The sequence below is a fragment of the Brevibacillus brevis genome (assembly GCF_001039275.2).
GTDB lineage: Bacteria > Bacillota > Bacilli > Brevibacillales > Brevibacillaceae > Brevibacillus > Brevibacillus brevis_C.
Genome location: NZ_CP030117.1, coordinates 480,344 through 536,517 on the forward strand (window position 1 = coordinate 480,344; position 56,174 = coordinate 536,517).

A 56,174-nucleotide genomic window follows, 5' to 3' on the forward strand; every position below is an offset into this window, starting at 1 on the left:
TTGAGACGCTGCGCCAACGTGGCTTGGAAGTAGAGGTGATATAAATGGACTGGACATTCGAGAATGTGGATTGGGCTGAAATCGGCTTAGGTACGATGGACACGCTCACGATGCTCGGCTTTTCCACCCTGTTTACCGTCCTGATTGGTTTGCCATTGGGAATCATTCTGTTTTTGACTTCACGCGGACAGCTTCTGCAAAACCGCACTTTTTATACGATCGCATCATTCGTTGTCAACGTATTGCGCTCGGTACCGTTTATCATTTTGATGATTTTGCTGATTCCTGTGACGAAGATGATCGTAGGAACCTCACTCGGCGTATTGGGGGCCATTCCGCCGCTCGTATTTGGTGCCGCTCCGTTTTTTGCACGCTTGGTGGAAACCTCTCTGCGTGAGATTGATAAAGGCGTGATTGAGGCCGCACAATCTATGGGGGCTTCCAATTGGCAGATCGTCTGGAATGTCCTTTTGCCAGAGTCTAGATCTGGACTAATCGCAGGTATTACGATCACGACGGTTACGCTGGTCTCCTACACCGCGATGTCTGGGGTAATTGGCGGTGGTGGTTTGGGTGACTTGGCGATCCGATACGGTTATCAGCGTTTCCAAACCGATGTCATGATTGTGACTGTTGTTATTTTGCTGGTGATGGTACAGATCTTACAAACGCTGGGGGACCGTTTGGTTCTGAAATTCAGCCGCAAATAGGATCTTTCCATATAGATTTTCAAAAAATAAGATGAAATACATGCAAGGGGGAAATCATTCATGAAAAAGCTAGTCGTATCTGTACTTTCTACTGTATTGGCATTTTCTTTGGCAGCTTGCGGAGGCAAAACGGAAACAGCACCCGCTCCAACTGAAGGCGGCGCACAAGGCGGACAACAGGAAGTAACATTGAAGGTAGGCGCTTCTCCCGTTCCACATGCAGCAATCTTGAAATTCGTTCAACCAAAACTGAAAGAACAAGGCGTGAACCTGGAAATTAAAGAGTTCACCGATTACGTACAACCTAACGTTCAAGTGAACGAGAAACAACTCGACGCTAACTTCTTCCAGCACAAGCCTTACCTGGAAGACTTCAATAAAGGACAAAACATGAATCTGGAGCCAGTAGTGGCTGTACACATCGAGCCATTCGGCGCTTACAGCAAAAAAGTAAAATCTGTGGATGAATTAGCTGATGGCGCAACAATCGCGCTGCCAAACGATCCAACAAACAGCGGTCGCGCACTCGCACTCTTGGAGAAAAACGGCGTGATCAAGCTGAAAGAAGGCGCTGGCATCAGCGGTACTGTGAAGGACGTTGTTGAGAACAAGAAAAACCTGAAGTTCAAAGAAGTAGAAGCAGCAATGCTGCCACGCGTTCTGGAAGAAGTAGATCTGGCGTTGATCAACACCAACTACGCGCTGGAAGCAAAGCTCGTTCCAACCAAAGACGCGCTGTTTATTGAAGATAAAGATACTCCATACGCAAACTTCCTGGTAGCTCGTCCTGACAACAAGGATTCCGAAGCAATTCAAAAGCTGGCAAAAGCACTGAACTCACCTGAAGTGAAAAAGTTCATTGAAGATGAATACAAAGGCGCGATTGTTCCAGCGTTCTAATAGTATAAATAATTGATCGATCAACAAAGTCCAACTGGCCGAAAAGCTGGTTGGGCTTTACTTTTGTTTATAATGTAGTGAATTTTCATAAAATTAAATTAAATCTACAGCAACCCCGTTTTCAACCCAATTCCGGTCGAGTATATTGTGTTTGAAATGAGAAAATATAGATAAGGTGGAATTTTCAGATGAAAAGAAATCTCAAGTTGTTTCTTGGCGCGATGCTGGTCGCCGGAAGCGTGTTAGCTGGATGCTCCACGAGTACGCAGCCATCAACAACAACCCCTCCAGCTGAGGGAACCGCAGCGCCCGCTGAAAAGCCTGTAAATGCAAAGCCGCAGGTATTTCGGGCGAACATCATGAGTGAGCCTTCGACAGCGGACCCCGGTCTTGCGAAGGATGCCACATCGGGAGCGATTGTTCGTGCTACGTTTGATGGTTTGACTCGCTTCGATGCAAACGCAAAGCCAGTGAATTCAGTAGCATCCGATATCAAAATCTCGGATGACAAACTGGTGTATACGTTCACGCTGCGCGATTCTAAATGGAGCAATGGTGATCCAGTGACTGCCCATGACTTCGTATATGCATGGAAACGTGCACTTAGCAAGACCCTCGGTGCGGAGTATGCCTATCAGCTATACTACATTAAAAATGCGAAGCTGATTCACGAAGGCAAGGCGAAGCCCGACGAGCTCGGTGTGAAGGCAATCGATGACAAAACACTGGAAGTCACGCTGGAGAATCCAACGCCTTACTTCCTGGAGCTGACGGCTTTCTACACGTACTACCCGGTTAACCAAAAAGTAGTGGAGGCCAATCCGAAATGGGCAAACGAAGCGGCGACGCACGTAAGCAACGGTCCATTTAAGATGACAGCGTGGGAGCACAAGAGCAAGATCGTATTGGAAAAGAACGAGCACTACTGGGATAAAGACGTAGTGAAGCTCGATCGCATTGAGTTCGCGATGATCGAGGACGATAATACAGCCCTGTCCATGTTCGAGAATGGTGAGCTGGATTGGGCAGGTCAGCCACTCGGTGGACTTCCCACCGATGCGATTCCGTCACTGAAAGACGCAGGCAAACTCGTTGTTCATCCAAAAGCGACGATGTACTGGTACAAGATGAATACGACAAAAGGGCCGCTCAGCAATGTGAAAATTCGTAAAGCATTGGCATACTCGGTAGATCGTCAAACCATCGTAGATAACATCACACAAGTGGGCCAGGTGCCAACGATGGGGATGCTGCCGCAATCCATGATTATCAAAAAAGAAGGATACTTCAAGGATAATGATGTAGAAACAGCGAAAAAGCTGCTGGAAGAAGGCATGAAGGAGCTCAACGTGACAACGCTACCTCCAATCACCTTGTCTTACAATCCAAGCGACAGACATAAGAAAATTGCCGAAGCGATTCAGGACCAATGGAAACAAAAGCTCGGCATTGAAATAAAAATCATGGTGAAGGAGTCCGCTGTTCATTTGCAGGATATGCATGAGCTCAATTACGAGATGGGTCGTATCGGTTGGAATGCGGACTTCAATGATCCGATGAACTACCTCGAAATGTTCCGAGATGGTAAAACAGGTAACAACGACACGGGGTGGGAAGATCCACGTTACCAAGAACTGCTGAAACAGTCATCGGTAGAAACTGATCCAGAGAAGCGCAAGCAACTGTTTGCAGAGGCTGAACAAATCTTTATGGATGCCATGCCGTTGATCCCGCTGTTCACGGATGTGGATGTGTGGGTGCAAAGTGACAAGGTGAAAGGCGTTCAAGTGGATGGACTCGGATTTATCGACCTAAAGTGGGCAGAAATGACAGAGTAAAAAAATAACAAAAATCCCGAGGTCAGGGTAGCTCCTGGTCTCGGGACTCTTTTGTATTAGTAGCCAAAATCAAGTGTCTTGCCAGTCTCCGCATACGTCTTGATCGACGAGAGCATCATCGGCCAATTGTTGCTGGCACTTACGTGGGAGGGGTGGTTTTCTGTCCATTGATCTTGAATCAACGTCAGCTTGGTGCAGCCACCAACCGGTTCTAAGGTGATGGTGACACGAGACTGCAATTCCGCATGATTTTCGTAATAGGCAGGACCAGGATGTTCAGTGAAACTGAAAATACGATGAGGTTCGAACTGCAAGATTTTCCCGTATACATGCACCGTGTCGTCACCGGCTTTTCCCGGACCAACGTAAGCCATCTCGTCGCCTACTTGAAAAGTCGAGCGGATCGTACAGCCAAAGAAAGTACTCTTTACACCTTCATCGGAAGTCAGGACATGCCAGACTTGCTCTGGCGTAGCACCAATGTAGAAATCGAAGCGAAGATCCATCGTTTTACCCCCTGATTTTTTCATTTGGGAATTGTAATCAAGTCTCCCAACTACTACTCTTACTATAAGAAGAATTCGGTAGTGTGTATTGTAAAAACACGACAGGAGGCGCACCTTGGAAAATCAGACTGCCAAGCTCCCAAAGGGTGTACTGCATGCCATGATTGGACAGAAGAAATTTTCGCTGAACAGATACGAGCCATCTGCTGAAATCAGCTACTTCGTGCAGCACTACTGGGTCGTCCGGTGGGATTTACGTACGGAACTGCCTTACTCGCAAACTGTCCTGGCTCATCCCAATGTGAATCTCGTGTTTGAAAAAGGAGCAACTGGCATTTTTGGTGTAGCCCGCACGACTTCCTCGCATCTTTTAGAGGGGCAAGGTCACGTTTTCGGAGTAAAATTCAGACCCGGAGGTTTTTATCCGTTTCTGAATGCCCCGGTATCAGAGCTGAGTGGCACTTCTACGAGTCTGGAAGCCGTATTTGGTGTTGCAACCGAGCAGCTTGAGAAAGCAGTGCTAGGCCTGCCAGATGATCAGCAAATGATGAAAAGAGTAGAAGCCTTTCTATTCGAACACTTACCAAAGCCTGACCCGAATGTAGCGCGTATCAGTGAAATCGTCAGGATGATCCAGGCAGATCGATCCGTATTCAAAGTCGAGGATGCGGTACAATTGACCGGAATGAATATGCGGACGATGCAGCGCTTGTTTGATCGGTACGTAGGCGTCAGCCCGAAGTCGGTCATCCAACGGTACAGACTACATGAAGCGGCAGAGCAGATTGACCAGGGAACGGTCCAAGATTGGCTGGACCTGTCTACCACACTTGGCTATTATGATCACTCTCACTTTATTCGAGATTTTCGAGCAATCGTCGGTGTAGCACCGAACGAGTATCGACGAGCCCAAATGTAATCATAGTGAACCCCTTCGCCTATGGCCGGAGGGGTTGCTTTATTGCTGCATAAATTTTTATGTACGAGGCATACTTCATCATGATGAAAATACCGAATTTATTTCCTTTAATAGAATTTGATGTTTGAATAAAACATAATTAATTTTACTTAAAATGTCTTCAATATTACTAAAAATGCAGTATATTTGTGGAGTAGCTTTCAATGAAGTTTTACCGATAGAAATAAAGGGGGTCAACACCGTGAAAAAAAGCGTTTTTGCAGCAATGAGTTCTATCCTGGTTCTGAGTGCGGCGCTGGCAGGCTGTGGCGGCGGCGACAAAGCAGGCGAGCAAGGTAGCAAACCTGCTGGTGAGCAAACAAGTGGTCCTAAAGAATTGAGAATGAACATGATGTCCGAGCCACCAACTGCTGACCCTGCATTGGCTGAGGATTCTACTTCCAGTGCGGTTCTGCGTGCAACATTTGATGGTCTCACTCGTATTGGCGAAGATGGCAAACCACATCCATCTGTAGCAGAAAAAATTGACGTATCCGAAGATGGTCTTACTTATACATTCACCCTGCGTGACAGCAAATGGAGCAATGGAGAGCCAGTTACTGCAAAGGATTTCGAATACGCTTGGAAGCGAGCGCTCGATCCGAAAACAGCATCTAACTACTCCTACCAATTGTATTACCTGAAAAACGCAGAAGAATACAACAAGGGTAAAGCAAAAGCTGATGATGTTGGCGTAAAAGCGACTGACGATAAAACACTCGTCGTAACTTTGAAAAATCCAACACCATTCTTCTTGGAGCTGACTGCGTTCTATACGTACTACCCAGTTAACCAAAAAGTAGTCGAAGGCAACGATAAATGGGCGGGCGAAGCAGCTACACACGTAGGTAACGGTCCATTCAAAATGGAAACATGGGAACATAAGAGCAAATTGGTTCTCGTGAAGAGCGATACCTACTGGGATAAAGACGTTGTAAAACTCGACAAGCTCAACTTCTCCATGGTTGAAGACGCAAATACAGAGCTGTCCATGTTCGACAATGACGATCTGGATTGGTCCGGAGCGCCTTTGAGCTCACTTCCTACCGATGCGATTCCTGCATTGAAAGAATCCGGCCAAATGCAAACACGCCCGATCGCGGGTACGTACATGTACAAATTCAATACGGAAGTTCCGCCGTTCAACAACGCGAAAATCCGTAAGGCGTTTGCTTATGCAATCGATCGTAAATCTATCATCGACAACATCACGCAAGCAAACCAAGAACCAGCTATGGGTCTGATCCCGCCAACAATGGCAGTGGCAACAAGCCCGTATTTCAAAGATGGCGATGTAGAAGCAGCGAAAAAATTGCTGGAAGAAGGTATGAAGGAAGAAGGCATTACCAAAATGCCGACCTTGACACTTTCCTTCAACACGTCTGAAGGTCACAAGAAAATCGCCGAAGCGATCCAAGACCAATGGAAAAAAGCACTCGGCGTAGACATTAAGTTGGAGAACAAAGAATGGAAAGTATTCTTGGAAGATGTGAACCAAGGTAAATTCCAAATCGCTCGTTCCAGCTGGACTGGTGACTACAACGATCCATACACGTTCTTGGACCTGTTCAAGGACAAAGATGGCGGAAACAACGACACGAAATGGGAAAATCCGAAGTACAAAGAGCTGCTGAACCAGTCTGCTCTGGAAAAGGACCCAGAAAAACGCAAACAAATCCTGGCACAAGCAGAAGCCATTTTCATGGACGAAATGCCAGCAGTTCCAATCTACTACTACACACATTCTTATGTGAAAAAAGACAAAGTAAAAGGTGTAGTACTCGACGGTCTCGGTTTCGTAGACTGGAAATGGGCAGACATTCAATAAGAAAAAGCGCATAACTCGTTGTAAAAAGGAAGGGTGCTACGGCACTCTTCTTTTTTTGTAAACCATTTTCAGAGAGAACAATCGAGCCGAGGATGGACGGCGATATGATAAATTATAAAATTATAAATTAAATTACTATTGTCACTTTACTGAATGTGGATAAAATTGGGTGAATGAAAAAATAGATCAATAAATGAAGCTTGAATCCTCGACTCTGAAAAAGCTTGATATTATGCGGTTTTTCTTAGAAATATCGAGGGAGGTATGTTCTGGAAATTTTATTTATCGATCAATATATTTTATAATTCATTAATTCTCTTTATAAATAAATAAAAATTTATTAAATCATTCTAAAACATATTTAAAAAATATATAAAACCATGTATATTGATAAAAGATTTAGAAAAGGGGGATTACTTGTATGAAAAAGAATGTTTTCGTGGCAATGAGTTCTATCCTCGTTCTTGGCGCGGCACTCGCAGGATGCGGTGGCGGAAACCAGGCGGCACCGGCAGATAACAATGCTTCCGGAACAAAGACAGAAAATTCTGCACCAGCAACTGGCTCTAAATTACTGAAACTGAACCTGCACTCCGAGCCACCAACAGCTGACCCAGGTATCGCGGAAGATACAACTTCCAGCACCATCATCACTGCTACCTTCGAAGGTCTGACTCGTGTTGGTAAAGACGGCAAATACCATCCAGCAGCAGCAGAGAGCTACACTGTTTCTGAAGACGGTAAAAAATATACATTCAAAATTCGTGATAACAAATGGAGCAATGGCGATCCTGTATCGGCAAAAGATTTCGAATATGCCTGGAAACGCGCTCTTGATCCAAAAACAGCTTCCAACTATGCATACCAACTGTACTATGTGAAGGGCGCAGAAGCCTACAACAAAGGTAAGGGTAAAGTAGAAGACGTTGGCGTAAAAGCAATTGACGATAAAACACTCGAAGTAGAATTGGCGAACCCAACTCCATTCTTCCTGGAGCTGGTTGCATTCAAAACATACTTCCCAGTTAATCCAAAAGTAGTAGATGGCAACGAGAAATGGGCTACCGATGCGAAAACAGTTATTGGTAACGGTCCATTCAAAATGGATTCCTGGGAGCACAAGAGCAAGCTCGTAGTTTCCAAAAACGAAAACTACTGGGATAAAGACAATGTAAAATTGGACAAAATCGAATTCTCCATGGTAGAGGATGAGAATACTGAGCTGTCCATGTACGAAAACGGTGAACTGCACTGGGCAGGCGCTCCAACTTCTGCGTTGCCAACTGACGCGATCCCGGCTTTGAAAGATTCCGGCAAAATGACAACACAGCCAATCGCGGGTACTTACTTCTACCGTTTCAACACAGAAAAACCACCGTTCAACAATGTGAAAATCCGTAAAGCATTTGCCTATGCGATCGATCGTCAAAGCCTGATCGACAATATCCTGCAAGCTGGTCAATTGCCAGCAACAGGCTATGTACCACCAAGCATGGCGCTGAACAAAGACGGTTTCTACAAGGATAATGACATCGAAACAGCGAAGAAATTGCTCGAAGAAGGAATGAAAGAAGAGGGTCTGACCAAATTCCCGGCACTTACTCTTTCCTTCAACACTTCCGAAGGTCACAAAAAGATTGCTGAGGCAATCCAAGACCAATGGAAGAAAAACCTGGGCGTTGACGTGAAGCTCGAGAACAAAGAGTGGAAGGTATACCTGGATGACGTACACCAAGGTAAATACCAAGTGGCTCGTGCAGGCTGGTTGGGTGACTTCAACGATCCAATCAACTTCCTGGAAATGTTCAAGGAAAAAGACGGCGGAAACAACGATACTCGTTGGGAAAATCCGAAGTACAAAGAACTCCTGAACCAATCCGCTCTGGAGCTAGACCCAGAAAAACGTAAAGCAATCCTGGCTCAGGCTGAGCAAATCCTGATGGATGAAATGCCGATTATGCCAATCTACTACTATACTCAATCTTGGGTTAAGGACGACAGAGTACAAGATGTTATCATCGATGGTCTGGGTGCTGTAGACTACAAGTATGCAGATTTCGTAGAAAAGAAATAATAGCTGTGCATGTAAAAGAAGAGAGGTGTTATCACCTTTCTTCTTTTTTTATCTATTTAATATCCAAATTTTTACTTTTTATTGTATACTATTTTTGGAAGATTCTATCAGGGTTTATTGGAGGGTATATGATGAAGAAGAGTGTTTTTATGGTATTGAGTTCGGCCCTCGTTTTCGGCGGAATGATGACAGGGTACGAAGGCGCTATCCAAGCGGCTGAGCCGAAGGTATTAAGAATGAATCTGCAATCGGAGCCGCCTACAGCAGACCCAGGAATTGCGGAGGATATAACCTCTAGCACGATCATCACTGCTATATTCGAAGGTCTGACACGTCTCGGAAAAGACGGAAAGGTGCACCCAGCCGCGGCAGAGAGCTATACCGTTTCTAAGGATGGAAAAACCTATGAATTCAAAATTCGTGAAGCAAAATGGAGCAACGGCGATCCAGTAACGGCATATGACTTCGAATATGCTTGGAAACGTGCGCTCGATCCAAAGACAGCATCCAACTACGCCTACCAGTTGTATTATGTAAAAGGTGCAGAAGACTTCAACAAAGGGACCGGCAAGGCGGGAGACGTTGGCGTAAAGGCGATTGACGATAAGACGCTAAAAGTGGAACTGACAAACTCGACACCATTTTTCCCGGAGCTGGTAGCTTTTCAAACATACTTCCCGGTGAACAAGAAGGTAGTCGAAGGCAACAGAAAATGGGCTGACGATGCAAAGACGGTTGTTGGCAACGGACCATTCAAAATGGAAACATGGGAGCACAAGAGCAAGCTCGTAGTTTCCAAAAACGAAAAGTACTGGGATAAAGCCAATGTAAAATTGGATAAGATCGAATTCACCATGGTAGAGGATGGGACTACGGAATTGGCTATGTTTGATAACGACGAGCTGGATTGGGCGGGTGCTCCAAACTCTTCCCTGCCAATCGATGCACTTCCGGTTTTGAGAGAAGCTGGCATCTTGAAGACACAGCCAATCGCCGGTGCCTACTTTTATCGTTTCAATACAGAGCAAGCACCGTTTACCAACGCAAAAATTCGTAAGGCGTTCGCCTATGCAATTCATCGTGAAAGTATCACCGCCGATGTCCTGCAAGCGGGTCAAGTGCCGGCAACAGGCTATGTACCACCGAGCATGGCGTTGAACAAAGACGGTTACTTCAAAGACAATGATCTTGAAGTTGCAAAGAAATTACTGGTAGAAGGTATGAAGGAAGAGGGTATCTCCAAACTCCCTCCAATTACACTCAGCTACAACACATCCGAAGGTCATAAAAAGATCGCAAAAGAAATACAGGCTCAATGGAAGAAAAACCTCGGTGTAGATATCAAGCTCGAAAATAAAGCGTGGAAGGTATACTTAGAAGACGTACACGAAGGTAATTATCAAATCGCTCGTGGAGGTTGGCTAGGTGACTTCAATGACCCCATCAACTTCTTGGAAATGTTCCAGGAAAAAGACGGCGGAAACAACGATACACGTTGGGAAAATCCAAAGTACAAGGAGCTCCTGAGCCAATCCGCTCTGGAGCAAGACCCAGAGAAACGAAAAGCAATTCTGGCTCAAGCTGAGCAAATCCTGATGGATGAAATGCCAATCATGCCAATCTACTTCTACGCCAACTCTTGGGTGCAGAATGAAAATCTGAAAGATGTCGTAATGGATGGTCTGGGTGCTATCGATTTCAAATACGCAGATATTACTCCATAATCAAAACACGGATGAGAAGAGGTTTTTTACGACCTCTTCTTTTTTTCTGTCTCATGGACAAATGACCAATCCATTACGCCCGTGGCTACATAGAGTAAAAAGGAACTAACTGCAACCAGGGGGGATATTGATGGATATTGGTTCTTTGCTCAACATTGTTAAATCCATTCCTAAGGAAAAGCTAAGGACAGATGCGGGAATCAAGGAAGTCATTCGTGAAATGGCCAGAAAGTCAGGGAAAAAATTGACCGAGCAAGAGGTTAACAGTTATGCTGCGCAGTTTCGTCAGATGCAGAAAACAGAAAATGTCGGAAGCCTGTTGAATAAGCTTTCGAAAAAAGGTGTCACTGCAAAGGATTTGGAAAATATAAAAAAACGTTTTAGATAAGGGGGTAGAGTGAGGAGGGAGGTGGGATTATCGTTGAGAAAATGAAAGCGAAAAAGAAGCAGGTTGTCCCCAAGAACCATGTGCTAGAATCGATCAACAAGCTTGCGGATGCACAGCATGCAAACAATGCCCAAATAATGAAAGAAATGAGTCAGGTGCGACAGGAGCTACAGGATATGAAGAATACACTGGGGCGTCTTAAACAGGCGCCTCCAAAAAGTACAGGAGAACGGCGAGGTCTGCTGTTTGGAGGCCGACGGAGTGCCCCTCAAGTAGAAGCTGTAACCCAACCACAAAAGCCTGCCATTTCTATCGAGGATTTACTGCCGCTTTTACCGCATCTAGGCGACGCTATTCCCCAGTTGAAAAACCCCAAGGTAGCCGACTCCATTAAGGTGTTGTCGAATCCAGCTGTGATATCGCTGATACAGCAATTTCTTGCCAACGGGGGCTTGAACATGATAAAAAAACCGGTTCAACAAGTAAGTAGGCAAGAGAGAAGGGGATTTTTTCGGTAAAAAACTCAGTTGCAAAGACTGTCTCGCGGGGCATGCGGAGGCGGTCTTTTCATTTTGGTACCAAAAGACTATAAACTTTACAGATCATCTAGCGTCTAATAGAATGGTGAACGTTGCACATTGGCTGACGCCACATAACGAAGAAAACAGACATCACGGAGGAGGTCAGGATGAAGAGACGATTTTACCCTCTGCTTTTTGCGCTGCTGGTCCTGCTGCTAATCCCCGGTTGGGCGGTTGCAGCAAGCAGTGCCTCAGAGGAAGCTGTCAATCTCATGATTGGTGGACAAGCAGTGAATGCTGAAGTACCGCCAGCCATCAAGAATGGACGCACGTTGGTTCCCGTCCGTGTTATCGCCGAAGGGCTAGGTGCAAAAGTGGATTGGAATGAGGCTACTCGAACAGCTGTCATTACCAAAGGCACACAGCAGCTCTCCCTTACACTTGACTCCCGTACAGCAGTGTTGAACGGCAAACAAGTGAAGCTCGATACGCCACCTGTTATTTCACAAAAGCGTATGCTGCTGCCACTGCGTTTTGTCGGGGAGTCACTTGGTGTTACAGTCGGGTGGGACAACAGCACACGAACTGTCATTGCGAACGAAACACCACAGGTAAAGCTGAATGGCAAGGCACCAACCCAGCCGATCAAGCTGTATCAAGTGGAGGACACGCTGTACGCGTCCGCACAGACTGTGGCAGAGCAAGTGGGACAAAAAGGCTTTGCGTGGAAACGACCTGAGCGCGGGATGACGATTGATGATCAGTTGGTCCTCCCATTACGTCAATTGGAGGAGGAGCTTGGAGGGTCATTTGCATGGGACAAGAAAAATAATCAGGTTGAGATCGATCGCCTCAATATTTTGAAAGATGTATCTGAGGACGGCGACCGTGTTCGTATTGAAACGACTATACCTGTCATTCCTCAGTCCTTTGTGATGACAGGTCCTCACCGGATTGTCTTGGATCTCCCACAAACAGCATTGGATGATGATTTAGTCGAAGATCTAAAGCGTCAAGACGAGAAAAACGATAGCGTAGGCGAATCTGAGGAAACGTCCTCCGCTAATGATGAAGACCAAGGCACAGATTCAGATTCTGACGAACTGAATCAGGCAGAACAAGCAAAAGAAGAACCTCTCATCGCTGACCTGCGTTACAGCCAATACAGTGCATCTCCTGACACGGTTCGCGTCGTCATTGAGCTGAACCAAAAGAGCACGTATGAGCTGGCTTACACGAAAGATGGTCTCGAAGTAAAATTGACGCCAAAACCGAAGAAAACAGGCTACCTGATCGTCGTTGATGCCGGTCATGGAGGGAAAGACCCAGGCACGAAGGGCTCCGCTGGCAACAATGAAAAAGATTACAACTTGGCTGTCTCCAATAAGATTGTGGCTTTGCTGAAGCAGTACCCAGAGTTTCAAGTCGTTCCCGTACGCACGACAGATGTGTTTTATGAACTGTCAGAGCGTGTCGCTTTTGCCAATGAGTTAGAAGCCGACTTGTTCTTGTCTATGCATGCCAACGCATTCCCGAAACCGACGGCTGCAGGAACAGAAACTTTCTATTATAATGAAAACAGCAAAGACTTTGCCCAAGTGGTACATAAACATTTGCGTGGGGCAACGCAGTTCCCGGATAGAGGCGTCAAACAGAGCGGCTTTTATGTGATCAAAAACACGAAAATGCCTGCTGTGTTGACCGAAACTGGCTTCCTCTCCAATCCACAGGAGAATGCACAACTGACGAATCCGGCATTCCAAGATAAAATCGCGAAAGCCATTGTTGCGGCTATTCGTGAATACTACGAGTCTTATCAGTAAGGGGGCTTTTCACGATGAAAAAAAGTCGAGTGATCTGGATGGCAGCGTTAGTGATGCTGCTTTTGGCCGGATGTGGGCAAAACGCGACAGAAACACCACAGCCAACCACACCAGTAGAACAGCCATCTGGTTCAAACACTGATCCATCGACAACAGAGCCGACTCTGAAAAAGCAAATGGTCACCGTTTACTATTCGGATAATAATTTGATGGAGCTGCAAAAAGAAGAGCAAGAGATCACGTTTGCAGAAGATATCGAGAAGTACAAAAAGACACTTGCCCTGCTAGAGACGCCTGTAAAGCCAGACGTGCACATTCCACTGTGGAAAGACTTCAAGTACCACTCCATTACAATCGATAAAGGCACCCTGACGATTGATGCAGATAGCAAGAATCAGTTCAATATGGGTTCAAGTGGCGAGACGATGGCTTTGGATGCGTTGAAGAATACATTCTTTCAGTTCTCGGAAGTAAAGGAGATTGTCTTCTTGGAGGATGGAAAGAAAGTAGAAACGCTGATGGGGCACGTAGATCTCACCGAGCCACTGAAACGAGACAATTAATCATCACCATAAAAGCGGCACACCCTGTTAATCGGGATGTGCCGCTTTTTTTCTCGTATAGTAGCTGCCGTGGGGAGAAGAATATTTCCAGTCTAGGCTCCAGGCTTCGTCCTGCTGAGGGCTGAGACTGCCCGCTCCGAAGCGATTAGCGGGGAAACGCAAAAGTGGTAGCCGCTTCGTCGCTCGGGCACGTTGCGTTTCTTTTGCCCGCTAATCGCTTCTCCGCTCGGAAGGACTCCACAAGTCGCTACGTCTGGAAATATTCTTCTCTGTCGTGACTGAGTACATTCTTCAATCTTTTAGGCTTTTAAAACCTCGAATAACACGGAAAGCTCGTAGAGGAAACAGGAGAAATAAGCGAAGATCTTTGGTACACCGACCAAGGCGCAATGAAAAAAAGCGAAACAAGCTTTTAGTGTCCACCTCTGAGACACCTCTTGAATGGACCACTTTGGACGCGGGTTTCGCTTTTTTTCATGGAGACGGGCAGTGAATCCCTCAGCGGGTGGGACAAGAATCTGAGCGTTTTCTCCTGTTTCCTCCTCTCCCCAACAGCCGGACAAAGTTTTTTATGTTGTAGGTGTTTCTTCCCGATCCGTGAAAAGAAACTTGATGGCATATACCCCAAACAAGCCTACCAACGTATACACGATTCGACTTACGATAGACTCCGCTCCACCAAACAAGCTTGCGACTAAATCAAACTGAAATAACCCGATTAATCCCCAGTTCAGGGCACCAATGATCACAAAAAGCAAGGCCAGCCGTTCCACATGGACACCCCCAGAAAAGAATAGGGACATTATTCCCATGTTTTCGGTTTTACAACAGGAATTTCTCCATCTTTAAGAAAGCTTTACATTCACAACATAATACGACAACATTCCCGCTGTATAGTTTGTACTTGTAAGAGAGAAAAAACAAACCGAACCTTTTAAGGAGGATTTTCATCAAATGAAAAAACTCAGCAAAATGTTTATTGCGCTGACATGTGTAGGGGCATTACTCGCGGGGTGCGGAAGCGGCAATACTGCACAGACACCAGCACCAGCGCAACAACCAGCCCAGGAGCAAAGCAACTCTGGTTCGACAACAAAAACTTCCGGTGAACCTGTAACAGCAGTAGGTTCTACCGCTTTACAGCCTCTGGTCGAGCAAGCGGCCAAAGACTTTATGGCAAAAAATGCAGGCGCACAAATTCAAGTACAAGGCGGAGGAAGCGGTACAGGCTTGAGCCAAGTAGCAAGCGGTGCAGCAACGATCGGTAACTCCGACATTTTTGCAGAAGAGAAAAAAGGCATTCCAGCAAACGAACTGGTAGACCATAAAGTAGCGGTTGTCGGTATGGCAGCAGCAGTAAGCCCACAAGTGAAAGTGGACAACTTGACCAAGCAACAATTGATCGACATCTTCACTGGTAAAATCACCAACTGGAAAGAAGTTGGCGGCGAAGACATGAAGATCACACTGGTTAACCGTCCGAAATCTTCCGGAACTCGCGCGACATTCAGCAAATTCGCGTTGGATGGCAAAGAAGAAGCAGAAGGTATCACAGAGGATTCCTCCGGTACTGTTCGCAAAATCATTGCTGAAACACCAGGTGCAATTGGTTACTTGGCACTGTCCTACTTCAATGACTCGGTAAAAGCTCTGAAATTGGATGGCGTGGAAGCAAACGCAGAAAACATTACAACGAACAAATATCCAGTATGGGCGTACGAGCATATGTACACCAAAGGTGAAGCAACTGGCGATGCAAAAGCGTTCCTCGACTTCATCCTGACTGACGAAGTACAAAAGAAAACTGTAACAGAATTGGGCTTCCTGCCAATCACAGATATGAAAGTGGAACGTGATGCAGAGGGCAAAGTAACACAAAAATAAGCGTTATCGTCAACAGCAAAATAGAGGGGTAGGGGGGCCTTCCCCTCATTTTGCTTGCGTACAGTCGTTTTCTTTCCAGGAGGGAGAACATGAGCCATCGTACTGAAGGGGTAAATACAGAGCGTCAATCGATGATTGCGCAAAAAATGCTGACAACGAACAAGCGTCAAAAGACAGAGAATATTACAGGCAAAACCATCGCGATGATTTGTGCGGGTTTGCTCGTTATTGTTGTTTTATCGATCACCTATTTTATTGCTTCAAAAGGGCTGTCGACGTTCTTCGTCGATGGAGTAAGCTTCAAAGAATTTTTAACCCATGACAAATGGGACCCAGAAGGTGAACCATCCGCGTATGGTGTCCTGCCTTTTATTCTTGGTTCGTTTTTCGTAACGGCATTGGCTGCTTTAATTGCCGCGCCACTTGGAATCGGCGCCGCTATTTTTATGACAGAGATCTTTCCGGGCTTCGGGAAAAAAGTATTGAAGCCGGTAATCGAGCTGTTGGTTGGTATCCCATCGGTCGTTTACGGTTATGTTGGACTAACTTTGCTTGTTCCATTTATTCGCGAACAATTTGATGTTCTTGGTTTCAGCTTATTGGCAGGGGGACTTGTTCTTGCCCTGATGATTTTGCCTACGATTACGAGTGTGGCAGCAGATGCTATCGAGGCTGTTCCGCAAGATTTGCGCAACGCTTCGCTCGCGCTGGGTGCTACTCGCTGGCAAACTATTTGGAATGTCGTGTTGCATTCCGCGCTTCCTGGCTGTTTGACGGCCATTGTTTTGGGAATGTCTCGCGCTTTTGGAGAAGCTTTGGCTGTGCAAATGGTTATCGGTAACACAACGAAGCTGCCAGGCGGTTTGTTCGAACCAATCAGTACGCTTACTAGCGGTATTACATTGAACATGGGGAATACGATTCAAGGAACTCCGTATAACAATGCTCTATGGTCAATGGCTTTGCTGCTCTTGGCGATGTCTTTCATCTTTATCGTGATTTTGCGCCTGTTGGGCAGAAAGAGGTTGGCAAAATAGATGAAAGCGAGACTGATGGACCGCGCTGCTACTGTTGTTTTGACACTGATTGCCGTACTGATTATCGGTACCTTGGTGGGACTATTGGGCTTCATTCTCTCACAAGGCTGGCATAAGCTGAATCTCGACTTTTTGACCTCTCCGCCGGATATCGTCAATGCGGGTGGCGGGATTGGACCACAGCTTTTCAACTCGTTGTACTTGCTGGTCCTGACCATGTTGATCGCGTTGCCGCTCGGGATCGGAGCAGGTATTTATATGGCTGAATATGCGCCGGATAACAAGATTACACAGTTTATCCGCATGAGTATAGAAGTATTGTCTTCCCTTCCGTCTATTGTAGTTGGTTTGTTTGGATTGCTTGTGTTCGTAAATATGACTGGCTGGGGCTATACCCTGTTTGGTGGAGCACTTGCGCTGACGGTATTTAACCTGCCGCTCTTGGTTCGTGTAACAGAAGATGCACTGCGCAACGTACCACGCAGTCAAAAGGAAGCGAGTCTCGCGCTTGGTATTACCAAATGGCGTACCATCGTGTCTGTCATCCTTCCAGCAGCACTCCCAGGTATCATTACAGGTGCCATTTTGGCGTCTGGCCGTGTATTTGGAGAAGCGGCTGCCTTGCTGTTTACAGCGGGGATGTCTTCACCGAATCTGGATTTCACCGACTTCTCATTGAATAGTACGACCTCACCGTTGAACCCGTTCCGTCCTGCCGAGACATTGGCTGTGCATATTTGGAAGGTAAACAGCGAGGGGCTGACACCGGATGCGCGTGATGTCGCAGATGGCGCGGCTGCTGTTCTGATTATTGCCGTCTTGCTCTTTAACCTTTCCGCTCGTTGGTTCGGGAATTGGGTTTACAAAAAGATGACGTCAGGATCAAACTAAGAAGAGGTAGGTGGCAGCCATGTCCGTACTGACCATGCAAGAAACGATCATTCAGACGAATAACGTGAATGTATACTACGGAGAGAAGCACGCCGTAAAAAATATATCGATGGATATTGAACGCAACTCCGTGACGGCCTTTATCGGCCCGTCCGGATGTGGGAAATCGACGCTTCTACGGAGCTTGAACCGGATGAATGATCTGGTTCCTTCTTGTCGTGTAGAGGGTTCCATTATTGTAGATGGTATCGACATTAACAGCTCGCAAGTAAACATCGAGAGTCTGCGCCAAGTGGTAGGAATGGTGTTCCAGCGAGCGAATCCATTTTTCAAATCGATCTATGAAAACATCGCATTTGCACCGCGTTTCCACGGGATGACTAATAAACGTGACTTGGATGAATTGGTTGAGTCGAGCCTGCGAAAAGCAGCGCTTTGGGATGAGGTAAAAGATCGTCTTCGCGACTCTGCTCTCTCCCTTTCCGGCGGACAGCAGCAACGGCTATGTATCGCGCGTGCAATCGCGATGCAGCCAACCATTTTGCTGTTGGACGAACCAGCTTCCGCTCTCGATCCGATCTCTACCATGAAAATCGAAGAGCTGGTCATGCAGCTAAAGGATGAGTATACGATCGTGATCGTTACCCATAACCTTCATCAGGCAGCGCGAATTTCTGAGAAAACCGCCTTCTTCCTGATGGGTGAGCTGATCGAAATGGATGAGACAGGGAAAATCTTCACATCACCTGAAAACGAAAAAACGGAAGCGTACATTAGCGGACGTTTTGGGTAAGACAATAGAAAAGCACAAGAAGCCCTCCCAAGCAAATCAGCTTGCAGGAGGGCTTCTTGTTTTATTGGTTTCAGGCTTTCCGCAAATATCGTAAATAAAGACCATAGTAGGCAATAAACAGACCCAGGAAAAAGAACGCGATGACAGTGCCGTAGTCTTCGCTGGCAGCCTCATAGCCTACAACAGCTTTTACACCATATTTGATAGCCATATAGATGAGGGCAAAAGCAAGTATAAATCCATATTTGTACCATTTGCTTTGATGCTGCATGTTCTCGCTTTTGACCTTCATCACATATCGAACATAACCGACTATCAAGCCAACAAAAAATATCGCCACAAACAAGTAACGCAGATAGTGGCTATGAACAAAGACCTTGATAAAAGTTCACATTCACTTTATGATATCATGAATTTTTCAAAGAATGGGTTGTTTCTCCCGCTCGAAAAAATTGGATGGTTTGCTCCAGATCCTCTACGATTTCTGTCAGGCGCAGGGAGTCATCGAGAAATTGCTCTGATAAGGAGAGGCTCTCTTGATTGGCTGCTACGGCTTGCTGTGTGCCTGATACGACTTGTTGTGCAGAAGCAGACAGGTTATCGACCCGCTGTGAAATGACTTGGCTTTGCGCAGAAATCGTCCCTGTGAGTGCTCTGATGGTCTCAAATTGTGTTGTAAGAGCTTCGCTGAGCTGTACGGTATTGTTAAAAATAGAAGCTGCTTGATGCAAGGTTTGAATACCGTTTACAGTGGCATGATCAGTCGTTTCCAAGCACACAGCTACGTGCTCCATTCTCTCTTCCCCGGATGCGATTACCTGTTGAATACGGGCCGATGCCTCTTCGGTCTGATCGGACAGCAAGCGGATTTCATCCGCGACGACACTGAAACCGATTCCTGCTTGCCCCGCTCTTGAAGCTTCAATACGGGCATTGAAGGACAAGAGCTTGGTTCGTTTTGAGATAGCAGATATCAAACCGAGCATTTCGTTGATATCTCCCATACTTTCTCGCATGGAAGACATGGCTTGAATGGAGGCTTTCATGTCTTCCGAGATGCTGTGCATATTTTGCTTTAACGTATTCATGGAGGCTGCGGCCATGGCGTTCTGTTCACGCGATTCTTGGCTTTGCAAGATCGCCTCTTCCATCGAGCTCGTGATACGGGACATTTCTTGGGTGATTTCGTTCATCGTGAGATTTATTTCTTCAATCTGCTCCTGCTGATTATCCATTTCTTGAGCGAGTTGTTCAGTTACGGAGACGACCTCGGTCTGCATCGCGTGCGAATGGCGGGAGCCTTTTCCTACATGATCGGCAACTTGCTTGACGTCTGAGATGACATATTGAATTTTACCGATGATCGTCCGGATTTGTTCACTCATTCGATTGAAGCTGTCAGCTAGCTGGCGTATTTCATCATTGCTCTGTACCTGCATCGTTTGTAGGAGATCACCCTCGCTAAAGGATGTCATTTTTTGCTGAGCTTCCTTGATCGGATTGATAATTCTGCGTACGTACACGTACAGCATCAATGCAAGTGCCACGAGTCCGACCAATGAGACGGCCAAAATGGTTAGCTGCAGGCGACGGACCTCTTGTTTTACCTCCGATACAGACTGAACGACGATTACGCCCCATTTCAACGATGGCTCGAATTGATAGGCAGCAAAAGAATCTATTCCATTGATCTTGCTCGGTTCGTAGCCAGATTGACCGGCGATGACATTTTGTACGACCGGAAGCTCAGTGAGAAGAGGACGCTGCAACGCATAGGATTGATCGGGATGAGCGACCAGCTTTCCTTGATGATCCACGATCATGGCATACCCGGTTTCCCCGAGTTTAATCTGACCGATGGACTCGCTCAGCTTCGGGACAGAGACAAAAGCCACCACTACCCCGACAGGCTCCTCCTCTTCGTTGCGCAAGGGGAGGGAGACGGCAATCTTCGGAAACTCCGTCTCGGAAAACTGAAAGACATCCGAGACAAAAGCACCATGCTGCGTTTGATTCAAAGCCCCTTCATACCAGTCTGTTTTTCGCGGATCATATGAGCTGTCGAGCGGTGATCCGGGAAAGGTCAAATACCGCCCGTCTGTGGTGACGATCTGTAATTCTGAAATAGTAGGATTGTTGATAGTCATATCCGTAAAGATGCCAAATATTTGGCTGTTGGTAACCGTGCTGTTTTTATAAGTAGAAGCAAATGATTGCAAGGCGGTCACGATGTCGTAGACCCTGCTATGTACGTTCTGTAAAGCGGCACCGGATGCGTCATGTAATTGCTGCTTTGTTTTTTCATTTAGTGTGGCTTGTGATTGATAGCTGATGAAGAATGCAGCAATGGCCATCATACAGACAACCATTCCCATAATGCCTGCAAACAGCCTGGTGAAGATTGAACGATAATGAAACGACGAGTGACCCCATATCTTTTTTATGCCCGCCATCGATTGTTCTCCCCTTATTTGTCAAAACGTTCAGCTTCATTGTAGGGTTAGTCCAGGGGAGCGTATATGGTTTACCAGAAACATTTACCATAACTTAATGTAGGATGACCTATGTAAAAAGTCCTAAGACAAAATCTTTATCGAAACTTAATAAACATCACACGGAAACCTAACATTGATGCGCTATAGTGGGGAAGTAAAAGGACGTAACAACCACGAAGGAGCGAAGACCGTATGAGCGTTATTTCGGTGAGAGAGTTGAATCTCTTCTACGGTAATAAGCAAGCCCTCTATAATATAAATCTGGATGTAGAGTCTGACTCCATTACAGCCTTAATCGGTCCGTCAGGCTGCGGTAAGTCTACATTTTTACGGACGTTGAATCGAATGAACGACTCTGTACCGAACACCAAAATTACAGGAACGGTAAAAGTGTTCGAGGAGGATATTTATAGCTCTCGCGTAGAAGTTGAGCGACTTCGCAAAAATATCGGTATGGTGTTTCAGCATCCGAATCCATTTCCGAAGAGCATCTATGACAACATCACGTACGGGCCGAAACTTCATGGCATGAACGATCGTAACAAGCTGGACGAGTTGGTAGAGACAAGCCTCAAGGCAGCAGCACTTTGGGATGAAGTGAAGGATGTATTGAAAAAGCCAGCAACAGGGCTTTCCGGTGGACAGCAACAACGCCTCTGTATCGCTCGGGCACTCGCTGTTCAGCCACAGATCATTTTGATGGATGAGCCAACCTCAGCCTTAGACCCGATTTCTACAGCCAAAATCGAAGAGCTGTTAGAAGAGCTGAAGAACCGTTATACGATTGTGATCGTGACCCACAACATGCAGCAGGCAGCTCGTATTTCCGATAAGACTGCGTTTTTCTTGAATGGAGAGCTAGTCGAGTTTGACAATACCCCGACGATCTTCCAAAATCCGCGTGACAAAAGAACAGAGGATTACATTACTGGACGTTTCGGATAATTCAATAGGCAAGATGGCAAGAGAGCGGACTTTTTGAGGTCCGCTCTTTTTGATTTTCCAACGTTTATAATTGTAACCCAAATCTCTTTAATTCAATGAAAATACCTTCCAATCGTTTCCCTTTCTCCGTTAACGTATATTCCACGCGCGGAGGGACTTCCGGAAACACCTTTCTTTCCAATATGCCATGCTCCTCCAATTCCTTCAGTCTGAGCGACAGTGTTTTCGGACTGATTCCATCCATGGATTTCAGCAAGTCGCTGAATCGCAGCGTTCCTTCGATAAGCAGGTCTCGAATGATTAAAAAGGTCCATTTGGTCCCGATTACGTCAAGCGTTTTGGCAATGGGGCAAGGTTGGCCAGGGGTTCCTTTGTTCAGTTCGATTGGCTCAAGAACGTTCATCGGAATATCCTCCAAAAAAATTAGTAGGGTTTTTGGCTATTATAGCGCAATAGTATCTTTACGGAAACTATGTGAATTAAATATCACTACTTCTATAAAGGAAGTTAGTGTCCTTACAATAGCAATGTAAACCGATACCTCCACTCTAAATAAGGAGTTGATTAGAACAACATGATTCCACGCACCAAAAAAATGAGTTCGATAGCTGGTATTGCTGTCATCTTCGGGACGATGCTGTTCACAACAGCATGCGCTACTGATTCGAAAACATCTGCTTATGATAATCAAACTACTCGGTTGTCCTCCAAGACAGACATGCAACTATTGAAGGATCTTCCTCAACCCGTTTCAATGACGATTGACTCCTCATTAAACGCAACGGAGGCTACCGAAATGGTACAGGCCGCACAACGTTTCTACGGCTTCTGGAACACTGGGAATGAGGATCTCCTTGCACAAACCGTTTCTCCAAGCTTCATAGATAACACGTTGCCGAAAGGAAGACCTCAAGGCCCCGATGGCTTGTTATTCGCTTCTCGCAACTTTCGTAAAGCAGTCCCTGACTTGCAATGCAAAATAGAGGATTTACTGGTAGTGGGGGACAAGGTGACAGCTCGTCTTTCCTTTACGGGTACGAGCAAAGGCGAGTTTATGGGAAAACCACTGTCCGGGAAGCCCATTCAATTTATGGCGATCGATGTTTTACGCATCAAGGATGGGAAGCTTGTTGAAGACTGGCACCTGGAAGACAATTTAACCTTTATGCAACAAATTGGCGTCGTAGCGGAAAATTGAATTGTCTTAACGTAAAGGAGATGTAAAAAATGAAAAAAATTCTTATCATCAATGGTCATCAAAAATATGGCTCATCAGAGGGGAAACTGAACCAAACGTTGATGGATCATATGGTGAGTCTGCTCGAAAAAGAGAACCATGTACGAACTACCATTATTCAAAATGGATACAAATTCGAAGAAGAGCACCAGAAATTTCTCTGGGCAGATATGATCATTTATCAAACTCCCATCTACTGGTTCAGTGTCCCTGGGTTATTGAAAACATACATGGATGAAGTATATGCGTACGGCTTGTTTTTCAAGGGTGCTAATCAATACGGAAGAGGCGGCTTATTAACCGACAAAAAATATATGTTCTCGACAACTTGGAATGCTCCAGAAAAAGCATTTAACGATCCGACCCAATTTTTTAAAGGGGAGAGCCTGGAAGATGCAATCAGCCATTTGCACCGCGTACAGGAATTTTTAGGCATGCAACCTGTAAAGAGCTTTGCTTGCTATGATGTCATTAAAAATCCGCTGATCGATCGATTTGTATCCGAACTCGAGGCGCATCTCAAACAGGTATTGTGTTTCTAAATGAAAATCTCAAAGGAAAGGGGAGAGATCCTATCATGTTGGACAATCAAAAGATAGTAATCATCGGCGGAAGCTCTGGAATTGGTTTAGAGACAGCCAAACAGGCAGTAGCGCTAGGAGCAGAAGTGATCATTGCGAGCCGCTCCGAAGAAAAATTGCAGAAGGCAAAAGAGAGTCTGGGCTCCAAAGTCTCGGTGTATACGCTAGATACCACTGATGAGCAGCAAGTTGAGGCCTTTTTTGAAAAAGTAGGCACGTTTGATCATCTGGTCGTCAGTGCGGCGGAAACATTTGGCGGTTCATTCCTTCAAACGGATACAGCCCAGGCGCGTAAGTTGTTCGATAACAAATTTTGGGGTCAATACTATGCGGCAAGGTACGGAGCGCCGAAGATTTCAACAAACGGTTCCATCACCTTATTCTCCGGGGTCGTCGCCTACAAAGCGATGATTGGTTCGTCTGCCCTTGGCGCAGTCAATGCGGCCGTTTCGAATCTGGGGCAAACCCTCGCCTTGGAACTGGCACCAATCCGAGTGAATATCGTTTCACCTGGCATTATTGATACACCATCACGCAGTAAAATGCCTGAAGACGTGCGCGAAAATTTCTATGCAACGTTGGCAGACAAGCTCCCTGTAAAGCGAGTTGGACAAGCGAAAGATGTTGCACAAAGCGTACTATACCTGCTCCAAAATAGTTTTGTAACCGGAACTGTCCTTCATGTAGAAGGTGGCCATATCTTACTTTAAAGAATTCCATTACCGGACGTTTCGGATCATTTCAATTTGTAGTATGGTAGGAGAACGGACTTTTCGAGGTCCGTTCTTTTTGGTTTTTGGAAAGGAGATACTTGCAGTGGTTTGGATTTCATTCATCCTTTTTCTGATCACGTTGACTTTGGTTATCTGGCAACCGCGGGGGCTGTCAATTGGTTATCCGGCTGTCGGTGGAGCACTGTTGGCCTTGGCGATCGGGGTAGTCACGTTCGGTGATGTCGCAGAGGTAACCTCTATTGTTTGGAATGCGACGCTAGCATTAATCGGGATTATTATTATCTCGCTCGTATTGGACGAAATCGGTTTTTTTGAATGGGCTGCGCTCCATATGGCTCGTTTTGCCAAAGGGAATGGGCGGCTTATGTTCGTTTATGTCATCCTGCTTGGTTCACTCGTATCTGCCTTGTTTACGAATGATGGGGCGGCCCTGATTTTGACACCGATTGTGTTGGCACAGGTGCGGGCATTAAAGCTGGATGCAAAAACGGTTTTGGCATTTGTCATGGCGAGCGGGTTTATTGCAGATACGAGTTCTTTGCCCTTTGTGATTAGTAATCTAGTGAATATTGTTTCCGCTGACTATTTTGATATTGGCTTTGCTGCGTATGCAGCCAAAATGATCATTCCGACTTTGTTTTCGATTGGTGGAAGTCTGCTGGTTTTGTACCTGTATTTTCGCAAAAGCATTCCGGCGCGGGTTGACCTTTCTCATCTGAAAAATCCGAGTGAAGCGATTCGCGACCATAGAATGTTTCGTCTGGCGTGGCCAATTCTTGCGGTTTTGTTGATTGGCTTTTTTGTTAGCGAGTCCATCCATACGCCTGTTTCAATCATCATTGCAGGGGCAGCTATCATTTTTTGCCTGGCTGCAAGAAAAAGTGAAGCGATCGCCATGCGGCGGATTATGAAAGAAGCGCCGTGGGTAGTCGTTGTTTTTTCGATTGGCATGTATGTCGTGGTGTGGGGACTGCACAACGCGAGATTGACTGACTTGGTCAAGGACACCCTGGATTGGTTCATGGCACATGGTTTATTGGCAACGACCTTGGGAACAGGCTTTTTGGCTGCTGTTCTTTCCTCTGTCATGAACAACCTTCCGACAGTGATGTTCAACGCGCTGGCGATTGCCGGGACACAGGCAGACGGAGTTTTGCGGGAAGCGATGATTTACGCGAATGTGATCGGGAGCGATCTGGGACCGAAAATGACGCCGATCGGATCACTTGCGACCTTGCTCTGGCTACATGTCTTGGGACGCAAAGACGTGACGATTACGTGGGGGCAGTATTTTCGGACGGGTGTTGTTTTGACCGTACCGACATTGACGTTCACCTTGCTCGGTTTGTATCTGACGTTGGTCTATTTTTCATAGGGAATGGAAAGCCTGCTGGCTAATAGTCAGCAGGCTTTTTCTTTAATCATGCGGCTTCACAGTGGAACAGGCAGAATAGGACAGGACAAGATAGGAAAAAATAGGCGCAATGTACGTAAAAAGGAGGATGTTTCCATGTGGCATGGCTGGCCGATCGAACGCGTACTCATTCTTTTTACTGGATTGGCGTTTGCCCTGATTGCGGTTCAGGTCACACTTTTTCACTCTAGACAAAACTTCCGACATTGGGCAATGTGGATTCCTGTGCTTGAGCTCCCTGTATTTGCGGTTACTGCTATTGTTTTATCGTTTGTGAATGCGGGGTGGCTGCGTTGGGTGTTTGCCTTGATGATGGTGGTTGGCATGGCTGGTGGTTTGTACGGAGCCTATTTACATACGGTCGGGGTTGGGCAGCGTGTGGGAGGTTATTCACAAGGTCAAAATTTTCTCGTCGGTCCTCCTGTGATTCTTCCTTTACTGATCACGGCAATGTCAGCATTAGGGCTTCTTGCGCTGTTTTGGTAAAAATCGTTTTCGAAGGGGTGAGAGGACATGGAGAAGCCTAAACGTTACCCATCCTATGATGTTTGGGATCAGCATACAGAGTGGGATGCTCACACCAGGAAAGTAGTAGGGGCCAGAAAAATGCCCGCGATTGCCAATCAATTTTTTACGAAGCCTGAATCATTGCTCTTGCAGACAGTCGTAGGGGTATTGGTCAATGATCACCGCTTAGAGGTGCTGACCTTTGTGGTGGAGCATCTGGATAATACGACGGCTAGTAATATCGGCGAGTCGCAACGAAAGGTCGGAGTTCCACCAAAAAAAGAGCTCTACCGCTCGGGCTTGAAAGGGATTGATGCGGAGAGTCATGCGGCTTATGGAACTGATTTTGTTGCGTTGAAGCTTGACCAGCAGGAAGCCGTTCTTCAACACGTCGCGAATGGGGGCATCCAAAACCAGGAGGCGTGGACAGACCTCGCTCCCGTAGATTTTTTCAAGCGGCTGCTGCATGACACAGTCAGTGCGTACTACTCACATCCGTTGGTTTGGTCGGATATCGGCTACGGAGGTCCCGCTTATCCGCGCGGCTATGTCCGGGTGGAAAAAGGATTGACGGACCCATGGGAGGCGAAAGCAAATGACGAGTCATGACCATCGTACGATTACTCATCGCCCCACTCCTGTGGATCAAAGAAAATACGCCGATGACGCAGATGTATGCATTGTCGGTGCTGGAGCGGCAGGGGGCGTGCTGGCTTATGAGCTGGCAAAGGCCGGGTTGCGTGTAGTCGTCTTGGAAGCAGGACCGTTTTGGGACCCGCAACACGATTTTGCCAGTGATGAGCTGTCGATGCGGAGATTGGCCTGGCAGGAAACGAGGCTGGTAGCAGGCAATGACCCGCTGCGTTTGGGACATAACAACTCAGGGCGGGGAATTGGGGGAGGCACCGTACATTTTACGGGGGTATTCCTGCGTTTCCACGAAAGTGATTTCAAGACAAAAACCGTAGACGGCGTAGGGGAAGACTGGCCAATTACGTATCAGGATCTTGCCCCGTACTACGACAAGATTGAACGGGAGATTGCGGTTTCCGGTCCGAATCATTTTCCGTGGGGTTCCTTTCAAGGCCCATATCCGTACCCTGTTCGAGAGCCAATCAGTGCCAATGCCCAACTGTTCCGGGAAGGATGCGAGAAGCTGGGGATCGAGAGTGTGGTTGCCCCTCTGGCGATTTTATCGGGTCCTTTTGATGGACGTCCCCCCTGTATCAATCGTGGCTTTTGCAATCAAGGGTGCATGCCGAATGCGAAGTACAGCGGGTTGATTCATCATATCCCCAAGGCGATAGCGGAGGGGGCAGAGGTGCTGTCCGACTGCATGGTGACGGAAATTTTGATGGCTGGCGACCGGGTCAGTGGCGTGTTGTTCAACCATAATGGTTTGACACACAGGCAAATGGCTCGTGTGGTCATTCTGGCCGGGTTTGTGGTGGAGACTCCCAGATTGCTGCTCAGTTCGGCGAATGCTCAGTTTCCACAAGGGCTGGCGAATTCGAGTGGATGGGTAGGAAAAGCAATTATGCCCCACTCTAGTCATGATGTATACGGACGACTACCGGAGGAAGTGCGATTGTATAAAGGAACACCTGTCCTTGCCTTGACCCAGCATTTTTACGAGACGGACCGGGAACGAGGATTTGCCCGTGGATATACGTTGAGTGCACACGGGTCACGTCCGGTCGGGATGGCGGCTGCTATTGCTGCCGAGAGGGAAGATGGCTCGTATTTATGGGGAAAACAGCTTCGAGAGACCATGCTGGATTACAATATGTATGCGCGGATCACCTTGGTCGGGGAAGTACTGCCTCATCCTGATAACAGAGTGACGCTCTCTGGGGAAAAAGATGAATATGGTATGCCAATCCCTACGGTAACGTTCAGCTATCAGGAGAACGACAAACAACTGTACAAGCATGCTATTGGACAAATGAACCGGATTGTAGAAGCGATGGGGGGGCAGCCGGAGCATGTGGTATCTGATACCGCTCATCTCATGGGGGGATGCCGAATGGGGAATGACAGGGAAACCTCCGTTGTGAATGAATTTGGGCAGTCACATGACATACCCAATCTTTTCATAGCGGGTGCTTCTACGTTCGTTACCTCGAGTGGCAGCAACCCGACAAATACAGTCATGGCGCTGGCTGCACGCACTGCAGACAAGATCGTTGAGGCGATGAAAAAGCAAGATGTATAAGCTGGGTTCACATAACTTTTGCGTTCTATCTTCCCCATCATATAAGCCATATAGTATACTGATAAACAGATATGTAAGGCAAAGGTGGGTATCCTTATGGAAATGGATTTGATGCAGGTTCTGTTTTTGTCAGAGACTTATAAGCTACTTGGTGACAAGACGCGCTTGACGATCATGGCTCTCCTGCAAGTACAGTCCTTATGTGTCCGTGATCTCGTGGAAATTTTGCAAACTTCCCAGCCTTCTGTTTCCCAGCACTTGGCTAAGCTAAAAACTCATGGTTTGGTCAAAGAGCGTCGGAAGGGACCGTGGGTATATTACTCCGTTAATACAGAATGCGGTCCTGAGGTTAAGCAAATTTTGTCTAACTTGCCGGATATGTCGCCAATCGTCAAACAAAAATCAGTTGCAAGTGAACCTTCATTTGGCTGATCAGTCGTAAAAAGCGTTGGATCAATTGAGATCCAACGCTTTTTTTAGTTCTTCCTTGTTAAATCCATGGATGACAATTTGCTCGCCGTTTTCCTTTTCAATGTAGGTTACAGGTGTCATGCTGGCGCCTAATTGAATGGCTTCCTGAAAATAAGCCTCGTTTTGACGAATGTCTCTGTCTTCGAAAGCAATGTTGTTTGAAGTCAGCCACATTTTTTCTTCCTGACAAGGACCGCAAGTGACTTGCGTATAGATAATAACCTTGTAAGCCATACAGTATTGCCCCTTTCAAAAGCAGAGTAAATGCCTTGCTCTTTCCAATATGAATGATCGGTCCTGACAAAGCAAGTAAACAACAGCATGGTTTGGAAAAATGAGGATGGATACGCACATAGGGGGCGGTACAAATTATATTCAGTGACGTCGAGGAGGTGAATGTAACGATGCCTAAACAAAACAGAGGTATGGGCCAAGCGAACCAAGCTAGCCAAGCAGCAAACACTGCGACTGAATTCGCAAGTGAAACAAACGCAGCAGAGGTTCGTCGTCAGAACCAACAATCCGCACAACGCGCTGCTTCCCAAGGCGCTGCGACTGAGTTCGCAAGTGAGACAAATGTTGCGGAAGTTCGTCGTCAAAACCAACAATCGGCTGCACAACAATCTTCTGGCCAAGCTACTGAGTAGGAGCCAGCGGACAAAAGCCCTCGCAATTTGCGGGGGTTTTCTTATTTTTACGTAAAGTCTATGCATGGAATGTGGTTTCTATCCTCGCACTGCACTTGCAAAAGCCTGGAAGTGGATGATACTGTGATTCGTAAATCAGCCCACTAGGAGGCAATTTCACATGATCATTGGAACAGGCATAGACATTGTGGAAATAGAGCGCATTGCTACTTTGATAAAAAGACAAGAGCGTGCGATCAAACACTTTTTGACCACAGAGGAACAACAGCTCCTGAATGGAAAGTCAGAGACGAGACAGGCGGAAATGGTTGCAGGCAGATTTGCTGCCAAGGAAGCAGGTGCAAAGGCTCTTGGCACAGGCATTGGTGCTGTACTCAGCTTTTTGGATATGGAAATTCTCCCGAATGATTCGGGCAAGCCAATCATGACCATAAAGCACGAGGTGTACAGCAAACTCGATCTGGACCCTGCTCGCGTTCATATTCATGTGAGTATTTCGCATAGCCAGACGCATGCGATTGCGCAAGTCATTGTAGAAGAACGATAGATGTTTTGAGCAACCTCGAGAAACTTGTCTGCATATTGGGACGAGGATGGACATACATTTATATCGCGTAGATCAGGAGGGACTACCTGCTCTTACACAGGAAGGCTAAGTCTGTAGCCGATCCAAGCGATATATCGCCAACTTCGTATCCATTCGCAACCATTGACACGATGTGCGCTGCATGGGCGAGAGACTGACAGATTTCCCAGGAAATAGACAGGGATGCCCTTCTTTGTCGAAAATATTGACAAGGAGGAGTTCATTGAATGAAACGGGTAGCTTTACCACTGGTGTTATTGTTGGTTTTCACCCTGTTCCTCGGCGGTTGTTTCGGTCAAAAAACACCGGAAGATGTGGTGAGCGACCTGAACGGTACGCTGGGAAAAATGACTGGGTACAAGTCTCAGGCTGTTTTGACCATGCAGACAGGCTCTACCCCCATGGAGTACGATGTTCAGGTCTGGTATGAAAAGCCAACCAACTATCGGGTAGCTCTCACCTCGAAGCAGCGTGGCATTACACAAATCATCTTGCGAAACAATGAAGGAGTCTTTGTACTGACCCCGCATCTGAACAAGAGCTTCCGCTTCCAAAGTGGCTGGCCTGAGAACAACGGACCGTTGTATCTATACGAAACGCTGGCCAAGAGCATTATCGACGACACTGAGCGCCAAATGAAGATGGAAGAAAAACAGTATGTATTCGAAGTGAAAGCGAACTACAGCGGCAATCGTTCTTTGACCAAGCAAAAAATTTGGCTGACAGAAGATTTCAAACCGACGCACGCCGAAATTATGGATGCTAGCATGAATCCGCTCGTACGAATTGATTTCACTGATTTTTCGTTCAACCCTATGTTTGACAAAGATGCCTTTGACAAAGAGCGCAATATGACAACAAGCTCGTTGACAACGATCCCAACAATGGCGCAAGCAAATGGACAGGTCGTGAAACAGCCGAATAGCCAATTCGGTGTCATCGTCCCTACGTATATGCCAGAAGGGGTTACGCAAGGAGATATAGAACCAGTTACCCGTGATGGGGAGAGAAAAGTCATCTTGACCTACAAAGGGGCCTACAACTACAAGGTAATCGAAGGACGCCCGACAGCAGCATCTGTGTCGTATGAGCAAGGTATGCCTGTGAACCTCGGCTTTACGGTTGGTGTGCTTGCGCAGACAGGTGAAAATCAGCGACTGCTGACGTGGGAGCTCGACGGCATCGAATATACAATCGCAGGGGATCTTCCAGAGGAGGAAATGGTGAATGTCGCACAGTCGACATATGGTCTCAGCGCGAAATAAAAGCGTGGGAGAGGGGACGGTGAATGCCGTCCTCTTTTGCTGCCTTCCGGGAAAGTGGCTGTGGTGGAGGGGAAGAAGCGCATTTCCAGTCTACGCTTCGGCCTACGCCCCGCTGTAGATTGGACTGTCCGTTCCGAAATAAATGACGGGAGCGCTTCAAAAGTAGTCATCTTGATGAAGGATTCGCAGAGGTTGAAGCTGAAAACCCCCGTCATTTATTTCGGAACTGGGTCGGGCTCCAGAAGCGCTTGGACTGGAAATGCACTTCTTCCTAAGCGGCTTTGTTCTACTATTTGAGAAAATTCCCCCAGTTGATACTCAAAGGATGATCTTCCTAAGTTTTTAAAGAAATAATGAATGAAAAAAGCTGGCGAAAAGAAAAAGCACAGGGCTCGCAGACCTTGACAACGCCTACCCAGTCGGAACTCCAAAAAGGGGACCACGCTTATCGAACACTTCTTCCCTGAGAAACTTCCGCCCGTAGGGTGGCTTTGGATCGACGGGCCCCTTTTTGGAGTGGAGACGGCCAGTGAATCCCCCTGATGGCGTGTCAGAGTCGAAGAGAACTGTGCTTTTTCTTTTCCTCTACTATGTTGACATAGTTTTCTACGATTTTCCCTCAAGTTTTCCTTTTTTCTCAAACGGGAATCTAAAAATACCCATGTACACTTGGTCTTGTAACAAAGAGCAAGCACACTACACGAGCAAAGACGAAAGGGTTGAGTGTATATGTTTAGCAAAACGAAAATGGGAATGCTGATGGGAACGATGGCAGTGGTTCTGAGTCTGGGTAGCATAGGCGGAGCAATGGCAGCCGATTCAGCAAAGCCAACTTCATTGAATAAACCGGCAGAAGTAAAATTCAAAACAGGCAAGATGGGTCACCATGGTGGAGTGGGCTTCAAAGAAAATACAGAGCTGCTCTCGCTGTTGAAGCTGGACGCTGACAAGCTGAAAGAAGAGCTTGCTGCAGGGAAAACACTTGCAACGATTGCACAAGCCCAAGGAGTTGAGACAGCAGATGTCGTCGCACTTCTGGTTGAGCAGCAAGAAGCCAAACTGAAGGAAGCAGTAACAGCAGGCAAGCTGACACAGGAGCAGGCAGATAAGCTGTCTGAAAACCTGAGCGATCGCGTAAAAAAACAGGTAGAAAACACGAAACCGGATAAAGGCTTCGGAAAAGGAGGCTTCATCGGTGGCTTCGAGAAAAACGAAGAACTGCTGTCCCTCCTCAAGCTGGACGCCAACAAGCTCCAGGAAGAGCTGAAAGCGGGCAAATCGCTGGCTGCAATCGCAGAAGCCCAAGGTGTATCCGTGGATGATCTGGTGGCGTTGCTGGTGAAACAACAGGAAGCCAAGCTGAAAGAGGCGGTAACCGCCGGGAAGCTGACACAGGAACAAGCCGACAAAATGAATGAGCACGCCAGTGAGCGGGTAAAAGAAATGGTGCAAAACGCGCATCACGGACGTGGACCAGGTAAAGGGATGGGCATTGAGAAAAATGAAGAACTGCTGTCCCTCCTCAAGCTGGATGCAGACAAGCTGAAGGAAGAGCAAAAAGCAGGAAAATCGTTGGCGACTATTGCCAAGGAGCAAGGCGTAGAAGCGAATGACGTCATCAAGCTCTTGGTAGGTCAGCACGGAGCCAAGCTAAAAGAAGCAGTAGCGGCAGGCAAGCTCACACAGGAGCAAGCAGACAAGCGCAGCGAGGAATTGACAGCGATGGTGCAAAAGATGGTGGATGGCAGCTTTGAAAAAGTCGTTTTCCCTAGACATGAAAAAGAGGAAAAAGACCAGGAGGAAACCATGTAGAAAAGTCAGCAGGTGGGAGCTAACCCCATCTGCTTTTCTATTTTCTCGGGATTGGTCGATGAGGGCCGATTTGTACATAAAAACCAACGTGCGAATGAGGTGAAAGGACAATCCGCGAATTGACACACAGCGGGAAAACACGATACATTCAGAGTAACTTATTGAATGAGGTGGCATGCTTTACATGAAGAAACCGTCTAACGAAGTTTTGTACCAGGAAGCATCGACCTACAAAGACATGCTCCTGCGAAAAAGCTGGAAAATGCGCATTAACGAGACTGTCATGTTTGTGCTGGGGATGATGATACTCGCTCAATTTTTCCCGACCAATGACACGAGATTCAAGGTGCTTGTTTTCGCCATTGCCATTGCTGTTGTTGGATTGTCTCCGTTTATGTACAAATCGGTATTGCGTCCGGTGTACAAGCTAACCAAGACCCACCTGATTATATCCATGTCAGGGCAGGAAAAGAGCTACCCGTTGTCTGAAGTCGAGCAAATTTATGAAGGCCGTCATTTTTATCGTGTAGGCGGCAAAAAGGAATCACTGATGGTTTCCAGGCAATTTCTCAGTCATTTAAATGAGCGCTTGTTTTACTATAAAAAAGGGAACAAGAGGAGATAGGAATGAAATCGTTTTGTCGTGACACTTGGGTAGAGGTTGATTTGGATGCCATCCGGGCGAACCTCGAGACATTCAAACGCCATTTGCCAGAAAAAACGGGTATTATGGCTGTTGTGAAAGCAGACGGGTATGGTCATGGCGCTGTCCATGTCGGAAAAGAAGCGTTGGCGAGCGGTGCAGATTCACTTGCAGTCGCATTGCTCGATGAAGCGCTTATTTTGCGGAGGGCAGGGATCACAGCGCCGATTTTGGTGTTGGGATACACACCTGTCGAATCCATTGTCACTGCAAGCGAGCTGGAAGTGGAGTTAACTGCTTACAGCGTCCAATGGATCACGGAAGCGAACGACATTCTTCAGAAAAACGATCACAAGACTGTCGGGATTCATGTGAAGACCGATACGGGCATGGGACGTTTGGGCGTTCGGACAAAGGAAGATTTACTTGCCGTTGTAGGTGCCCTTGAAGAATGCTCTAAGCTTAAGTGGACAGGCATTTTTACGCATTTTGCCTGCGCGGATGAACCAGATACAACCCATGTGCGACGACAACACGACTTGTTTCAATCCTTTTTGCAAGCACTGCGTGAAGCAAATAAAACTTTGCCGACCGTTCATTGCTGCAATACGGCTGCGGCTATCGCATTTCCCGATTGGGGGTATGATACGATTCGTTTAGGCATAGGTTTATACGGATTGTATCCTTCTGTGTACATGAAAGAACGTGCGGATGTCATTCTTACCCCCGCCCTGGCGCTCAAGACGAGAATTGCCCACGTAAAGAAGGCAGATGAGCCATTCACGGTCAGCTATGGTGCTACGTATGCAGCAAGGCCTGACGAGTGGATTGCAACGCTGCCGATCGGATACGCAGATGGCTATTCTCGCCTTTTGTCCAATCGTGGCGAGGTTTTGTACAATGGATCGCGCTACCCGATTGCAGGCAGAGTTTGTATGGATCAAATCATGGTCAGCCTGAATTCGACAGAAGCAGCGGTCAATGATGAGGTCGTCTTGTATGGTAAGCAGGGTGACGAGGAAATCTCCTTGGATGAAATTGCCGAATTGCTGGGAACAATCAATTACGAGGTTCCTTGTATGCTGAATTACCGAATTCCGCGCCTCTATTTGCGCGACCAGAAAGTAATTGACGTATTTCACCCATTGACGATGAAGTACTCGTCCCGTGAAAATGTAAATAACTAGCAAGGAAAATCAGCAGGAATTTTCCCGTGGAACACGAATACTAGTTAAGCGAAAAAGCTGGCTTTTTTGGGTAAACGAAGTCTTCACCTGCACCTTTAGATTGTTTACACTCACGTTTTCTCACCGAAAAAGCGACAGTAGGTATATTTTTGCAATGGATTCGACATAATGGTATTGTTCATATTGGCTGTTCTTTCTAGAACCAGCATAGCGGATGGAAGTTACGGTCATGGTTGGAGGTGGATTTGTCTTGTCGAAGTCAAACACGAAACGCATCATGATCAGCTTGCCACAACACTTGCTTCAGGAAGTGGATGGCGTTATTCAAAAGGAAAAATCCAATCGCAGCGAGTTTATTCGTCAAGCGATGCATTTGTATTTGAAAGAGCGAAAAAAACGCACAATCCGTGAGACCATGCAAAAAGGGTACATGGAGATGGCGAAGATCAATCTGAATATGGCATCGGAGGCTTTTGGCGCTGAAGAAGAGGCTGACCATACTCTTGTCCGCTTAGTTAGCGGGGTGTGACTGGTGATTGTCAAACGTGGCGATGTGTTTTTCGCGGACCTGTCCCCGGTCGTTGGCTCTGAGCAAGGAGGCGTACGGCCTGTTTTAGTCATTCAAAACGACATTGGAAATCGATTTAGTCCGACGGTCATCGTCGCAGCCATTACGGCGCAGATTCAAAAGGCGAAGTTGCCTACGCATGTGGAAATTGACGCAAAAACTTATGGATTTGATCGTGACTCCGTTATTCTGTTGGAACAAATACGAACCATTGACAAACAACGTCTAACTGATAAAATAACGCATCTCGATGACGAGATGATGGATCGGGTTAATGAATCCTTGCAAATCAGTTTAGGACTCATTGATTTTTAACGTGTGAAAAAAGATCAGATGATAGGAAAAGCCACTTGAGTGAAGCAAGTGGTTTTTTGCTGTCAAATTTGCAGGGATTTTATAGGTGCACAGCGAACTGTTCGAAATGAGAATATAAGACAAAAAGTGACACAATATGATTTATTTTTCGAGGTAGAGAAAAAACTCATTTCTACCTACCAAGCGAGGCGGAAGGGGTTTTTTTGGTTGTGGCAGACTATTCTCCTGAGACAATCAATATAGAACAAGAATCAGACATTGTGACGGCGCGGCAAGTGGGGCGAAATATGTCGAAGTTGTTTTGCTTTGGCACGATCACGCAGTCCCGCATCGCCACGTCAATCTCTGAATTGGCTCGCAATATTTATTTGTATGCGGGTACGGGGACGATCACGATTTCGCCGATTGAACGCGGAGGAGTGATCGGCTTGCAAATAACAGCGAATGACAGCGGTCCAGGGATTCCTGATATTCGCCAGGCGTTAGATGATGGCTATTCGACTTCAGGTGCCCTCGGGGCCGGATTGCCGGGTGTCAGGCGCATGATGGATGAATTTGAGATCCACAGTACCCTTGGTGAAGGGACGCGTGTCGTTGTTGTGAAGTGGAGCGATCAAGCAAAGGAGGAATGAGATAAATGGTAACCCGGAGCTTCCAAGAAGAGTATGTAAAAATTCTTCGGGATTACCTGAGTGCTCAAGGGGAAGACCAGCTCTACGGAGCCCAGCAGTTGGGCAAATGGATGCTTTCTCGAGATATTTCGCCAGAAGAAATTACTGATTTGCATGCGCAAGCGCTTGAGCAGCTCGGGGAAGTGCCTGAGTTTGTGCGCTCCTCCTTCTCCATTTTGACAGAGGTCATGATTGAATATGGGAACGAGCATCGATCCGTAAATAGCTGGCGCAATCGGCATCAGCAGATGGAATCAGAAATAGCCGTGGCAAAAGCGATGCAGCAATCACTTTTGCCAAGTGAGGTTCCAGTCTATCCAGAGCTGGAGATTGGCGTAGTGAGTGTTGCCGCGAAACAAATCTCGGGTGACTATTACGACTTCATTGAACAAACCGAAGGGCGTTTCGGCGTCGCCATTGCAGACATTACCGGAAAAGGAATGCCTGCTGCGATGTGTATGTCGATGGTGAAATATGCGATAGACAGCCTTGGACAAATGGAGCTGGGTCCCGATGAAATGCTGCACCATTTAAACCGGATCGTGGGAAGAAATATTGATCCGAGCATGTTTGTGACGATGATGTTTGGCAGTTACGACTCGAAGGAACACTGCTTTCGTTATGCGATGGCAGGACACGAGCCAGGATTTTTGTACAGGTCAGCCGAAGGGAAGTTTTACGATCTCGAAGGGCGAGGGAATGCACTCGGTTTACGCCCAAACAGTGAATACGAGGTTCAGGAGATTTATTTAGAAATAAATGATGTTCTGATTCTTCTGACGGATGGTGTAACAGAATGCAAAAATAACCGATATTATTTGCAAAGGGAAGAGCTTGTACACCATTTGCAAAAAGAGGTTGGCGAATCTGCCCAAAAGATGGCAAACGGCCTGTACAATAGACTGCTTCTGCTCTCCCAGTTTGACCTGCTGGATGATTACACCATGATTGTACTTCGAAGAACCTAAGCAACGTACGGGGGGAGACGCAGATGGACCTGTTGATTAAGACAACGAGCCTTGAAACTGAGTACCGAGTGGTCCTTGGTGGAGATATTGATGCTTTTACAGCACCGAAAGTAAAGGAAACACTCATGTCACTCGTCACCAAGCCGGATATCAATCGCATTACGGTTGATTTGGAAGCAGTAGAATACATGGACAGTACCGGAATTGGAATTTTCATCGGGATTATGAAAGAGTGCATCCAACGAAATCGTACATTTGAGGTGCACAAATTGTCTCCGCGTGTGGAAAGGCTATTTCGCATTACTGGCTTATACGATCATATTGCCATCCGCAAAGGAGAGAGCGAGTAATGGGTCCAAATAGACCTGAGGCAGACGTGATTCAATTGACTTTGCCAAGCAAGGCGGAGTATTTGGGAGTAGCTCGTCTGACTGTATCCGGTGTAGCCAACCGTATGGGCTTTTCTTATGACGAGATCGAGGATATCAAGCTTGCCGTCGGAGAAGCATGCACGAATGTAGTAAGACATGCATACAAGGAAACAGAGAATCCTGGCTCCATTCATATCCAATGCCACGTTTTTGAAGATCGATTGGTGATCGAGGTAAGCGATCAGGGGGTTGGATTTTCAAATGAGCTCATTGCTGAGCAACTGACGCCGATTTATGCAGGGAAAAGCATAGAGGATTTGGATGAGGGTGGGCTCGGGCTCTATCTCATTCACACGCTTATGGATGAGGTGGAGACTCGCTCTGAATCAGGGGTAGTAGTCTCCATGACCAAGTATGTTCGGCAGGATGGGGTGGCTGGCAATGACTGGACAATCTCGGAAGCAGAAATATAGTCCAGAGGAGTTGAAGGAGCTCATCCACCTGTATGGTGAAACAAAAGATCCTGCGATACAGGAACAACTGGTGAGGGCCTATACTCCTCTTGTGGAATCGTTAGCGAAGAAGTTTGTTCGCGGACAAGTCATGTATGAAGACCTCGTGCAAGTCGGATTAATCGGCCTGCTTGCTTCCTTTCGTCGGTTCGACCCTAGCTTTGAGCGGACATTTGAGAGCTTTGCGATCCCGACCATTGTAGGGGAGATTAAGCGTTATATTCGGGACAAGACATGGAGTGTCTATGTTCCGCGCAGGGTTAAGGAGCTGAGCCCGAAGATCAAACGGGTGGTCGACGAGCTCACGATCAAGCTGCAGCGTTCTCCCCAAATTGCGGACATTGCCAACAGCCTCGGCGTTACAGAGGAAGCAATTCTGGAAACGTTGGAGATGGGGCGCAGCTATCATTCTCTCTCTATGGACAGCGAGCTGGAAGCGGATCTGGATGGCAACACCATTTCTTTACTCGACCTAGTGGGGACGACAGAAGAGGGGTACGGAGCAGTCGAGCAGAATCTGATGCTGGAGCGGGCCCTGCAAATTTTGGATCACCGTGAAAAAGAAATTATTCAATTAACTTTTTATCAAAATTTGAGTCAGAAACAAGCTGGGGACATCATGGGGATGTCGCAGATGCATATTTCCCGCCTTCAGCGCAGGGCGTTGGGCAAGCTGAGAGAAGCATTGAAAGTGGAACAGCTAGAAACCGTGACGTAGAGGGGCCAAGTGGCTCCTCTTTTTTCTTCCCTTTTTCCAGTCCTTGTTAGCAAATGTGGTACAATAAACGACGAAGAATGAGCGCAGGAGGACAGGTATGGAGCTTACGTTGATGATCCAGACAATCGCCCAAGATACGGGTGTCAAACCTCACCAGGTGGAGCGCACGGTTGCCCTTTTGGATGAAGGAAACACGGTTCCTTTTATTGCCCGCTACCGCAAAGAAATGACGGGGCAGCTAGATGAAACACAAATTCGAGCGATTGAGGAACGCGTTCGCTATTTACGCAACCTGTCAGTGCGGAAGGAAGAAGTCGTTCGGCTCATCGATGAGCAAGGCAAGCTGACGGACGAGCTGCGCACAGCAATTGAACGTGCGACAAAGCTCCAAGAGGTAGAGGACCTGTACCGCCCTTACCGCCAAAAACGCCGCACGCGTGCAACCATGGCCAAGGAGAAGGGACTAGAGCCGCTTGCCAACTACCTCATGAGCTTACCGAAAACGGGGAATCCGGAAGAAGAAGCAAAACTATACATCAACCCGGAAAAAGGCGTAGAGACGACTGAGCAAGCTCTGCAAGGAGCAATGGACATTGTGGCGGAAATTCTGTCTGATGACCCAGAAATTCGCCAGTGGGTCCGCCAGCGCTCGGTTCAAAAAGGATTGCTTCTGACGGAGCAGAAAGCCGAAGAAGCAGACGAGAAAAATGTATACCAAATGTATTACGCATATAGTGAGCCTCTGAAAAAGGTCGTTCCACATCGGGTACTGGCCATCAATCGGGGAGAGAACGAAGGTATTTTGAAGGTTTCTATTGAAGCGCCTGTCGCAGAGATTTTGGCTTGGATGCAAAAACGCATACTTCCTCGTGATACCGTTGCCCGCGATCTGCTAACATTGACAGTCGAGGACGCGTATAAACGTCTGATAGCCCCTTCTATTGAACGAGAGGTGCGCGCTGAGCTGACAGAGGCAGCCGAGGAACGTGCTATTCACATCTTTGCAGAAAACCTGCGCAATTTGCTGCTTCAACCGCCTGTAAAAGGAAAAGTCGTACTTGGGGTTGATCCGGCGTTTCGAACAGGCTGCAAGCTCGCCGTTGTAGACGAAACCGGCAAACTGCTGGAGGTTGCCGTCGTTTATCCGACCCCTCCGGCCAATAAAGTGGCTGAAGCTACAGTGAAAGTGAAGCAGTTGATCGAAACCTATGGAGTTACGGTTGTTGCGATTGGGAACGGTACAGCTTCGCGGGAGACAGAACAGTTCATTGCCACGCTACTGAAAGAGCTGAAGCGAGAGGTAATGTACATCATCGTGAACGAGGCAGGTGCATCCGTGTATTCCGCATCTACCCTGGCCAAGGAAGAATTCCCGGACCTGGATGTAGCAGAGCGAAGTGCGGCCTCTATTGCACGTCGCTTGCAGGACCCGCTCGCTGAGTTGGTCAAAATCGATCCGAAGTCCGTCGGGGTCGGTCAGTACCAGCACGATGTTTCACAATCGAGGCTGGCAGACAGCCTACAGTTTGTGGTTGAGTCTGCCGTAAACCATGTCGGAGTAGATGTGAATACCGCTTCCCCTTCTCTATTGCAGTATGTATCAGGGATCAGCCGTCAAGTAGCAGGGAATATCGTGAAAAAACGGGACGAGATCGGGAAGTTCACGGAACGCTCCCAACTGAAGGCAGTTCCGCGCTTGGGTGCCAAAACGTATGAGCAGTGCATCGGGTTTCTCCGTGTGATGGATGGAGCGAATCCACTGGACAAAACACCGATTCACCCGGAATCGTACGATGCGACACACCAGTTATTGTCGATGCTGGGCATTAGCGCTCAGGAGATCGGCAGTGAGAACTGCAAGGAACGCGTGCAGTCTTTGGATGTAAAAGAGACCGCTGCGAAGCTCGGGATTGGTGAGCCTACGCTGCAAGACATTGTGGACAGCCTCTTGCGTCCTGGTCGCGACCCGCGTGACGAGCTGCCAAAACCACTCTTGCGAAGTGATGTCCTCCAGTTGTCTGATCTGAGTGTGGGCATGAAGCTGCAAGGGACTGTGCGCAACGTGGTCGACTTCGGAGCGTTTGTGGATATTGGTCTGAAAAACGACGGTCTCGTGCACATTTCCCGTTTGAAGAAGGGCTTTGTGAAACATCCACTTGAAGTGGTGACTGTTGGCGATATCGTAGATGTATGGGTAGTAGAAATTGACGAGAAACGTCAGCGTGTAGGGATGACCATGATCGCGCCAACGGAAGGATAAGAATGAACTAAAAGGCGGCCTCCTGTCAGTCAGGGCGGCCGCCATTTTTTTCTAAATATAAGAACCAGCAACTGTTGAGCACACGAATTTGGCGAACGTCCTTTCCATTAAAGGCACGTTGCAACTGCCTGCGCATCCATTGTGGCATGAAAGTACCTCCTGGAGAGATTCGTCTATAGGCAATGTATGCGCCGAGACGAGCAGGAGGTGCCTACAATTTTCATTTACTCTTCTTCTTCGTGCAAATATTCCAATTGGGCTTGCAGGGCACGAATCTCTGTCAATAAAGAGATGAGTGGATACTCTGTCTCTTGTAGGGCAGCGAAGCGGCGCTCCAGACCACTGACGTACTCCAGACCATCCACGATCGAAAGCTCGTTTCCTAACCGTTCCACATCCGCACAGTCTGCCAGAACCGTAGGCAATTCTGGGCGCTCTGTGATCGTCAATTTGTCAATTTCCTTGTAAAGTCGTTTCAATAGAGCGATTAATTGATACATATGCGTTTCGGGCAACGAGACAAACTGTAGTCCGTCACTGGACTGCAATAACAAATAGCGCATGAGCTCCTCCACCATTCTGTCTATCGTTTAAACGGTCACAACCATTTATTTGCACATAGTGTAGCCTATCTGTCTGGCACTTTTCAACTGGAACTGCTATGGTGAAAAGAAGGAAGCGGAGGAGATGAGATGACCGATTCGGAACTGCAAATGCTGGTAGAGCAGATATCCAGCGAATTTTTTGCCAAGCCCTTTCGCCATCAGGCCCGCTTTAACAGCAGATTGCGCACCACTGGCGGCAGGTACTTGCTGCGCTCGCATGACATTGAATTGAATCCGAAGCATTTGCAGGAGCATGGTGTGGAGGAATTGATTGCGATCATCAAGCATGAGCTTTGCCATTATCATTTGCACATAGAAAAGCGCGGGTATCGTCACGCTGATCTGGATTTTCAACTGCTTCTGCGTCAGGTGGGGGGAAGTCGATACTGCCAACAGGTAGGAAACGGTCGGACAACCCTGCCATATCGATACGAGCTGGTATGCAAGGCATGTGGCATGAGCTACAAACGCAAACGAAAGATGAACCCGAGCCGTTATCGTTGCGGACGCTGCAAAGGAAAGCTGCTGCTGCACGAGCTAACGACGTAAAGAATCAGAGGAGGTTGGCTTTCTTGCGCGTCTTTTGACAGCAGGGGTATAATGAACAGACGAAAAATGTTTTCCGCGAAGGAAAAGGAGCGTTTGAAGTGGCACACGACGAATTTTCCCTGATCCGGCAATGGACAAGTCGTTCTGCGGGGCAGGAAGGGAACGGTTTAACCGTCGGGATAGGGGATGATGCCGCTGTCTTCTCCCCAGCACCAGAAATGGAAGTCGTGGCCTGTTGCGATGCGATGGTGGAGACGGTTCATTTTTTGAAGAAAACGATGAATCCTAGTGATATCGGATATAAGGCTGTTATCAGCAATGTGAGCGACGTTGCAGCGATGGGCGGGGTTGCCCGGTACGCGCTTGTCAGTATCGCGGTAAGTCCGCAATGGACGCCTGACGAATGCCAGCAAATCTATGAAGGTATTTACGAGGCTTGTCTGGCATATGGAGTTCGTGTCATTGGTGGCGATACTGTTTCTGCGCCTGATGCCCTACACCTGAGTGTTACCGTTTTGGGTGAGGTGGAAAAAGGGCGTGCCATTCGTCGTTCACAAGCAAAGCCTGGGCAGCTTGTTTTTGTTACAGGGCATGTCGGAACTTCTGCAGCAGGACTACATCTTCTCCTGCAAGGAGAGACTGCTGAAAGAGGTGTCTCTTTACCTTGGGAGACATTGATGAATGCCCATCAGCGTCCCGTTGCCCAAATAAAGGCGGGCAGACTGCTCTTGGAATCAGGGGCATGCAGTGCGCTAAATGATGTAAGTGATGGGCTGGCGTCAGAGCTGTGGGAGATTGCCGAGGCGAGCGGCGTATCGATTTTGGTCGATGCTGCAATGGTACCGATCCATGACGAAGTTCGGGAGTATGCACGGCACGTAGAGAAAGATCCGCTGGAATGGGCTTTTTATGGCGGTGAAGATTATCAATTGGTCGGAACGCTTGCGAAAAGTCACTATGAAGCCGTAAGCAAGCAATTTGCCGCTAGTGGTGTACCGTTTACTGTCATCGGTGAGGTGGTAGGAAAAACGCATGAGCCAGAATTGATGCTTCAGCGCGATGATCAACAGCTCCCGTTACCCAAAGCGGGATTCAACCATTTTAGGAGTGGATGAAAGAGATGAGCTATACATGGAGGCTCACGGGAGCGCAGGAGACGCAGCGCTTTGCCGAGCAACTGGCAGGTCTGCTTGAACCAGGTGACTTCCTCGCGATGGAGGGTGATCTGGGAGCGGGCAAGACGACTTTTACCCAGGGGTTGGCCAAAGGACTAGGAGTCCGACAAGTAGTGAACAGTCCGACCTTTACTATCATAAAAGAATATCAGGGGCGCTTGCCGCTTTATCATATGGATGTCTACCGGGTAGGCGATGATCCAGACTCTCTTGGTCTGGACGATTACTTTTTTGGAGAAGGTGTCTGTGTCGTAGAGTGGGCCTCTTTGATCGAGGATGTCCTGCCGACAGATCGGATGACCGTCTTCCTGCGTAGAGAAGGGGAGGAACAGCGGATGATCGAGCTGGTTCCTCAAGGGAATCGTTATGTGAAATTGTGTGAGGAGTTTGATTTTGATGCGCGTACTGGCGATTGATACATCGAATCTGGTGCTAAGTGTAGCTGTGGTAGAGGAAGAGCGGGTCTTGGCAGAAATGACGACGAACCAGCAAAAAAACCATTCCGTGCGTCTGATGGACTGTGTCAGTGAACTGCTCGATGCAACAGGAACAGCGCCAGAGGATCTCAGTGGTTTCGGGGTGGCAAACGGACCGGGCTCCTATACAGGTGTAAGAATCGGCGTTGCCTCTGCGAAAAGCATGGCTTGGTCACTGAATGTGCCAGTCATCGGTGTATCCAGTCTGGAGGTAATCGCCATGAATGGAACAGGCTTCTCTGGATTGATTGTACCGCTGTTCGATGCGCGCAGAGGTCAAGTGTATACCGGCTGTTATCGTTCCGATGGCATGGAGGCGGTACGAGCGCAGTCCACAGAACAAATCATCCTGTTGCGAGAATGGCTGCCACTGTTGCGAGACCTGGCGCAAGGAGAGCCGATCTTGTTCTTGGGTGAAGATGTAAGGCTGCATCGGGAGACGATTGTGCAAGAGCTCGGGAATCAGGCGCAATTTGCTTCTCCAGCGTTCAATCACCCGCGTGCTGCCCATATCGGCTATGTGGCACTGCGCAAGCTACAAGACGGCACAAATGCGCATGAACTGGTTCCGGAGTATTTGCAACTGGCAGAAGCAGAAGCGAAGTGGCTTGCCCAAAAGCAGGCGGGGGCCGTAAAGGAGTAAAAGCATGAGTCAACCAATCGATTTGGAATATCGTTATATGACGATGCAGGACGTTGGGGCTGTGGCAGAGCTGGAGCGCTTGGCTTTTACAACTCCATGGCCGCATGATGCATTTGTCAACGAGCTGACGAGAAATCCAAATGCACGCTATGTAGTCGTCGTTCACCAAAATCGGGTTATCGCTTATTGCGGCATGTGGATCGTGATCGATGAGGCACATATTACAAATATCGCTGTCCATCCACTATATCGAGGAAAAAAGGTTGGATTGGCACTGATGATCAAAATGATGGGTGTTGCCAAGATGCAGGGTGCCCATAGCATGACGCTGGAAGTTCGACCTTCGAACACAGTCGCACGAAACATGTATATCAAGCTCGGCTTTAAAGAGCATGGGCGGCGCAAGGGATATTATTCGGATAACAATGAGGACGCAATCATTATGTGGGTGACATTGTAATGAACAAGACGTATACGTCGCGCTACGAGAAGCGCATACAACAAAAATACGAAGCACATAGGGAATCAGGTGCTCCTACTTATATTTTAGGAATTGAAACGAGCTGCGACGAGACATCGGCTGCTGTCATCCGTGATGGTCGAGAGGTGCTGTCGAACGTCATCGCTTCCCAAGCCGATATCCATAAAAGGTTTGGTGGGGTCGTGCCGGAGGTGGCTTCTCGCAGACATGTAGAGAATATTACGCTTACCATCGAAGAGGCACTGACCGAGGCCGGGAAAACGCTGGATGACATCCAGGCAATTGCGGTGACGTACGGGCCTGGGCTTGTCGGAGCCCTGTTAGTTGGTGTGGCAGCAGCAAAAGCCATTTCCATGGCCAGAGGCATCCCGCTAATTGGTGTCCATCATATCGCGGGTCATATTTACGCGAATCGTCTGGTGCAAGAAATGGAGTTTCCGCTGATCGCACTCGTCGTATCGGGCGGGCATACGGAGCTTGTCTGGATGAAGGAGCACGGTCAGTTCGAGATTTTGGGGGAAACGCGAGATGACGCTGCAGGGGAAGCGTATGATAAGGTAGCACGAGCGCTGAACATGCCGTATCCAGGCGGACCTCATATTGATCGCCTTGCACATGAAGGGGAGGCAAATGTACCGCTCCCTCGTTCATGGCTGGAGCCAGACTCCTACGATTTCAGCTTCAGTGGCTTGAAGTCAGCGGTGCTCAATACCTTGCACAATGCTGCTCAGCGAGGAGAGACGATCGAACCGGCGAATTTGGCTGCGAGCTTCCAAGACTCTGTAACAGAAGTACTCGTAGAAAAGACGATTCGGGCAGCTCGTTCTCATGGAGCGAAGCAGGTATTGTTGGCTGGGGGCGTTGCAGCCAATCGTGGATTACGTGAGAGACTGCAAGCGAGGTGTAAGGCAGAAGGAATTCCGTTGGTGATTCCACCGTTCTCACTATGCACAGACAACGCTGCGATGATTGCAGCAGCAGGCTTTATCAAATATGAAAAAGGACAGTTTGAAGGGCTCGATCTGAATGGCGTGCCAAGTTTGTCGCTTTCAGAGCAATAGATGTAAATGCAAGAAGGGACTATCCAAGCCGGATAGTCCCTTTCTTTTTTACTTGCCGCCACGTACCTTTTCGAAAAAGGGTGCGGCTTTTTGGGGAAGTATCTCTTCAAACTGCTTTCGTTCCTCAGCAGTCAGCCGATCCTCGTGCATCACCCCGTTTTCATCGGTGATCTTTATTTTCAGATCCATGAGTTGCTTCATGATCGCCGAAAACTCCGCGTACTCTTCTTCAGTCAGCTTACTTTTTGCTTCCTGAAAGAATTTCTCGATTTCCTGATAATCCTCCTGTGTTCCACCACGCTCGATGATGGTTTTCGATGACCCGAAGATTTGATCAGCTAAATAAGGTGTCGCCAGGGCCGCTGTTGGGATCAGGATAGCCACTGCTATGATTCCACTTATCAAACGTTTTTTCATGGATAATCTCCCTTTCTTTTGCAAGAAGTCATTTTGATAGGAGAGGTACACACGACTCTCGATCTCGGGTGGGGTTTTCAACGATTCAGCATATTGAAGAAGCTCATCGCGTAGTTGTTTGTCTATGGACATAAGAGTCTCCTCCTGTGAATTCGCAATGCTTGCGTAGCGCCTTCAGTGCCAGATGATGCCTGGATTTCACGGTACCCAGCGGGATTTGCAGCAACTCGGCGATTTCATCCAGAGCATAATCGTGAAAATAGCGCAGAATGACCACTACGCGTAGCTTGTACGAAAGTGTACGAACGACTCTGAGCAATTCGAGCTGTGTCTCTGATTGGATCACTGCGGAATCTGCCCAATCAAATTGCGCTTCGTACATAAGGCGGTTTCGTTCAAAGAGCCGTATTCTTCGCCAAGCCTTCCTTTTCCAGTCCTGCACCTGACGAACGGTGATCCCGTGAAGCCAAAATCGAAATGGCCGACTCTGATCATAAGTGTGAAAAGAGCGCCACATACGAATATAGGTCTCGTTCGTGATGTCTTCGATGTCTTGCTTGTTGTAGACAAGAAAAGCGATCGTACGATGAACATCGGTGTGCGTGGCTTGATAAACGACGCGAAAAGCTGCTTCGTCTCCCGTCAGCATTTTTTCCAGCCAAGGGAGTAACTCTTTATCATTCATGGGGGCCCCTCCAGAACGTATTACACCCTTATATTCGCTAACAGAGGCAAAAAGGTTCAGTTGTTTTTCGTCCTTCTACCTACGATTTATCCACATCATAGGATAACTTTCTGGATTGTTCACATATACTCCTGTGAATACTGGTGATAACACGAGAAAATGACCGGGAAAACCGCTTATACTCTGTGGATTATTCTGTGGAAAATGTGGATAAAAAAGTCGAGTTATCAACAGGAGGGGGACTCGTGAGAAAGAAACTCGCGCTGATTTTCTTGTCGTTCCTGATATTGTTTCTAGCTACAAATATAGGAAAACCATTGGTAGCAAAGGAAAAACAACAGGTCATCATGCTGTTTGTGGAGGGGATGTCATTTCATGATCTGGAGCAACTCAAAAAGTTATCTACTGTGGATAAATGGTTGGATGATGCAGGAGCTGGAGCTCTGTCCATAAGAACACCCGGATCGCGTACTGCCGCAAACGGCTACCTGCTCATGGGGAGTGGTGGTCAAGCGCTTTACTCTGAAAGGAGCGGGACAGGCTATCATCCGTATGAAGTACTCTCGTCCAGGGAAACAGCGGGTGAACGGGCGCAAGAGCTAGGTGGTGATCAGGCGCAGGAGGTGGCGCACTCCTCGATCATTTTTCCGGGTATTTTCCGGCTCTTGGCAGATAATCGGGAGAAACCGTATTCTGCGCAAATCGGGCTTCTTGGAACCGTGCTTGCTGCAAAAAACATTCAGGTCGCTTTATACGGAAACGGTGACTATGAGGATATCCGCCAGAGACATGCCGTTCTGTTTGCGATGGATCAGCAAGGAAGAGTTCCGACAGGGGACATTTCTATAAATAGCATGGAGCTCCTTCGCGGTTATCCGTACGGAATCAAGACAAACTACGCTTACCTGCTTGAGAAAATCCACAGCGAGCGTCAAGCGGGCTTGATCATTGCTCAACTCTCAGATTTGTCCCGGTTATATCAGTTGAGTGCGGAAATGGACCCAGGTCAGTTTACCCGGCAGTATCACCGTGTTTTGCGTGATTTGTCCCTTTTCCTTGACCAACTCCTTGTGGAACGTAAACCATATCAACGCATTGTATTGGCATCACCAGCAGTCAATCATGTGGCGGCAAAAGAAAAGGCTCTCCTTACTCCGGTGCTCATTTGGGGAGAGGAAGCGAGTGGAGTTTTGACATCAGCTACCACCAGGCAGTCGGGATTAGTCAGTGGACTGGATATGGTACCAACAATACTGTCCTGGCTGGACGTACCCGTACCCAAAGGGTTGGCTGGTCATGTCATACGTGTCGAAAAAGGCAATGGTCTTACTGCCCTTCAGAATCAGGTAGGCGAGATTCATCATACGTATGCGACACGGCCAGCAGTGCTCTATACCTTCGTCATGCTGCAGATTGTCATTGTAGGGTGTGCGGTTGTTCTTTGGTGGTTTGGGCGGAAGAGAGAAGGGTCAGGATTTTTGCGGCTGCGTAGAGGAATACGACTTGCGCTGCTGGCTTTATTATGGTTTCCCGCATTACTTTTGGCGGAGAGCCTGCTCGACTGGCAAGTTTCTGGCGCGGTTGTCTTAGGGGGACTCATCATGACTGCCCTGATCGCGGCTTTTTGGCAGGAAGCCCATGCTCTCCAGCGAATCGTGATGACAGTCAGCGGAGTGACGACAGCCATTCTGCTGGTGGACGGATGGACTGGCGCTCATTTGATGCGGCAATCGTACCTCGGGTATGATCCGGTAATCGGAGCGAGGTTTTACGGGCTAGGAAATGAATACGAAGGGGTCCTGATCGGCAGCACGATCATGCTGGTGGCTTCGCTGTACGAGAGAATGCGTGGGGGACAAAAGGAGCTAGGTCGGGAAAATAAATGGTTACTTGCAGTCTCTGTAGCAATGTACAGTATCGTGCTTTATTACATGGTGGCACCTAGCCTGGGAACGGACGCAGGCGGTTTTCTTGCGGGACTGATCGGATTTACCGTGGCATTGTCACGCCTTGAGGGCTGGCGAATCGGCAAAAAAGGCCTCCTGCTGTTGGCAGGCGGCCTGGTTATGGGTGTATGCAGTTTGATGGCGATCAGTCTCATGTCAGATCAGCCCTTGACCCATGTCGGACGGCTTTCTCAGCAGATTGTACAAGGGGAATGGTCCGAGGTAGGGCAGATGATTGAACGCAAGCTGGCGATGAATCTCCGCTTGATTCGCGTTTCCATTTGGAGCAAAGCATTTGTCGTCTCCCTGATTGCACTAGGCGTTCTCGCTTTGAAAAACGACCGCTTTTTGCACCATCTGGCGAAGGACACACCATACTTGGTCAAAGGCTTTGCGGGTGTCATTGTCGGTGCACTGGCTGGGCTGATACTCAATGACTCGGGCATCGTCACAGCAGCTACCTGCATTACCTTTCTAGTGGTTCCTGCTCTCTATGCTGCCTTAGAGGAGCCTGTGCAGGAGCGCTGTTCGACGTGAGGATGGGATTACTCTTCTGATAGCGCGCTCCACTCGTCATACAACTGCTCCAGTTCTTCTTTGGCAGCATGGATTTGATCGTTGCGTTCTTTTGCCTGCACATGATCACTATAAATTTCCGGGAGACAGAGCTCTTCTTCCCATTTGACAATGTCAGCCTCTCGTTTTTGAATTGTGACCTCAATCTCTTCCAAACGGCGCTGACGTTGACGTTCGCGACGTTTCGCTTCCTTATCTAGCTCATAAGAGGATTTCTCAGGCTGTGCCGCTACGGTACCGCCTTGTTTTTTTACGGGCTGCGCTGCTTGTTCGGCTGCGAGCTCCTCCAGTTCCTGCTTTTTCTCCACGAAGTAATCGTAGTTACCCAAATAGCTGGTCACGCCATCACCTGTCAGTTCTAGGACGCGGGTGGCAATCTTGTTTAAGAAGTAACGGTCATGGGAGACGAACAGGATCGTACCTGGATAATCATAGAGGGCATTCTCGAGCACTTCCTTACTGAAAATATCCAAGTGGTTCGTCGGCTCGTCGAAGATCAGGAAGTTTGCTTGCTTCAGCATGAGCTTTGCCAGAGAGACGCGTGCACGTTCTCCTCCAGACAGGTCGCTGATCTTCTTTTGTACATCATCACCGCTAAACAAGAAGTTGCCGAGCAAGGTGCGGACGTCCTTTTCCAGCATGTTCGGGTATTCATCCCAAATTTCGCCGAGTACTGTATTCCGTTCGTTCAGGTTACGATGCTCCTGGTCGTAGTACCCGATCGTTACATTGCTCCCGAAATGAATATCGCCGCGCAGCTTAGGCAACTGTTCTACAATCGTTTTTAACAGTGTCGATTTCCCGATACCATTGGGACCGACCAAGGCCACACGCTCCTCGCGCTCGATTTCAAACGTAAGACCCTGAGAAAGAACAGCATCCGGGTAGCCAATCGCGACGTTGTTTGCTTTCATCACAATGGTGCCGCTCATTTTTGCCACATCAAAGGAGAAGTGGACGGATTTGTTGTTCATAATCGGCTTGTCCATGCGGTCCATCTTTTCCAACGTCTTGCGCCGGCTCTGCGCTCGTTTGGTCGTCGTAGCCCGAGCGATGTTTCGCGCGATGAAATCCTCCAGCTTGGCGATCTCTTCCTGCTGCTTTTCGAATCGCTTCAAATCCTGTTCGAGCCGAGCCGCCTTTTCATCGAGAAAGCGGCTGTAGTTACCGACATAGCGGGTAGCGCGTGTCCGCTCGATTTCATAGACAACGGTCACGAGCTTGTCCAGGAAGTAACGGTCATGGGAAACGACGAGAATGGCGCCCTGGTAGTTTTGCAAATACGTCTCCAGCCAAGTCAGCGTCTCGATGTCTAGATAGTTCGTCGGCTCATCGAGAAGAAGAATGGTAGGAGATTGGAGCAGCAGCTTGGCTAGTGCCAGACGAGTCTTTTGTCCGCCGCTCAATGTGCGGATCGGTGTCGTGTAATCGAAGTCCGCGAAGCGCAGACCGTGCAAAACCCCACGAATCGCACCCTCGTAGCTGTAGCCGCCTTTTTCCTTAAAGGCCTCCGAACGGTGAGAGTAATTTTCCAACAGTTGCTGGTAACGCTTCTCATCAGCGAGAATAGCCGGATCGCCCATTTTAGCCTCGAGCTCACGAAGCTCCAGCTCTTCTTTTTGCAGATGGGAAAAAACGCTCAACAGCTCATCCCAAATCGATCGTTCCGATTCAAGGCCGCTGTTTTGTGCCAAATACCCGAGAGTAACATCCTTTGGAATACGGATAATTCCTTTGTCGTAGCTTAGCTCGCCGGCGAGGATCTTCATCAGAGTCGATTTTCCTGCACCGTTTACGCCAACCAGACCAACCCGTTCCCCGGTTTGAATTTGCAGGGAGATGTCTTGTAGAATGGTTTCGATACCATACGTTTTCTCTATATGTTCAGCTTGTAGCAAAATCATCGGATTCACCTCTTTATATACTAATGCCAGTGTAGCCTAGAGAGAGCGCATGGGACAAGCCTCGCGGGAATGTCCCAAGCACGTTACGAAAGAGGGAAGAGGTTGTCATGGACCAAAAAACGAATAAAAAACAGCTGCGAAGCCATATTTTGGAGAGACGCAAGTCCATGTCTGCAAAGGAACGGGAGCAGCTTTCCAGGGAAGTATGCGATCACCTGCTGTCTCATGAAAGGCTGGCTGATGCCAAAGCAATCATGGCTTTCCATCCTTTTGGCGATGAACTGGATATTCTGCCCTTTCTACATGAGGCAAAAAAGCGAGGCCAAGACATATGGTTACCGTTCACCAATGTTGCCGAGAGACGTCTCATTCCGTATCGGTATACAGGATCACACATGCTAAAGCAAGGCGTCTACGGGATTTGGGAGCCGGACCCTGCCCTGGCAGAGGAAGCGGACGTATCACATTTGGATGCGATCGTTGTTCCTGGTGTTGCTTTTGACAGCAAGGGCGGACGAATGGGGTATGGCGGTGGTTATTATGATCGCTTTCTGGCAACGCTGAAAAAGCTCCCGTTCTTGGTTGGAGTCGGCTTCTCTATTCAGATTGTGGAGCATGTGCCGCTAGAGCCTCATGATGTTTTGCTAGATGCAGTTGTCACCGAAAAAGGTCTTCTGCATTTTTGAATGTTTTGTGTCAGCAGCTTTTTCATGCCTTCTCCAGCCGCGAATGGTGCTATCCGCCAAGGAAAAACGACGAGACGTTTTTGACAGAAAAGTGTACAATACTATCGAATGAGAAACCGGAGGAATGTATCGTGAGCAAATGGAAGGTAGGCGTTATTTCTGCAAGTGATTCGATTGCCAGAGGAGATCGTGTGGACGATCGTATGCCAATCGTTCGTCATCTGACAAGGGAATGGCTTCAAGTAGATGTCGCTGTATACCGTGCCGTTAGTGATGATATGGAAGATTTGCAAGAACATATGATTGAGCTCGTAGACCGTGAAAAATGCGATCTGTTGATTGTTACCGGGGGTACGGGACTTAGCCCGCGTGACGTTACGCCAGAAGTGACAGCATGGGTCATTGATAGACCAGTCCCAGGCTTGGCCGAAGAAATGCGCCGTGCTGGTTTGCAGCAATCCCGTCGAGCGATGCTGACCCGTGCAGTTGCGGGAACGAGGGGGAATTCGTTGATTATCAACCTCCCTGGTAATCCGAAAGGCGTAGAAATCTGTTTCAATGCGATTGGCGATATGCTGTCCGACGCTTTGCACATTTTGCAAGGAACGGGAGAAGCAAACGAAGATTGGGGAGGATTGCATTGGTAGAAAAACCTCAGATGCGGGAAGTGCCAGTGCGTGAAGCGATCGGAATGATGCTTCCTCACGATATGACGCAAATTTTGCCTGGAGAATTTAAAGGACGCTTGTTCAAAAAAGGGCATGTTGTCACAGAGGCGGATATTGAGCCGTTGTTGTCCATTGGCAAAGAGCATATTTACGTGCTGGAGATGCCAGAAGGCTACATCCATGAAGAAGAAGCGGGCATTCGTATCGCGAAGGCCGTTTCCGGACAAGGCTTGACCTTGACGCCTCCTTATGAGGGCAAGGTGTCGATGAAAGCCGCGAGAACAGGGTTAGCCAAAATCAACGAGGAAGCTGTCCATGCGTTGAACAAGCTCGAAGGAATTGCGTTCTCCACGATTTACGGCGATCAGGTCGTCCATCCGGGCCATACATTGGCGGCTACACGAATCATCCCGTTAATTATGGAAGAGTCTCGAATCATCGAGCTGGAGCAACTGGCCAAACAGTTTGACGAACCGATTGTACAAGTAAAAACGTTTCAGGATAAAAGAGTGGGGCTTGTTACAACAGGGGGAGAAGTTTTCTCTGGCAGGATTGCAGACAAGTTCGGTCCTGTCATTCGAAACAAGGTGGAAGCTCTCGGTTCTACGGTCGTAGACCAGCGTTTTGCGCCAGATGACAAGGAAGCGATCGAACAGCAGATTCACTCGTTCCTCGATGAAGGGGTCGATCTGATCTTGGTCACGGGCGGGATGTCTGTCGATCCGGACGACCGCACGCCAGGAGCGATTGCAGGAGTAGGAGCGGAAGTAGTGCGCTACGGTACGCCGATGCTACCGGGCTCCATGCTAATGGTTGCTTACAAAGGCGATGTACCGATTCTCGGATTGCCGGGAGCGGTCATGCATGAAACGTTTACTTCCTTTGATGTGTTTTTGCCGCGGATTTTGGCTGGGGAGCGAATTGTTGCCTCTGATATGACAAGACTCGGATATGGTGGTTTACGAAAGTGCTAGCTGGTTAGACTGGCAAATAACAAAAGCAAACGACTTCACTAGAAAAAGGAGTGAACACGTATGAGCTCAATCGGGATTCCTGGATTAATCTTAATTTTAGTTTTAGCCTTGGTGCTTTTCGGTCCGAAAAAGCTTCCAGAACTGGGGCGTGCGGTAGGTCATACTTTGAAAGAATTCAAAAATGCTACGCGTAGTCTGACAAGCGACGATGAAGACGACGATGAGGAGAAAAAGCGCAAGGAGCTCGCCTCCAAAGAAGCGTCTGTCAAAACAACACCGGTTGTCGCTGATAAGGAAGCGGCGGATCGGGAGCGAATTGAACGCGAGGTTCGTGAAAAAATGGAACGCGAGCGCTTGGAAAAAGAAATCCGCGAAAAGCTGGAGCTAGAGCGCCTGCAAATGGAAAAAGAGCAGAAGAACGCGTAACAGGTAAGGTTGGTGGTTACCATGAAGGATCAGGAAATGACAGTGGTAGAGCACCTGACGGAACTGCGCAAGCGCATCATATGGGTGCTGGCCGTGTTTATTGTCGCATTGGTCGTCGGTTTTTTCCTCGCCGGTCCACTCGTGGATTATTTAAAGCAAGAACCGATTGCGGATGGCGTGCCCATTGTCTCATTGCATCCGTCAGACGCACTTCGTGTTTACATGCAGGTTGCCTTCCTTGTGGGCGCTGTCATCACACTGCCTGTAGCACTTTATCACGTTTGGCGTTTTGTTTCGCCAGGGATGGAAGTACAGGAAAAGCGAGGGACGCTTTACTTCATCCCAGCAGCTTGTTTTCTGTTTATCGTTGGTATCCTGTTTGGCTACTACGTCGTTTTCCCGATGGTCATGCAGTTTATGACCAGTATTACAGCATCGATGGGCGCAGACCCGAACTACGGAATCGCGCAATACTTTGGGTTCATGTTTAATATGGTCATTCCGTTCGGGATACTGTTCCAGTTGCCGATTATCGTCATGTTCCTGACGAGACTGCGTATCCTCAATCCAATGAGGCTGGCAAAGGCACGGCGCTACGCTTACTTTGCACTGGCTGTAGTCGGGATTACCTTGACGCCTCCTGAGATTGTCAGCGATATTCTCGTGATCATCCCTTTGCTGCTTCTGTACGAGCTGAGCATTTGGCTATCCCGTATTGTTTATCGCAAGCAATTGAAAGAACAAGAAGCGTGGGAACAAGAATACGGCAGTTTGGAAACAAACGAACCCGTTCAATAACGAATATGAGAAAAAGTCTTCTGTCCCGAGTGGCAGAGGACTTTTTTGTTATTCCGGCAGAAAATGGGAAATACTACGGAGGTTATGATCCGGGAGGTGCTGAATATGTGGCTGATCGTATGTTTGGCGTTGCTCTTTTCTGGGAGTACGGCTAATGCCGCCGGGCTGGGGGAGCCTATCGAACTGTTTGATACGGACAAGCAGCGCGTTGTGGCCAGCTTTGAAAATACAACTGGTTTTCAGGAAGAGGCCCAGCAGATTTTGCAAAGTGTGAGCGGACGGGTCTTGGAGTATAATCCATCGTTGGATTCCGCCATGATCGTAAAAATTCCGCTAGTCCCCCCAAAGCCGATAAAGCTAAAATCCGCTAATCTTGACGCGATGATTGCAGAGATGTTTGTCATCATGCCCAAAAAAGGGGAGCGTCGTCCGTGGCTGATTTTGCACACGAAGGAATATGAAACGGTCGTTGTGGAGTTTACCGAAAAAGTTGACCAACTGAGGGAGCAAGTGAAATTGCCGTAAAGCGGCGCTTCTTCTTGCA

General features: G+C 47.8%; 63 protein-coding genes (1 of these 63 cut by a window edge). 52 read left to right on the forward strand and 11 right to left on the reverse strand.

Annotation, left to right across the window (positions count from 1 at the left end):
- The 4 genes from AB432_RS02700 to AB432_RS02715 all read left to right on the forward strand — a co-directional run.
- A protein-coding gene (locus AB432_RS02700; RefSeq protein WP_048036193.1) for a methionine ABC transporter ATP-binding protein crosses the window boundary here: on the forward strand, positions 1-44 show its 3' end. 970 nt of this gene lie to the left of the window's left edge; 44 of the gene's 1,014 nt are visible here — the last part of the coding sequence; its start codon lies off the left edge, out of view; its stop codon occupies positions 42-44.
- Entirely contained in the window at positions 45-710 is a 666-nt protein-coding gene (locus tag AB432_RS02705; RefSeq protein WP_048036194.1) for a methionine ABC transporter permease, read from the forward strand.
- A gap of 60 nt (positions 711-770) precedes the next feature.
- On the forward strand, positions 771-1,610 hold the full coding sequence (locus AB432_RS02710; protein WP_048036195.1) for a MetQ/NlpA family ABC transporter substrate-binding protein: 840 nt from the start codon (positions 771-773) through the stop codon (positions 1,608-1,610).
- 188 nt (positions 1,611-1,798) lie between these two features.
- A complete protein-coding gene (locus AB432_RS02715) occupies positions 1,799-3,448 on the forward strand; it encodes a peptide ABC transporter substrate-binding protein (RefSeq protein ID WP_048036196.1) in 1,650 nt (549 codons plus the stop codon).
- A 56-nt stretch (positions 3,449-3,504) separates the two neighbouring features.
- Here AB432_RS02715 and AB432_RS02720 read toward each other — a convergent pair whose 3' ends face one another.
- A complete protein-coding gene (locus tag AB432_RS02720) occupies positions 3,505-3,954 on the reverse strand; it encodes an SRPBCC family protein (RefSeq protein WP_048036197.1) in 450 nt (149 codons plus the stop codon).
- Positions 3,955-4,069: 115 nt separating this feature from the next.
- Between AB432_RS02720 and AB432_RS02725 the strand changes: the two genes are divergently transcribed.
- The 8 genes from AB432_RS02725 (at position 4,070) to AB432_RS02760 (ending at position 13,833) form a co-directional block, all read left to right on the forward strand.
- Positions 4,070-4,873 (forward strand): AraC family transcriptional regulator, encoded by an 804-nt coding sequence (locus AB432_RS02725; RefSeq protein ID WP_048036198.1) that lies wholly within the window; start codon positions 4,070-4,072, stop codon positions 4,871-4,873.
- A gap of 241 nt (positions 4,874-5,114) precedes the next feature.
- Positions 5,115-6,740: a peptide ABC transporter substrate-binding protein gene (locus AB432_RS02730; RefSeq protein WP_048036199.1), complete on the forward strand. Its 1,626-nt coding sequence runs from the start codon at positions 5,115-5,117 to the stop codon at positions 6,738-6,740.
- 421 nt (positions 6,741-7,161) lie between these two features.
- Positions 7,162-8,814, forward strand: a complete 1,653-nt coding sequence (locus AB432_RS02735) for a peptide ABC transporter substrate-binding protein (protein WP_048036200.1) — start codon at positions 7,162-7,164, stop codon at positions 8,812-8,814.
- Positions 8,815-8,945: 131 nt separating this feature from the next.
- Positions 8,946-10,538 (forward strand): peptide ABC transporter substrate-binding protein, encoded by a 1,593-nt coding sequence (locus AB432_RS02740; protein WP_048036201.1) that lies wholly within the window; start codon positions 8,946-8,948, stop codon positions 10,536-10,538.
- Between the two features lie 130 nt (positions 10,539-10,668).
- Positions 10,669-10,926: a hypothetical protein gene (locus AB432_RS02745; RefSeq protein ID WP_007721136.1), complete on the forward strand. Its 258-nt coding sequence runs from the start codon at positions 10,669-10,671 to the stop codon at positions 10,924-10,926.
- A gap of 41 nt (positions 10,927-10,967) precedes the next feature.
- Positions 10,968-11,444 carry a hypothetical protein gene (locus AB432_RS02750; protein ID WP_048036202.1) on the forward strand — a complete coding sequence of 159 codons (477 nt, stop codon included), beginning with the start codon at positions 10,968-10,970 and terminating at the stop codon, positions 11,442-11,444.
- Between the two features lie 170 nt (positions 11,445-11,614).
- Complete coding sequence (locus tag AB432_RS02755; protein ID WP_048036203.1) at positions 11,615-13,270, forward strand: N-acetylmuramoyl-L-alanine amidase family protein; 1,656 nt, start codon at positions 11,615-11,617, stop codon at positions 13,268-13,270.
- A gap of 14 nt (positions 13,271-13,284) precedes the next feature.
- Entirely contained in the window at positions 13,285-13,833 is a 549-nt protein-coding gene (locus tag AB432_RS02760) for a GerMN domain-containing protein (protein WP_048036204.1), read from the forward strand.
- A gap of 569 nt (positions 13,834-14,402) precedes the next feature.
- On the opposite strand, the gene AB432_RS02770 is transcribed toward AB432_RS02760, so the two are convergent.
- Positions 14,403-14,606 (reverse strand): DUF378 domain-containing protein, encoded by a 204-nt coding sequence (locus AB432_RS02770; protein WP_048036205.1) that lies wholly within the window; start codon positions 14,604-14,606, stop codon positions 14,403-14,405.
- A 181-nt stretch (positions 14,607-14,787) separates the two neighbouring features.
- On the opposite strand from AB432_RS02770, the gene AB432_RS02775 reads away from it, so the two are divergent.
- The 4 genes from AB432_RS02775 to pstB (AB432_RS02790) all read left to right on the forward strand — a co-directional run bounded on the left by AB432_RS02775 (position 14,788) and on the right by pstB (AB432_RS02790) (position 18,438).
- Entirely contained in the window at positions 14,788-15,717 is a 930-nt protein-coding gene (locus tag AB432_RS02775; RefSeq protein WP_048036206.1) for a phosphate ABC transporter substrate-binding protein PstS family protein, read from the forward strand.
- 89 nt (positions 15,718-15,806) lie between these two features.
- A complete protein-coding gene (gene pstC, locus AB432_RS02780; protein ID WP_048036207.1) occupies positions 15,807-16,754 on the forward strand; it encodes a phosphate ABC transporter permease subunit PstC in 948 nt (315 codons plus the stop codon).
- Positions 16,755-17,645, forward strand: a complete 891-nt coding sequence (gene pstA / locus AB432_RS02785; RefSeq protein ID WP_017247277.1) for a phosphate ABC transporter permease PstA — start codon at positions 16,755-16,757, stop codon at positions 17,643-17,645.
- 19 nt (positions 17,646-17,664) lie between these two features.
- Positions 17,665-18,438: a phosphate ABC transporter ATP-binding protein PstB gene (gene pstB, locus AB432_RS02790; protein WP_048036208.1), complete on the forward strand. Its 774-nt coding sequence runs from the start codon at positions 17,665-17,667 to the stop codon at positions 18,436-18,438.
- A 70-nt stretch (positions 18,439-18,508) separates the two neighbouring features.
- On the opposite strand, the gene AB432_RS02795 is transcribed toward pstB (AB432_RS02790), so the two are convergent.
- Together AB432_RS02795 and AB432_RS02800 are read right to left on the reverse strand one after the other, a co-directional pair.
- A complete protein-coding gene (locus tag AB432_RS02795; protein ID WP_201265909.1) occupies positions 18,509-18,733 on the reverse strand; it encodes a hypothetical protein in 225 nt (74 codons plus the stop codon).
- Between the two features lie 112 nt (positions 18,734-18,845).
- Positions 18,846-20,891 carry a methyl-accepting chemotaxis protein gene (locus AB432_RS02800; RefSeq protein WP_048036209.1) on the reverse strand — a complete coding sequence of 682 codons (2,046 nt, stop codon included), beginning with the start codon at positions 20,889-20,891 and terminating at the stop codon, positions 18,846-18,848.
- 234 nt (positions 20,892-21,125) lie between these two features.
- Here AB432_RS02800 and pstB (AB432_RS02805) point away from each other — a divergent pair, with 234 nt between their 5' ends.
- Positions 21,126-21,878: a phosphate ABC transporter ATP-binding protein PstB gene (pstB, locus tag AB432_RS02805; RefSeq protein ID WP_048036210.1), complete on the forward strand. Its 753-nt coding sequence runs from the start codon at positions 21,126-21,128 to the stop codon at positions 21,876-21,878.
- 64 nt (positions 21,879-21,942) lie between these two features.
- Here the strand turns inward: pstB (AB432_RS02805) and AB432_RS02810 are convergent, their stop codons facing one another.
- Positions 21,943-22,281, reverse strand: a complete 339-nt coding sequence (locus AB432_RS02810; RefSeq protein ID WP_017247281.1) for a winged helix-turn-helix transcriptional regulator — start codon at positions 22,279-22,281, stop codon at positions 21,943-21,945.
- A gap of 171 nt (positions 22,282-22,452) precedes the next feature.
- On the opposite strand from AB432_RS02810, the gene AB432_RS02815 reads away from it, so the two are divergent.
- The 8 genes from AB432_RS02815 (at position 22,453) to AB432_RS02850 (ending at position 28,998) form a co-directional block, all read left to right on the forward strand.
- A complete protein-coding gene (locus AB432_RS02815; protein ID WP_048036211.1) occupies positions 22,453-23,076 on the forward strand; it encodes an ester cyclase in 624 nt (207 codons plus the stop codon).
- Between the two features lie 29 nt (positions 23,077-23,105).
- Complete coding sequence (locus AB432_RS02820) at positions 23,106-23,657, forward strand: NAD(P)H-dependent oxidoreductase (RefSeq protein ID WP_048036212.1); 552 nt, start codon at positions 23,106-23,108, stop codon at positions 23,655-23,657.
- 35 nt (positions 23,658-23,692) lie between these two features.
- Complete coding sequence (locus AB432_RS02825) at positions 23,693-24,406, forward strand: SDR family oxidoreductase (RefSeq protein WP_048036213.1); 714 nt, start codon at positions 23,693-23,695, stop codon at positions 24,404-24,406.
- 106 nt (positions 24,407-24,512) lie between these two features.
- Complete coding sequence (locus tag AB432_RS02830) at positions 24,513-25,805, forward strand: arsenic transporter (protein WP_048036214.1); 1,293 nt, start codon at positions 24,513-24,515, stop codon at positions 25,803-25,805.
- A 135-nt stretch (positions 25,806-25,940) separates the two neighbouring features.
- Complete coding sequence (locus AB432_RS02835; RefSeq protein WP_048036215.1) at positions 25,941-26,330, forward strand: hypothetical protein; 390 nt, start codon at positions 25,941-25,943, stop codon at positions 26,328-26,330.
- Positions 26,331-26,357: 27 nt separating this feature from the next.
- The gene (locus tag AB432_RS02840) at positions 26,358-26,960 is read left to right on the forward strand and encodes a gluconate 2-dehydrogenase subunit 3 family protein (protein ID WP_048036216.1); all 603 of its coding nucleotides are present in this window, start codon (positions 26,358-26,360) and stop codon (positions 26,958-26,960) included.
- A complete protein-coding gene (locus AB432_RS02845; protein WP_048036217.1) occupies positions 26,947-28,566 on the forward strand; it encodes a GMC family oxidoreductase in 1,620 nt (539 codons plus the stop codon). Before AB432_RS02840 ends, AB432_RS02845 begins: the two co-directional genes overlap by 14 nt.
- Before the next feature lie 96 nt (positions 28,567-28,662).
- Complete coding sequence (locus tag AB432_RS02850; RefSeq protein ID WP_048036218.1) at positions 28,663-28,998, forward strand: ArsR/SmtB family transcription factor; 336 nt, start codon at positions 28,663-28,665, stop codon at positions 28,996-28,998.
- Positions 28,999-29,019: 21 nt separating this feature from the next.
- Here the strand turns inward: AB432_RS02850 and AB432_RS02855 are convergent, their stop codons facing one another.
- Positions 29,020-29,271, reverse strand: a complete 252-nt coding sequence (locus tag AB432_RS02855) for a glutaredoxin family protein (protein ID WP_048036219.1) — start codon at positions 29,269-29,271, stop codon at positions 29,020-29,022.
- Between the two features lie 170 nt (positions 29,272-29,441).
- On the opposite strand from AB432_RS02855, the gene AB432_RS02860 reads away from it, so the two are divergent.
- The 14 genes from AB432_RS02860 (at position 29,442) to AB432_RS02930 (ending at position 41,560) form a co-directional block, all read left to right on the forward strand.
- Positions 29,442-29,684: a gamma-type small acid-soluble spore protein gene (locus AB432_RS02860; RefSeq protein WP_048036220.1), complete on the forward strand. Its 243-nt coding sequence runs from the start codon at positions 29,442-29,444 to the stop codon at positions 29,682-29,684.
- Between the two features lie 160 nt (positions 29,685-29,844).
- Positions 29,845-30,231, forward strand: a complete 387-nt coding sequence (gene acpS / locus AB432_RS02865; protein WP_048036221.1) for a holo-ACP synthase — start codon at positions 29,845-29,847, stop codon at positions 30,229-30,231.
- A 266-nt stretch (positions 30,232-30,497) separates the two neighbouring features.
- On the forward strand, positions 30,498-31,535 hold the full coding sequence (locus tag AB432_RS02870) for an outer membrane lipoprotein-sorting protein (RefSeq protein ID WP_048036222.1): 1,038 nt from the start codon (positions 30,498-30,500) through the stop codon (positions 31,533-31,535).
- Between the two features lie 729 nt (positions 31,536-32,264).
- Positions 32,265-33,347 (forward strand): hypothetical protein, encoded by a 1,083-nt coding sequence (locus AB432_RS02880; RefSeq protein WP_048036223.1) that lies wholly within the window; start codon positions 32,265-32,267, stop codon positions 33,345-33,347.
- Between the two features lie 184 nt (positions 33,348-33,531).
- On the forward strand, positions 33,532-33,972 hold the full coding sequence (locus tag AB432_RS02885) for a hypothetical protein (RefSeq protein WP_048036224.1): 441 nt from the start codon (positions 33,532-33,534) through the stop codon (positions 33,970-33,972).
- A gap of 2 nt (positions 33,973-33,974) precedes the next feature.
- On the forward strand, positions 33,975-35,177 hold the full coding sequence (gene alr / locus AB432_RS02890) for an alanine racemase (RefSeq protein ID WP_048036225.1): 1,203 nt from the start codon (positions 33,975-33,977) through the stop codon (positions 35,175-35,177).
- A gap of 229 nt (positions 35,178-35,406) precedes the next feature.
- The gene (locus AB432_RS02895) at positions 35,407-35,706 is read left to right on the forward strand and encodes a CopG family ribbon-helix-helix protein (RefSeq protein ID WP_007721089.1); all 300 of its coding nucleotides are present in this window, start codon (positions 35,407-35,409) and stop codon (positions 35,704-35,706) included.
- A gap of 3 nt (positions 35,707-35,709) precedes the next feature.
- On the forward strand, positions 35,710-36,060 hold the full coding sequence (locus tag AB432_RS02900) for a type II toxin-antitoxin system PemK/MazF family toxin (protein ID WP_005830205.1): 351 nt from the start codon (positions 35,710-35,712) through the stop codon (positions 36,058-36,060).
- Between the two features lie 203 nt (positions 36,061-36,263).
- Positions 36,264-36,692, forward strand: coding sequence for an anti-sigma regulatory factor (locus AB432_RS02905; RefSeq protein ID WP_048036226.1), 429 nt, complete (start codon positions 36,264-36,266; stop codon positions 36,690-36,692).
- A gap of 5 nt (positions 36,693-36,697) precedes the next feature.
- On the forward strand, positions 36,698-37,699 hold the full coding sequence (locus AB432_RS02910; RefSeq protein ID WP_048036227.1) for a PP2C family protein-serine/threonine phosphatase: 1,002 nt from the start codon (positions 36,698-36,700) through the stop codon (positions 37,697-37,699).
- A gap of 23 nt (positions 37,700-37,722) precedes the next feature.
- Positions 37,723-38,049 carry an anti-sigma factor antagonist gene (locus AB432_RS02915; protein ID WP_048036228.1) on the forward strand — a complete coding sequence of 109 codons (327 nt, stop codon included), beginning with the start codon at positions 37,723-37,725 and terminating at the stop codon, positions 38,047-38,049.
- The gene (rsbW, locus tag AB432_RS02920) at positions 38,049-38,543 is read left to right on the forward strand and encodes an anti-sigma B factor RsbW (RefSeq protein WP_048036229.1); all 495 of its coding nucleotides are present in this window, start codon (positions 38,049-38,051) and stop codon (positions 38,541-38,543) included. Before AB432_RS02915 ends, rsbW begins: the two co-directional genes overlap by 1 nt.
- A complete protein-coding gene (gene sigB / locus AB432_RS02925) occupies positions 38,512-39,300 on the forward strand; it encodes an RNA polymerase sigma factor SigB (RefSeq protein WP_048036230.1) in 789 nt (262 codons plus the stop codon). Before rsbW ends, sigB begins: the two co-directional genes overlap by 32 nt.
- A gap of 97 nt (positions 39,301-39,397) precedes the next feature.
- A complete protein-coding gene (locus AB432_RS02930) occupies positions 39,398-41,560 on the forward strand; it encodes a Tex family protein (RefSeq protein WP_048036231.1) in 2,163 nt (720 codons plus the stop codon).
- Between the two features lie 25 nt (positions 41,561-41,585).
- Here AB432_RS02930 and cmpA read toward each other — a convergent pair whose 3' ends face one another.
- A complete protein-coding gene (gene cmpA / locus AB432_RS02935; RefSeq protein ID WP_012684250.1) occupies positions 41,586-41,708 on the reverse strand; it encodes a cortex morphogenetic protein CmpA in 123 nt (40 codons plus the stop codon).
- Between the two features lie 76 nt (positions 41,709-41,784).
- Complete coding sequence (locus AB432_RS02940; RefSeq protein WP_012684251.1) at positions 41,785-42,123, reverse strand: hypothetical protein; 339 nt, start codon at positions 42,121-42,123, stop codon at positions 41,785-41,787.
- 129 nt (positions 42,124-42,252) lie between these two features.
- Between AB432_RS02940 and AB432_RS02945 the strand changes: the two genes are divergently transcribed.
- The 6 genes from AB432_RS02945 (at position 42,253) to tsaD (ending at position 46,550) form a co-directional block, all read left to right on the forward strand.
- Complete coding sequence (locus AB432_RS02945; protein ID WP_048036232.1) at positions 42,253-42,714, forward strand: SprT family protein; 462 nt, start codon at positions 42,253-42,255, stop codon at positions 42,712-42,714.
- 98 nt (positions 42,715-42,812) lie between these two features.
- Positions 42,813-43,829, forward strand: a complete 1,017-nt coding sequence (thiL, locus tag AB432_RS02950; protein ID WP_048036233.1) for a thiamine-phosphate kinase — start codon at positions 42,813-42,815, stop codon at positions 43,827-43,829.
- Between the two features lie 5 nt (positions 43,830-43,834).
- On the forward strand, positions 43,835-44,305 hold the full coding sequence (gene tsaE, locus AB432_RS02955; protein ID WP_048036252.1) for a tRNA (adenosine(37)-N6)-threonylcarbamoyltransferase complex ATPase subunit type 1 TsaE: 471 nt from the start codon (positions 43,835-43,837) through the stop codon (positions 44,303-44,305).
- Positions 44,286-45,008 (forward strand): tRNA (adenosine(37)-N6)-threonylcarbamoyltransferase complex dimerization subunit type 1 TsaB, encoded by a 723-nt coding sequence (gene tsaB, locus AB432_RS02960; protein WP_048036234.1) that lies wholly within the window; start codon positions 44,286-44,288, stop codon positions 45,006-45,008. Before tsaE ends, tsaB begins: the two co-directional genes overlap by 20 nt.
- A 4-nt stretch (positions 45,009-45,012) precedes the next feature.
- A complete protein-coding gene (gene rimI / locus AB432_RS02965; protein ID WP_047074036.1) occupies positions 45,013-45,468 on the forward strand; it encodes a ribosomal protein S18-alanine N-acetyltransferase in 456 nt (151 codons plus the stop codon).
- Entirely contained in the window at positions 45,468-46,550 is a 1,083-nt protein-coding gene (gene tsaD / locus AB432_RS02970; RefSeq protein WP_048036235.1) for a tRNA (adenosine(37)-N6)-threonylcarbamoyltransferase complex transferase subunit TsaD, read from the forward strand. The genes rimI and tsaD overlap by 1 nt, the downstream gene beginning before the upstream one ends.
- Positions 46,551-46,598: 48 nt before the next feature.
- Here tsaD and AB432_RS02975 read toward each other — a convergent pair whose 3' ends face one another.
- On the reverse strand, positions 46,599-47,099 hold the full coding sequence (locus AB432_RS02975) for a DUF3600 domain-containing protein (RefSeq protein WP_048036236.1): 501 nt from the start codon (positions 47,097-47,099) through the stop codon (positions 46,599-46,601).
- Positions 47,071-47,652 (reverse strand): sigma-70 family RNA polymerase sigma factor, encoded by a 582-nt coding sequence (locus tag AB432_RS02980; RefSeq protein WP_048036237.1) that lies wholly within the window; start codon positions 47,650-47,652, stop codon positions 47,071-47,073. Before AB432_RS02980 ends, AB432_RS02975 begins: the two co-directional genes overlap by 29 nt.
- Positions 47,653-47,897: 245 nt before the next feature.
- Here AB432_RS02980 and AB432_RS02985 point away from each other — a divergent pair, with 245 nt between their 5' ends.
- Positions 47,898-50,135 carry a hypothetical protein gene (locus AB432_RS02985; RefSeq protein WP_048036238.1) on the forward strand — a complete coding sequence of 746 codons (2,238 nt, stop codon included), beginning with the start codon at positions 47,898-47,900 and terminating at the stop codon, positions 50,133-50,135.
- A gap of 8 nt (positions 50,136-50,143) precedes the next feature.
- On the opposite strand, the gene abc-f is transcribed toward AB432_RS02985, so the two are convergent.
- A complete protein-coding gene (gene abc-f, locus AB432_RS02990; RefSeq protein WP_048036239.1) occupies positions 50,144-52,078 on the reverse strand; it encodes a ribosomal protection-like ABC-F family protein in 1,935 nt (644 codons plus the stop codon).
- A gap of 107 nt (positions 52,079-52,185) precedes the next feature.
- Here abc-f and AB432_RS02995 point away from each other — a divergent pair, with 107 nt between their 5' ends.
- The 6 genes from AB432_RS02995 to AB432_RS03020 all read left to right on the forward strand — a co-directional run bounded on the left by AB432_RS02995 (position 52,186) and on the right by AB432_RS03020 (position 56,155).
- Positions 52,186-52,764, forward strand: coding sequence for a 5-formyltetrahydrofolate cyclo-ligase (locus tag AB432_RS02995; protein ID WP_048036240.1), 579 nt, complete (start codon positions 52,186-52,188; stop codon positions 52,762-52,764).
- A gap of 131 nt (positions 52,765-52,895) precedes the next feature.
- The gene (locus AB432_RS03000; RefSeq protein WP_048036241.1) at positions 52,896-53,411 is read left to right on the forward strand and encodes a MogA/MoaB family molybdenum cofactor biosynthesis protein; all 516 of its coding nucleotides are present in this window, start codon (positions 52,896-52,898) and stop codon (positions 53,409-53,411) included.
- Complete coding sequence (locus AB432_RS03005; RefSeq protein ID WP_048036242.1) at positions 53,405-54,406, forward strand: molybdopterin-binding protein; 1,002 nt, start codon at positions 53,405-53,407, stop codon at positions 54,404-54,406. The genes AB432_RS03000 and AB432_RS03005 overlap by 7 nt, the downstream gene beginning before the upstream one ends.
- A 60-nt stretch (positions 54,407-54,466) precedes the next feature.
- Positions 54,467-54,832 (forward strand): twin-arginine translocase TatA/TatE family subunit, encoded by a 366-nt coding sequence (gene tatA, locus AB432_RS03010; RefSeq protein ID WP_048036243.1) that lies wholly within the window; start codon positions 54,467-54,469, stop codon positions 54,830-54,832.
- A 21-nt stretch (positions 54,833-54,853) separates the two neighbouring features.
- Positions 54,854-55,630, forward strand: a complete 777-nt coding sequence (gene tatC, locus AB432_RS03015) for a twin-arginine translocase subunit TatC (RefSeq protein ID WP_048036244.1) — start codon at positions 54,854-54,856, stop codon at positions 55,628-55,630.
- A 105-nt stretch (positions 55,631-55,735) separates the two neighbouring features.
- Positions 55,736-56,155 (forward strand): hypothetical protein, encoded by a 420-nt coding sequence (locus AB432_RS03020; protein WP_048036245.1) that lies wholly within the window; start codon positions 55,736-55,738, stop codon positions 56,153-56,155.
- Positions 56,156-56,174: the final 19 nt, after the last annotated feature.

What these genes read in the sequence shown, in the direction of transcription:
- AB432_RS02705 (WP_048036194.1), top strand. Translation starts at nt 45, where the DNA reads ATGGACTGGACATTCGAGAATGTGGATTGGGCTGAAATCGGCTTAGGT.
- AB432_RS02710 (WP_048036195.1), top strand. Translation starts at nt 771, where the DNA reads ATGAAAAAGCTAGTCGTATCTGTACTTTCTACTGTATTGGCATTTTCT.
- AB432_RS02715 (WP_048036196.1), top strand. Translation starts at nt 1,799, where the DNA reads ATGAAAAGAAATCTCAAGTTGTTTCTTGGCGCGATGCTGGTCGCCGGA.
- AB432_RS02720 (WP_048036197.1), bottom strand. Translation starts at nt 3,954, where the DNA reads ATGGATCTTCGCTTCGATTTCTACATTGGTGCTACGCCAGAGCAAGTC.
- AB432_RS02735 (WP_048036200.1), top strand. Translation starts at nt 7,162, where the DNA reads ATGAAAAAGAATGTTTTCGTGGCAATGAGTTCTATCCTCGTTCTTGGC.
- AB432_RS02740 (WP_048036201.1), top strand. Translation starts at nt 8,946, where the DNA reads ATGAAGAAGAGTGTTTTTATGGTATTGAGTTCGGCCCTCGTTTTCGGC.
- AB432_RS02745 (WP_007721136.1), top strand. Translation starts at nt 10,669, where the DNA reads ATGGATATTGGTTCTTTGCTCAACATTGTTAAATCCATTCCTAAGGAA.
- AB432_RS02750 (WP_048036202.1), top strand. Translation starts at nt 10,968, where the DNA reads ATGAAAGCGAAAAAGAAGCAGGTTGTCCCCAAGAACCATGTGCTAGAA.
- AB432_RS02755 (WP_048036203.1), top strand. Translation starts at nt 11,615, where the DNA reads ATGAAGAGACGATTTTACCCTCTGCTTTTTGCGCTGCTGGTCCTGCTG.
- AB432_RS02760 (WP_048036204.1), top strand. Translation starts at nt 13,285, where the DNA reads ATGAAAAAAAGTCGAGTGATCTGGATGGCAGCGTTAGTGATGCTGCTT.
- AB432_RS02775 (WP_048036206.1), top strand. Translation starts at nt 14,788, where the DNA reads ATGAAAAAACTCAGCAAAATGTTTATTGCGCTGACATGTGTAGGGGCA.
- pstC (WP_048036207.1), top strand. Translation starts at nt 15,807, where the DNA reads ATGAGCCATCGTACTGAAGGGGTAAATACAGAGCGTCAATCGATGATT.
- pstA (WP_017247277.1), top strand. Translation starts at nt 16,755, where the DNA reads ATGAAAGCGAGACTGATGGACCGCGCTGCTACTGTTGTTTTGACACTG.
- pstB (WP_048036208.1), top strand. Translation starts at nt 17,665, where the DNA reads ATGTCCGTACTGACCATGCAAGAAACGATCATTCAGACGAATAACGTG.
- AB432_RS02800 (WP_048036209.1), bottom strand. Translation starts at nt 20,891, where the DNA reads ATGGCGGGCATAAAAAAGATATGGGGTCACTCGTCGTTTCATTATCGT.
- pstB (WP_048036210.1), top strand. Translation starts at nt 21,126, where the DNA reads ATGAGCGTTATTTCGGTGAGAGAGTTGAATCTCTTCTACGGTAATAAG.
- AB432_RS02810 (WP_017247281.1), bottom strand. Translation starts at nt 22,281, where the DNA reads ATGAACGTTCTTGAGCCAATCGAACTGAACAAAGGAACCCCTGGCCAA.
- AB432_RS02815 (WP_048036211.1), top strand. Translation starts at nt 22,453, where the DNA reads ATGATTCCACGCACCAAAAAAATGAGTTCGATAGCTGGTATTGCTGTC.
- AB432_RS02820 (WP_048036212.1), top strand. Translation starts at nt 23,106, where the DNA reads ATGAAAAAAATTCTTATCATCAATGGTCATCAAAAATATGGCTCATCA.
- AB432_RS02825 (WP_048036213.1), top strand. Translation starts at nt 23,693, where the DNA reads ATGTTGGACAATCAAAAGATAGTAATCATCGGCGGAAGCTCTGGAATT.
- AB432_RS02835 (WP_048036215.1), top strand. Translation starts at nt 25,941, where the DNA reads ATGTGGCATGGCTGGCCGATCGAACGCGTACTCATTCTTTTTACTGGA.
- AB432_RS02840 (WP_048036216.1), top strand. Translation starts at nt 26,358, where the DNA reads ATGGAGAAGCCTAAACGTTACCCATCCTATGATGTTTGGGATCAGCAT.
- AB432_RS02845 (WP_048036217.1), top strand. Translation starts at nt 26,947, where the DNA reads ATGACGAGTCATGACCATCGTACGATTACTCATCGCCCCACTCCTGTG.
- AB432_RS02850 (WP_048036218.1), top strand. Translation starts at nt 28,663, where the DNA reads ATGGAAATGGATTTGATGCAGGTTCTGTTTTTGTCAGAGACTTATAAG.
- AB432_RS02855 (WP_048036219.1), bottom strand. Translation starts at nt 29,271, where the DNA reads ATGGCTTACAAGGTTATTATCTATACGCAAGTCACTTGCGGTCCTTGT.
- AB432_RS02860 (WP_048036220.1), top strand. Translation starts at nt 29,442, where the DNA reads ATGCCTAAACAAAACAGAGGTATGGGCCAAGCGAACCAAGCTAGCCAA.
- acpS (WP_048036221.1), top strand. Translation starts at nt 29,845, where the DNA reads ATGATCATTGGAACAGGCATAGACATTGTGGAAATAGAGCGCATTGCT.
- AB432_RS02870 (WP_048036222.1), top strand. Translation starts at nt 30,498, where the DNA reads ATGAAACGGGTAGCTTTACCACTGGTGTTATTGTTGGTTTTCACCCTG.
- AB432_RS02880 (WP_048036223.1), top strand. Translation starts at nt 32,265, where the DNA reads ATGTTTAGCAAAACGAAAATGGGAATGCTGATGGGAACGATGGCAGTG.
- AB432_RS02885 (WP_048036224.1), top strand. Translation starts at nt 33,532, where the DNA reads ATGAAGAAACCGTCTAACGAAGTTTTGTACCAGGAAGCATCGACCTAC.
- alr (WP_048036225.1), top strand. Translation starts at nt 33,975, where the DNA reads ATGAAATCGTTTTGTCGTGACACTTGGGTAGAGGTTGATTTGGATGCC.
- AB432_RS02895 (WP_007721089.1), top strand. Translation starts at nt 35,407, where the DNA reads ATGGTTGGAGGTGGATTTGTCTTGTCGAAGTCAAACACGAAACGCATC.
- AB432_RS02910 (WP_048036227.1), top strand. Translation starts at nt 36,698, where the DNA reads ATGGTAACCCGGAGCTTCCAAGAAGAGTATGTAAAAATTCTTCGGGAT.
- AB432_RS02915 (WP_048036228.1), top strand. Translation starts at nt 37,723, where the DNA reads ATGGACCTGTTGATTAAGACAACGAGCCTTGAAACTGAGTACCGAGTG.
- rsbW (WP_048036229.1), top strand. Translation starts at nt 38,049, where the DNA reads ATGGGTCCAAATAGACCTGAGGCAGACGTGATTCAATTGACTTTGCCA.
- sigB (WP_048036230.1), top strand. Translation starts at nt 38,512, where the DNA reads ATGACTGGACAATCTCGGAAGCAGAAATATAGTCCAGAGGAGTTGAAG.
- AB432_RS02930 (WP_048036231.1), top strand. Translation starts at nt 39,398, where the DNA reads ATGGAGCTTACGTTGATGATCCAGACAATCGCCCAAGATACGGGTGTC.
- cmpA (WP_012684250.1), bottom strand. Translation starts at nt 41,708, where the DNA reads ATGCCACAATGGATGCGCAGGCAGTTGCAACGTGCCTTTAATGGAAAG.
- AB432_RS02940 (WP_012684251.1), bottom strand. Translation starts at nt 42,123, where the DNA reads ATGCGCTATTTGTTATTGCAGTCCAGTGACGGACTACAGTTTGTCTCG.
- AB432_RS02945 (WP_048036232.1), top strand. Translation starts at nt 42,253, where the DNA reads ATGACCGATTCGGAACTGCAAATGCTGGTAGAGCAGATATCCAGCGAA.
- tsaE (WP_048036252.1), top strand. Translation starts at nt 43,835, where the DNA reads ATGAGCTATACATGGAGGCTCACGGGAGCGCAGGAGACGCAGCGCTTT.
- tsaB (WP_048036234.1), top strand. Translation starts at nt 44,286, where the DNA reads ATGCGCGTACTGGCGATTGATACATCGAATCTGGTGCTAAGTGTAGCT.
- rimI (WP_047074036.1), top strand. Translation starts at nt 45,013, where the DNA reads ATGAGTCAACCAATCGATTTGGAATATCGTTATATGACGATGCAGGAC.
- tsaD (WP_048036235.1), top strand. Translation starts at nt 45,468, where the DNA reads ATGAACAAGACGTATACGTCGCGCTACGAGAAGCGCATACAACAAAAA.
- AB432_RS02975 (WP_048036236.1), bottom strand. Translation starts at nt 47,099, where the DNA reads ATGTCCATAGACAAACAACTACGCGATGAGCTTCTTCAATATGCTGAA.
- AB432_RS02980 (WP_048036237.1), bottom strand. Translation starts at nt 47,652, where the DNA reads ATGAATGATAAAGAGTTACTCCCTTGGCTGGAAAAAATGCTGACGGGA.
- abc-f (WP_048036239.1), bottom strand. Translation starts at nt 52,078, where the DNA reads ATGATTTTGCTACAAGCTGAACATATAGAGAAAACGTATGGTATCGAA.
- AB432_RS02995 (WP_048036240.1), top strand. Translation starts at nt 52,186, where the DNA reads ATGGACCAAAAAACGAATAAAAAACAGCTGCGAAGCCATATTTTGGAG.
- tatA (WP_048036243.1), top strand. Translation starts at nt 54,467, where the DNA reads ATGAGCTCAATCGGGATTCCTGGATTAATCTTAATTTTAGTTTTAGCC.
- tatC (WP_048036244.1), top strand. Translation starts at nt 54,854, where the DNA reads ATGAAGGATCAGGAAATGACAGTGGTAGAGCACCTGACGGAACTGCGC.
- AB432_RS03020 (WP_048036245.1), top strand. Translation starts at nt 55,736, where the DNA reads ATGTGGCTGATCGTATGTTTGGCGTTGCTCTTTTCTGGGAGTACGGCT.